Below are 55789 nucleotides of genomic sequence, written 5' to 3' on the forward strand. Positions count from 1 at the left end.
GCCGAGGACGACGAGGACGACGAGGACGCCGAGGACGCCGAGGGCAAGCCCGCCGAGCCGGAAGAGGTCAAAGACGCCGATAAGGTGACCGACACCGCGGCGGCCAAACCCGCCGAGGAGGCGATGACGGTCGATGCGCCGGCCGCACCGGCCGATCCGCCCGCCCCGGTTGCCGAGCCGCCGACCCCTGCTGCGGAACGACCCACCCCTGTCGGGGAGCCACCGCCCGCGGCAACCGAGGCATCAACGCCGTGCGAGATCGCGGCCGACCAGCTTCCGCAGGCGGGGCGATGAGGGTTCAGGCGGGCCGCAGCGCGAGCACGTCCTCGACGAAGCGCACGCCTTCGCGCGCGTCGGCGGCCAGCGGGCTCACCAACAGGGTGGTCACGCCGGCCTCGGCGAAGGCGGCCAGGCGTTCGGCGACGTACCCCCGGGGGCCGACGAGCGACATCCCGCGGACCAGCTCGTCGGGCACCAGCGCGATGGCCTCGCCCTTGCGGCCCGACAGGTAGAGCTCCTGGATCCGGTCGGCGACCTCGCCGAATCCATAGCGGGTGGCCAGGCTGTGATAGAAGTTGCGGCCCTTGGCTCCCATTCCGCCCAGGTAGAGGGCCAGCTGCGGCTTGACCCAGGCCAGCCGCTCTTCGACGTCGTCGCCGATGGCCAGCGACGCGTGCACCATGACGTCGAGGGGACCCAGCGCCGGGTCCCGTTTGGCGGCCCCGGCGGCCAGCGCCTCGCCCCACACCAAATGCGCCTTCTCCGGCAGATAGAAGACGGGCTGCCAGCCCTCGGCGATCTCGGCGGTAAGCTCGACGTTCTTCGGGCCCAACGCGGCGATGGAGATCGGAATGTGTTCGCGCACAGGGTGATTGATGAGCTGCAGCGCCTTGCCCAGGCCCGTTCCGCGGTCGGCGGGCAGCGGGATCTGGTAGTGCTTGCCGGCGTATTGCACCCGCTCGCGGCGCCACACCTGCCGGCAGATCTCCACGATCTCGCGGGTGCGGCCCAGCGGGGCGTCGAACTCGACGCCGTGGAATCCCTCCATCACCTGGGGACCCGACGTGCCGATGCCGAGCCGAAATCGCCCGCCGGACACGAAATCCAGGCCGGCGGCGGTCATAGCCAGCAGCGACGGGGTGCGGATGTAGATGGGAAACACTCCCGACGCCAGCTCGACGGTGCTGGTCTTGGCGGCCAGATACCCGAGCTGGCTGACGGCGTCGAAGGAATAGGCCTCGGCGACCACCGCGACGTCGATGCCGGCCTTCTCGAGCTCGACGACGCGGTCGACGCCTTCGTGAAATCCGCCCGAGTAGTCCAGAGCGATCCCGATTCGCATCCACGACAGATACCACGGCGGCGGTGGCGCGCCGCGGTCGGCCGGGGGCCGCGGCGTTGGCCGTCGCCAACGGCGGGGCGAACCTCAAAGACCATGGCCACTGCCTTGGGGNCGGGACGATCCTCAAAGACCATGGCCACTGCCTGGGAGATCCCGGGAGCCGAGGCGCCCACCGCGCGCGCTTACTTGAGCAGCGCGACGACCTTTTCTTCGAGGGCGACCGGCTCGGCCCCGGGATCTACCGGGTCGGTCCGTGGCAGCTTTGCGTCCAGATCGGCGAAGGCGCGATAAGTCTTGTCCCCGCCCAGCGCGTAGAGCAGGTAACCGGTCAGCAGCGCCCGGACCGAACGCTGCGTGCGACGGTGCGGGCCGGCCAGCCCGACCACGTTGGCCAGTCGGCGGCCCTCGACCAGACCGCCGGATTCGGCCTTGTGCACGACGCGCAGCGTCGCGGTGTTCCACGCGGCGTCCAGCGCCAGGGCGTTGGAGTTCAGCGATTTCGCATCCCCGGGCGCGGTCAGGATCAAACCGGGGACCTTCAGCGTGGCGGCGGGCTGCTCGGCCGGGGGCGTGGTGACCGACGGGAAGAGCGCCGCCGCCGCCGCGGGCTTGTCGGGCATGCCGGCCGCGGCGAACACGGCCGCCGAGCCGCCGAAACCGTGGCCCACCACGCCGAGCTTGGCGGGATGCACGCTGATGTTGCCGGGCCCCAGCCGCACCCCGGCGACGATGTCGAGGGCGGTGCCGAGGTCGTAGGCGAAGTTGAGCACCGAGGGTGCCAGCCCCCGCTGGGTGTCGGGCGCCCCGGCCACGATGCCCCACGACGCCAGGTGCTCGAGCAGGCCCGCGTAGCGGGCGGCGCCGGCGAGCCAGTCGTGGCCGAACGCCACGCCCGGCAGATTGAGCCCCGCGGCGGGGGTGTACACCACGCCCGGCAAACCGGCGAAGGCCAGGTCACCGCGCAAAACCCGGTGCGGGCCACGGCGGCTGAGGGCTGCGACGAGCTTCCGGATCCGAGCCACCCGTCGACGTTAGCGCATGGCCCCGCTAGGCCGTGACCTCGATGACCCCCACCCGCCACAGCGCCGCGTACAGGTGGCGCAGCGGGATGCTCAGCAAACGAGAGGCCGCGTCGACCATCGGGTCACCCCCGCCGACCGGCGGGCGGGCGGCCCGCTTCGGCGCGGGCGCTACGGTGGACCGCGGCGCGGCTGCGGCGGTCACCACTTCGTCGAACAGAACAGCGGTCATGATTCCCTCCTGAAAGATCTTTACGGGCCGTTCACCGAATCCCGGATTTTCCGTTATTAACATTTGCTAGATGGTCATTTGCCTAAGGCTTACGAATAGTTGAACTATTGGCGTCGGCCGGTATTGAAGAGGTATCTCGAAGTATTACCGGCCGGATTTTCGGCGCGGCTCTGTCGCGTTAAATCCTTGTTCTGCAGGTTGATCCGCCGATAAAGATCGAGCGTCACCCCCGTTATTCCCTCCGCTGGCCGCGGGTTGTTGCCAGCTGTTACCCGACATTTCGCAGTGTAAATGGGACGGTTGCTGAACAGCGGACGTCAATGGGAACGACACGAATACATCGGGTGAAATAAACGGCGATCGTTTGTGAAGGCGGTGTGAATGCATCGCTGCGGTCCTTCCCTGCCGGTTTCGACGACCACAGCCTCCCGCCGGCGCCTGGAGGGATCCTCAACGAATTCTTGGCGCCACGGGCGCGCTGTATTCGCAGGTCGGGCGCCTGCTGGCGGGTCCGGCCCGATCGCTGCACTACCCTGTTCAGGATGTGCGGGATTGTCGGCTACGTCGGGCACCGCCCGGCCTGCGAGGTCGTCATGGACGCGCTGCGCCGGATGGAGTACCGCGGCTACGACTCATCGGGAATCGCGCTGGTCGACGGCCAGGGCAAACTCACCGTCCGGCGTCGCGCCGGCCGGCTGGCCAACCTGGACGAGGCGGTGGCCGGGATGGCCCCGGCGTCCAAGGCGGGCACCACCGGCCTCGGCCACACCCGCTGGGCCACCCACGGCCGACCCACCGACCGCAACGCGCACCCGCACCGCGACGCCGCCGGCAAGATCGCCGTCGTCCACAACGGCATCATCGAAAACTTCTCGGCGCTGCGCCACGAGCTGGAGGCGGCCGGCGTGGAGTTCGCCAGCGACACCGACACCGAGGTGGCGGTGCACCTGGTGGCGCAGGCCTACCGCCACGGCGAGACCGCGGGTGACTTCGTGGCCTCGGTGCTGGCGGTGCTGCGCCGGCTCGAGGGCCACTTCACCCTGGTGTTCGCCAACGCCGACGAGCCGGGCACCATCGTGGCGGCCCGCCGCTCGACGCCGCTGGTGATCGGGGTCGGCGACGGCGAGATGTTCGTCGGCTCCGACGTGGCCGCGTTCATCGAGCACACCCGCAACGCCGTGGAGCTCGGCCAGGACCAGGCGGTGGTGATCAACGCGGACGGCTACCGCATCACCGACTTCCACGGCAACGTCGACGTCGAGTACCGCGAATTCCACATCGACTGGGACCTGGCCGCCGCCGAAAAGGGCGGCTACCCGTACTTCATGCTCAAGGAGATCGCCGAGCAGCCCACCGCGGTGGCCGACACCCTGCTCGGGCACTTCGTCGACGGCCGGATCGTCCTCGATGAACAGCGCCTGTCCGATCAGGAACTGCGCGAGATCGACAAGGTGTTCGTGGTGGCCTGCGGCACCGCCTACCACTCCGGGCTGCTCGCCAAGTACGCGATCGAGCACTGGACCCGGCTGCCGGTGGAGGTCGAGCTGGCCAGCGAATTCCGCTACCGCGACCCGGTCCTGGACCGCAGCACGCTGGTCGTCGCGATCTCGCAGTCCGGCGAGACCGCCGACACCCTGGAAGCGGTCCGGCACGCCAAGGAGCAGAAGGCCAAGGTGCTGGCGATCTGCAACACCAACGGCTCGCAGATCCCGCGGGAGTGCGACGCGGTGCTCTACACGCGCGCCGGCCCGGAGATCGGCGTCGCCTCGACCAAGACCTTCCTGGCCCAGATCGCGGCCAACTACCTGGTCGGCCTGGCGCTGGCGCAGGCCCGCGGCACCAAGTACCCCGACGAGGTCGAGCGCGAGTACCGCGAACTGGAGGCGATGCCCGACCTGGTGGCCCGGGTGCTGGGGATGATCGAGCCGGTGACCGCGCTGGCGCACCGGTTCGCCCAGTCCTCGACCGTGCTGTTCCTCGGTCGCCACGTCGGCTACCCGGTGGCGCTGGAAGGCGCACTGAAGCTCAAGGAGCTGGCCTACATGCACGCCGAGGGCTTCGCCGCCGGCGAGCTCAAGCACGGCCCGATCGCGCTGATCGAAGACGACCTGCCCGTCATCGTGGTCATGCCCTCGCCCAAGGGGCAGGCCACGCTGCACGCCAAGCTGCTGTCCAACATCCGCGAGATCCAGACCCGCGGCGCGGTGACCATCGTCATCGCCGAAGAGGGCGACGACACCGTGCGTCCCTACGCCGACCACCTCATCGAAATCCCCTCGGTTTCAACGCTTCTGCAGCCGCTGCTGTCGACCATCCCGCTGCAGGTGTTCGCCGCGTCGGTCGCGCAGGCCCGCGGCTACGACGTCGACAAGCCGCGCAACCTGGCCAAGTCCGTCACCGTCGAGTAGGCGCTCGCCGCTGCGGTCCTCTCGGCGGAAACGCCGGCGGTATTGGGCGAAGTTGTACGGCCCACAGCCCGGCGTGCCAAAGTTGAACCCGTGGCAAACGCATCGGTGGGGACACGGCTGCGGCGGATCTGGCTCGCCGTGTGGCATTTCGTCACCGGCGCGCCGTTGACCTACAGCTGGCTGCTGGTGCTGACGATCACCACGATCATCCAGAACGAATTGCCCGGCCGCCAACTGCACTCGGTGCTGTTGCACCGGTCCACCAACATTCACGCGCTGGGAACCGATCCGCTCGACGTGCTGTTCTCCAGCCTGCTGTGGCTCGACGGCAAGAACCTCGAACCATACTTGCTGCTGTTCACCCTGTTTCTCGCGCCGGCCGAGCACTGGCTCGGCCAATTGCGTTGGCTCACCATCGGATTGAGCTCCCACATCCTCGCGACCTATATCAGCGAGGGCATCCTGTACTACGCGATCGAGGAACACGAGGCGTCCGAGCGGCTGGTGCACGCCCGCGACATCGGGGTCAGCTATTTCCTGGTCGGCGTCATGGCCGTGCTGACCTACCACATCGCGCGGCCGTGGCGCTGGGGCTATTTGGGCGTGCTGTTCGTCATCTTCGGTTTTCCGCTGCTGACGATGAACCGCCACGAGCTGAACTTCACCGCGATCGGTCACTTCGCCGCGATCCTGATCGGGCTCTGTTTCTATCCGATGGCGCGCGAACGCAAACGTCCGGCGTTGAATCCGGCGCATCTGCGAGCCGCTTTCCGGCGGGTCGGTTCGCGCGAGGGGTAGCGATGGGGGTCCGCGCGCTCTACGGCGCATCGCTGTCGCCCGATGCCACCGCGTTCGCCCACCTCGTCGACGACGGCGGTTATCCGCATGCGGTGCAGCGCTTCCTGCGGGGCCGTCAGTTCAGCTCGTCGCGCAACGTCGAACTCCCGGTCGAGGGTCCCGTCTCGCGGGTCATCCACTCCGCCGACGGCCACTGGCTGGCCTGCGAGGTGGCCCCCGGGGGCGGTACCCGCAGGCAGATCTGGGTTGTCACCACCGATCCCGAGGACCGGATGGCGTGGCGCGCCGACCGCGAGGAGGACGGGACCGCCGAGCTGATCGGGTGGGACGGCACCCGGATCGCGGCCATCCTGACGGGCGAGGACGGGGTGGGGCAGTCGTGTCTGATCGATCCGGCCGACGGCGGTTGCACCGTGCTGGACCGCCGTTCCGGTGCCCGGCTCGTCGACGCGTGGGCCGGCGCGTCGCTGATCCGGGTCGGGCCGCGCGGCTACCGCGAGATGGTGATGCTGCACGGGGACACCGAAATCGCCCTGCTGCCTTCCGATCCCGGGTCGGTGACGGCGTACGGCGTGATCCTCGACGATCACCATCCCCGCCGCCTGCGCTACGGCCCGAGCGGCGAACTGACCAGGCTGTACAACCCCGGCGTGGGCGCCGACGGATACTTCCGCGCGCTGCTCATCAGCGACAACGGCTGCGAACACGCTCGGCTGCTGGAGGTGATCGCCACGCTGGACGGCGTGAGCTACTTCGTGGTGGCCGAACGCCCCGACGGCGATCTCGACGAGTTCGCCGTCAGCGCCGACATGTCCACGGTGGCCTTGCTGTGGAACGTACAGGGCTGCAGCGAGTTACAGATCCTCGATCACACCGACTACACGCTGGCCGAGCCGATTCCATTACCGGGCGACGTCGCGGGCGAGCTATCGCTGAGCGCCGGCGGCTCGATGGTGGCGATGACCGTGCAGGGCCCGGCGCTGCCGCGCACCGTCGAGCTGGTCGACCCGCGCACCCGGGAATGGCAACTCGTGGACCGTGAACCCAGCCGCGGCCCGCTGGCCCGCGGCTTTTCCGCCCGGCCGACGCAGGAGACGATCACCGCGCGCGACGGGCTGAACCTGCCGTCGTGGCTGTACAGGTCGTCGGTAACTGGTTCCGGCTCAGGCGCTTTGGTGTATCTGCACGGCGGTCCGGAGGGCCAGGCCAGGCCCGACTACAGCGAAATCTTCCCGGAGGTGCTCAACGCCGGGATCAGCGTGCTCACTCCGAACGTGCGCGGCTCCGGCGGGCTGGGCCGCACCTTCGTGCACGCCGACAACAAGGAGAAGCGGTTCGCGGCCATCGATGACGTCGCCGACTGCGTGCGCTTTCTGGTGGACAACAAGGTTGCCGACCCGGGCCGAATCGCCTGCGCGGGCTGGTCCTACGGCGGCTACCTGACGATGGCGGCCATGACGTTCCACCCCGAGTTGTTCGCCGCGGGCGTCACCATCTGCGGGATGAGCGACCTGGCCACGTTCTACCGCAACACCGAGCCGTGGATCGCCGATGCCGCCTACCCGGAGTACGGCCACCCGGTGTACGACCGCGAACTGCTCGAGCGGCTGTCGCCGCTGCGCCGGGTCGACGCCCTGACCGCGCCGCTGCTGGTCGTACACGGCGCCCACGACACCAACGTCCCGGTCAGCGAATCCGAGCAGATCGTCGCGGCGCTGCGGCAAGCCGGTCGCCACGTGCGCTACCTGCTGTTCGCCGACGACGGCCACGAGATCGTCAAGCGCGAGAACCACGCGGCGCTGGCCGCGACGATGACCGAATGGCTGACCGAGGCGTTCGCCAGGCGAGCCTAGGGCATGGAATGCTTGCGGTGATGCGGCACTACTACTGTGTTGACGCGATCCGCGACGCCGAAGCCCCGCTGTTGGCCAGCCTGCCCGACGGCGCACTGATGCGGCGCGCGGCGTTCGGGCTGGCCACCGAGATTCTCGCCGCGTTGACCGCCCGTGCGGGCGGGGTCGCGGGGCGCCGCGTGNCTCCGCCCAGCGGCGGCCGAGGTGTTCGCCGCGGTCGACAAGGCGGGAATCCCCGTCGTCGCCGTGGACATCCCCAGCGGCATCGACGTGGCGACCGGGGCCATCACCGGCCCCGCGGTCCACGCCGCGCTGACCGTCACCTTCGGCGGGCTCAAACCGGTGCACGCGCTGGCCGATTGCGGGCGCGTCGAACTGATCGACATCGGCCTCGACCTGCCCACAACCGATGTGCTGGGTTTCGAGGCCGCCGACGTCGTCGCGCGCTGGCCGGTGCCCGGCCCGCACGACGACAAGTACACCCAGGGCGTGACGGGGGTGATGGCCGGGTCGTCGACCTATCCGGGCGCGGCCGTGCTGTGCACCGGCGCCGCCGTCGCCGCACACTCGGGCATGGTCCGCTACGCCGGCAGCGCGCACACGCAGGTCCTGGCGCGATGGCCCGAGGTGATCGCGTCGCCCACCCCGGCGGCGGCCGGGCGGGTGCAGTCCTGGGTCGTCGGGCCGGGATTGGGCACCGACGAGACCGGGGCAGCGGCGCTGTGGTTCGCGCTGGACACCGACCTGCCGGTGATCGTCGACGCCGACGGGCTGACCATCCTGGCGGCCCACCCCGAGCTGGTCGTCAACCGCAGCGCGCCGACGGTGCTGACCCCGCACGCCGGTGAATTCGCGCGGCTGGCGGGTAACCCGCCGGGGGACGACCGCGTCGGCGCGTGCCGCAAGCTGGCCGACACGTTCGGCGCGACGGTGCTGCTCAAGGGGAACGTGACCGTCATCGCCGACCCCGGCGGCCCGGTGTATCTGAATCCCGCCGGGCAGTCCTGGGCGGCCACCGCCGGATCCGGCGACGTGCTGTCCGGGATGATCGGCGCGCTGCTGGCGTCGGGGTTGCCGGCCGCCGAGGCCGCCGCGGCCGCGGCCTTCGTGCACGCGCGCGCGGCGGCGTGCTCGGCCGCCGACCCGGGCCCCGGTGAGGCGCCGACGTCGTCGTCGCGGATCGTCCCGCACATCCGGGCCGCCCTGGCCGCCCTATAGAGAGGAATTCGTAGTGCCCCAACACCCGTCCGTGCCCGCGCACTCCATCGCCCCGGCCTATACCGGTCGCCTGTTCACCACGCCGGTGCCGGCGTTACGGCTGCCCGAGGAGTCGATGGACCCCGAGGCCGCCTACCGCTTCATCCACGACGAGCTGATGCTCGACGGCAGTTCCCGGCTGAACCTGGCCACCTTCGTGACCACCTGGATGGATCCCGAGGCCGGCAAACTGATGGCCGAGACGTTCGACAAGAACATGATCGACAAGGACGAATACCCGGTGACCGCCGCCATCGAGCAGCGCTGCGTCTGCATGGTGGCCGACCTGTTCCACGCCGACGACCTGCGCGACGACGATCCGTCCAGCGCCTGCGGGGTGTCCACCATCGGCTCCAGCGAGGCGGTGATGCTGGGCGGGCTGGCGATGAAATGGCGCTGGCGCGCGAAGGTCGGGAAGGGTTGGGAGGCCCGCAAGCCCAACCTGGTGATGGGCTCCAACGTCCAGGTGGTGTGGGAGAAGTTCTGCCGCTACTTCGACGTCGAACCGCGCTACCTGCCGATGGAGGAGGGCCGCTACGTCATCACCCCCGAGCAGGTCATCGACGCCGTCGACGAGGACACCATCGGGGTGGTGGCGATCCTCGGCACCACCTATACCGGTGAGCTCGAACCCATCGCCGAGATCTGCGCGGCGCTGGACAAGCTGGCCGCCGGCGGCGGGTTGGACGTCCCCGTGCACGTCGACGCCGCCAGCGGCGGCTTCGTGGTGCCCTTCCTGCACCCGGAACTCAAGTGGGATTTCCGGCTGCCGCGGGTGGTGTCGATCAACGTCAGCGGCCATAAGTACGGGCTGACCTACCCGGGCGTCGGGTTCGTCGTCTGGCGCAGCAAGGAGTACCTGCCCGAGGAGCTGGTGTTCCACGTGAACTACCTGGGCGGCGACATGCCGACCTTCACGCTGAACTTCTCCCGCCCCGGCAACCAGGTGGTCGGCCAGTACTACAACTTCCTGCGGCTGGGCCGCGAGGGCTACACACAGGTCATGAAGGCGCTGTCGTCGACGGCGCGCTGGCTGGGCGAGCAGCTCCGCGACGGCGACCACTGCCAGCTGATCTCCGACGGTTCGGCCATCCCGGTAGTCAGCTTCCGGCTGGCCAAGGACCGCGGCTACACCGAGTTCGACGTTTCCCACGAGCTGCGGGGCTACGGCTGGCAGGTGCCCGCCTACACCATGCCCGAGAACGCCACCGACGTCTCGGTGCTGCGCATCGTGGTGCGCGAAGGGCTCTCCGCCGACCTGGCCCGGGCGCTGCACGACGACGCCCGCAGCGCGCTGGCCTCGCTGGACAAGCTCAAGCCGGGCGGGCACTACGACGCCCAGCACTTCGCGCACTGATTTCTGGCGCCGAACGGCGACTTGTTGCGCTGATCAGGAATGCGCGGCAACACGTCGACGCTCGGCGGTGTTTGGGGCACTTCTGGGACAATGGCGGCCGTGGCCGTTACGCCGATATCCCTGACGCCCGGCATCCTCGCCGAGGCCGTCGTGGACCTGGGTGCCGTCGCGCACAACGTGCGGGTGCTGCGCGAGCACGCCGGCGGTGCGCAGGTGATGGCCGTCGTCAAGGCCGACGGCTACGGCCACGGCGCGACGCGGGTCGCCCGCANCGGCGCTGTGGTTCGCGCTGGACACCGACCTGCCGGTGATCGTCGACGCCGACGGGCTGACCATCCTGGCGGCCCACCCCGAGCTGGTCGTCAACCGCAGCGCGCCGACGGTGCTGACCCCGCACGCCGGTGAATTCGCGCGGCTGGCGGGTAACCCGCCGGGGGACGACCGCGTCGGCGCGTGCCGCAAGCTGGCCGACACGTTCGGCGCGACGGTGCTGCTCAAGGGGAACGTGACCGTCATCGCCGACCCCGGCGGCCCGGTGTATCTGAATCCCGCCGGGCAGTCCTGGGCGGCCACCGCCGGATCCGGCGACGTGCTGTCCGGGATGATCGGCGCGCTGCTGGCGTCGGGGTTGCCGGCCGCCGAGGCCGCCGCGGCCGCGGCCTTCGTGCACGCGCGCGCGGCGGCGTGCTCGGCCGCCGACCCGGGCCCCGGTGAGGCGCCGACGTCGTCGTCGCGGATCGTCCCGCACATCCGGGCCGCCCTGGCCGCCCTATAGAGAGGAATTCGTAGTGCCCCAACACCCGTCCGTGCCCGCGCACTCCATCGCCCCGGCCTATACCGGTCGCCTGTTCACCACGCCGGTGCCGGCGTTACGGCTGCCCGAGGAGTCGATGGACCCCGAGGCCGCCTACCGCTTCATCCACGACGAGCTGATGCTCGACGGCAGTTCCCGGCTGAACCTGGCCACCTTCGTGACCACCTGGATGGATCCCGAGGCCGGCAAACTGATGGCCGAGACGTTCGACAAGAACATGATCGACAAGGACGAATACCCGGTGACCGCCGCCATCGAGCAGCGCTGCGTCTGCATGGTGGCCGACCTGTTCCACGCCGACGACCTGCGCGACGACGATCCGTCCAGCGCCTGCGGGGTGTCCACCATCGGCTCCAGCGAGGCGGTGATGCTGGGCGGGCTGGCGATGAAATGGCGNGCGGTGCGCCGGACCGGGCGGACGGCCACGGTGACCGTCAAGGTGGACACGGGATTGAACCGCAACGGCGTCGCCCCGGCGCAGTATCCGGCGATGCTGCGTGGGCTGCGCGCCGCCATCGCCCAGGACGCCCTCCGGGTGCGCGGGCTGATGTCGCACATGGTGTACGCCGACCAGCCCGACAACCCCATCAACGACGTTCAGGCCCAACGGCTTTCCGAGATGCTGGCGCTGGCGCGCGCCGAGGGGGTGCGGTTCGAGGTTGCCCACCTGGCGAATTCGGCGGCCACCATGTCGCGGCCAGACCTGGCCTTCGACCTGGTGCGGCCCGGCATCGCGGTGTACGGCCTGAGCCCGGTTCCCGGGCTGGGCGACATGGGGCTGGTCCCGGCGATGACGGTGAAATGCCCGGTCGCGCTGGTGAAGTCGATTCGCGCCGGCGAGAGCGTGTCCTATGGACATACCTGGACGGCGCAACGGGACACCACCCTGGCGCTGCTGCCGATCGGCTACGCCGACGGCGTGTTCCGCTCGCTGGGCGGGCGCCTCGAGGTGCTGATCAACGGCCGGCGCCGGCCCGGCGCCGGCCGGATTTGCATGGACCAGTTCATGGTCGACCTGGGTCCCGGGCCGCTCGACGTGGCCGAGGGCGACGAGGCGATCCTGTTCGGGCCCGGCTCCGGTGGCGAACCCACCGCACAGGATTGGGCCGATTTGCTCGGCACCATCCACTACGAAGTGGTCACCAGCCCCCGGGGGCGGATCACCAGAACCTATCGCGAGGCCGAAACCGTTGGGTCCGGATAAAACCCGCAGGCGGCAGAGGGAGAAGGCCTGGCTTGCGGGGGGCGCCGGGCTGACCGCCGTCGCCACCATCGTCGGAGCCTCGGCCCGCCGGTCGATGACCCAGCGCGCCGCCGCCCGCGAAGACCCCTATGCGGAAGAGGATTTCGGCACGCTGGACCGCGACCGCGGTTACGTGGTGACCACCCCCGACGGGGTGCCGCTGGCCGTCCGCGAGGCCGGCCCGGTGGACGCGCAGGTGACCATGGTCTTCGTCCACGGCTTCTGCCTGCGGATGGGCGCGTTCCACTTCCAGCGGACCCGGCTGCCCGATCGGCTGGCGCCGCCCGTCCGGATGGTTTTCTACGACCAGCGTGGGCACGGGCGGTCCGGCGAAGCCGCGCCCGAGACCTACACGCTCACCCAACTCGGCGAGGACCTGGAAACGGTGCTGAGGGCCGCCGCGCCCCGCGGGGTGGTCCTGCTGGTCGGCCATTCGATGGGTGGCATGACGGTGTTGTCGCACGCCCGCCAATTTCCCTACCAATACGGACGCCGGATCGTCGGCGCCGCGATCATCTCCTCGGCCGCCGAAGGGGTCACCCGGTCGCCGCTGGGCGAGATCCTGAAAAACCCGGCGCTGGACGCCTTCCGGTTCACCGCCCGCTCCGCGCCCAAGCTGATGCACCGGGGCCGCACCGTGTCGCGGTCGCTGATCGGCCCGATCCTGCGGGCCGCGTCCTACAGCGACCTGCAGGTCAGCCGGAGCCTGGACGCGTTCTCCCAGCGGATGATGAACGCCACCCCGATCGCCACCATGGTGGGCTTCCTGGACGCCCTGGAAAAGCACGACGAGACCGCCGGGCTGTGGACGCTGCTGAAGGTTCCGACCCTGATCGCATGCGGCGACCATGACCTGCTCACCCCGGACGAATACTCGCGCAAGATGGCCGCCTCGCTGCCGCGGTCGGAGCTGGTCATCGTCGCCGGGGCCAGTCACCTGGCGCTGCTGGACAAACCGGAAGCCATCAACGACGGGCTGGTCCGGCTCGTCCACCGCGCCGTCCCGGGCGAGATGACCCTGCGCTACCGGCGGCTGAAGGAACGGTTGCGGCGCCGTGGGTGAGTTTGCTGGCGGCGACCCCCCGCGCCCGGCCTCGCCGCGCTTGCGATCGCCGCAGGGAGGCACGGCCACGTGCGAGCGCGTCGAGGACACCGTTGCGTTGGGCTCGCGGCTGGGCCGGGGATTGCGGGCGGGCGACGTGGTGGTGCTTTCCGGTCCGCTCGGCGCGGGAAAAACGGTGCTGGCCAAGGGGATTGCCGCGGCGATGGACGTCGACGGCCCCGTCACGTCCCCGTCGTACGTGCTGGCCCGGGTGCATCCGCCGCGGCGCGCCGGCGCGCCGGCGATGATCCACGTCGACATGTACCGGCTCCTGGACCAGGGCCGCGCCGACCTGCTGGGTGAGCTCGACTCCCTGGACCTCGACACCGATCTCGACGACGCGGTCGTCGTGGTCGAGTGGGGCGAGGGCCTGGCCGAGCGCCTCGCAGAGCGGCACCTCGACATCCGGTTGGAGCGGGTCACCCACTCCGACGTGCGGATCGCCACCTGGGAGTGGGGACGCGCGTGAATCTCGTTCTCGCCCTGGACACCTCCACCCCGGCCGTCACGGCGGGCTTGGTACGGCTGGAGCGCGGCGTCCACACCGTGCTGGCCGAGCGGGTCACCGTCGACGCCCGCGCGCACGCCGAGCGGTTGACGCCCAACGCGCTCGCCGCCCTCGCCGACGCCGCGCTGACGATGGCCGACCTCGACGCCGTCGTGGTGGGTTGCGGGCCGGGCCCCTTCACCGGGCTGCGGGCCGGGATGGCGACGGCCGCCGCCTACGGGCACGCGCTGGACATCCCGGTGCGCGGGGTGTGCAGCCTGGACGCCATCGGGGTGCGCACCACCGGCGACGTCCTGGTGGTCACCGACGCCCGCCGCCGCGAGGTGTACTGGGCCCGCTACCGCGACGGGTTCCGCACGGCGGGACCGGCGGTCAATGCCCCCGCCGACGTCGATCCCGGACCCGCGCGGGCGGTGGCGGGCTCGCCCGACCACGCGGCGCTGTTCGGCCTGCCGGTGTGCGGGCCCGTGCACCCGACGCCCGCCGGTCTCGTCGCCGCGGTAACCGACTGGTCGGCCGACCCGACGCCGTTGGTGGCGCTCTACCTGCGCCGGCCCGACGCCAAGCCGCTGCAGGCCCGCCGATGACCGCCCCGGGCGTCACGCTCGGCGCGCTGACGCCCGCCGACGCCGAGCGCTGCGCCGAGCTGGAGGCGCAGCTGTTCCCCGGCGACGACCCGTGGCCCGCGGTCGCGTTCAACCGGGAACTGGCCGCCAAGCACAATCACTACGTGGGCGCGCGCGTCGCCGGGACGCTGATCGGGTACGCCGGGATCTCGCGGCTGGGCCGCACCCCGCCGTTCGAGTACGAGGTGCACACCATCGGGGTGGACCCGGGTTATCAGGGCCGGGGCATCGGCCGCCGGTTGCTCGACGAGCTGCTCGCCTTCGCCGGCGGCGGCGCCGTCTACCTGGAGGTCCGCACCGACAACGAGGCGGCCATCGCGCTGTACCGCAGCACCGGGTTCGAGCAGATCGGCCTGCGCCGCCGCTACTACCGGGTCAGCGGCGCCGACGCCTACACGATGCGGCGGGAACCGCAGTGACCGTCATCCTCGCCATCGAAACCTCCTGCGACGAAACGGGAGTCGGCATCGCGCGCCTCAATGGCGACGGCAGCGTGACCCTGCTCGCCGACGAGGTCGCGTCCAGCGTCGACGAACACGTCCGCTTCGGCGGCGTCGTCCCCGAGATCGCCTCTCGCGCGCACCTCGAGGCGCTGGGCCCCGCCGTGCGCCGCGCGCTGGCGGTCGCCGGGCTGTTGCGGCCCGACGTCGTCGCGGCGACCATCGGCCCCGGGCTGGCCGGCGCCCTGCTGGTGGGGGTCGCGGCGGCCAAGGCGTACGCGGCCGCCTGGGACGTGCCGTTCTACGCCGTCAACCACCTGGGCGGGCACCTGGCCGCCGACGTCTACGAGCACGGGCCGCTGCCCGAGTGCGTGGCGCTGCTGGTGTCCGGCGGGCACACCCACCTCTTGCACGTGCGCTCCCTCGGCGAACCGATCATCGAGCTGGGCAGCACCGTCGACGACGCCGCCGGCGAGGCCTACGACAAGGTGGCCAGGCTGCTGGGGCTGGGCTACCCGGGCGGCAAGGTGCTCGACGAGCTGGCCCGCACCTGCGGCCGGGAGGCCGCGGAGATCCCCGCGTTCCCGCGCGGCATGACGGGCCCGGCCGACGACGCGTACGCGTTCAGCTTCTCCGGGCTCAAGACCGCGGTCGCCCGGTACGTGGAGAGCCATCCCGACGCGGCGACCCCCGACATCGCCGCCGGCTTCCAGGAGGCCGTCGCCGACGTGCTCACCCGCAAGGCGGTGCGCGCGGCCACCGCCCTGGGCGTCTCGACCCTGCTGATCGCCGGGGGAGTGGCCGCGAACTCGCGATTGCGGGAGCTCGCCACGGAGCGCTGCGCGGCCGCAGGGCTGACGCTGCGCATCCCCCGGCCGCGGCTGTGCACCGACAACGGGGCCATGATCGCCGCCTTCGCCGCGCACCTGGTGGCCGCGGGGGCGCCGCCGTCGCCCCTGGACGTGCCGAGTGACCCGGGCCTGCCGGTGGTAAAAGCGCAGGTGAGCTGATGTTCGCTCAGCGCGGACACGCCAATGCGCCAGAAGCACCGGGGCGGCCTTGAGTGCTAGCACTCGCATGTATAGAGTGCTAGGTGGCAATCGGCCAAGCCCTGTGCCGGCACCCGCGACGACGGCGCTCGGGCAACGGATGGATGCTGGATCAACTGATAATTCGGTCGGTTCGGGGCTGCCCCGGACCGACCGCCAACTCCGGCCGGGGCGAGAGCCTCGGACCCGATCTAACTAGTGGAGGGCTCCAATCGTGGCGAAGGTGAACATCAAGCCACTCGAGGACAAGATTCTCGTGCAGGCCAACGAGGCCGAGACCACGACCGCGTCCGGTCTGGTCATTCCTGACACCGCCAAGGAGAAGCCGCAGGAAGGCACCGTCGTCGCAGTCGGCCCCGGTCGTTGGGACGAGGACGGCGAGAAGCGGATCCCGCTGGACGTTTCCGAGGGTGACACCGTCATCTACAGCAAGTACGGCGGCACCGAGATCAAGTACAACGGCGAGGAGTACCTGATCCTGTCCGCCCGCGACGTGCTGGCTGTCGTATCCAAGTAAGGACCGTGTTCCGCCCCGGCGATCCCCGCGCACAACCGCGGGTGATTTCCGGGGCGGCATGCGTTCGTAGCGGGTGAAGGAGCCTGATGAGCAAGATCATTGAGTACGACGAAACCGCGCGCCGCGCCATGGAGGCCGGCGTGAACAAGCTCGCCGACGCGGTACGCGTGACGCTGGGCCCGCGCGGCCGGCATGTGGTGCTGGCCAAGGCATTCGGCGGGCCCGCGGTGACCAACGACGGCGTCACCGTGGCGCGCGAGATCGACCTGGAAGACCCGTTCGAGAACCTGGGCGCCCAGCTGGTCAAGTCGGTGGCCACCAAGACCAACGACGTCGCTGGCGACGGCACCACCACGGCGACCGTGTTGGCGCAAGCGCTGGTCAAGGACGGGCTGCGCATGGTTGCCGCCGGCGCCAACCCCATCGAGCTGGGCGTCGGGATCAGCAAGGCCGGCGACGCGGTGTCCGAGGCGCTGCTCGCGGAGGCCACCCCGGTGGCCGGCAAGGAGGGCATCGCGCAGGTGGCGACGGTGTCGTCGCGCGACCAGCAGCTCGGTGAGCTGGTCGGCGAGGCCATGACCAAGGTCGGCGCCGACGGCGTGGTCAGCGTCGAGGAATCCTCGACCCTGAGCACCGAGCTGGAGTTCACCGAGGGCGTCGGCTTCGACAAGGGCTTCCTGTCGGCGTATTTCGTGACCGACTTCGACTCGCAGGAGGCCGTGCTCGACGACCCGGTGATCCTGCTGCATCAGGAGAAGATCAGCTCGCTGCCGGACCTGCTGCCGATGCTCGAGAAGATCGCCGAATCGGGCAAACCGCTGCTGATCATCGCCGAGGACATCGAGGGGGAGGCCCTGGCGACCCTGGTGGTCAACTCGATTCGCAAGACGCTGAAGGCCGTCGCGGTCAAGGCGCCGTTCTTCGGCGATCGCCGCAAGGCGTTCCTCGAGGACCTCGCCGTGGTCACCGGCGGCCAGGTGATCAACCCCGACGCCGGGCTGTTGCTGCGCGAGGTCGACACCGACGTGCTGGGCTCGGCCCGTCGCGTGGTGGTCAGCAAGGACGACACCATCGTCGTCGAGGGCGGCGGCTCCAAGGACGCGGTCCAGGCCCGCATCAAGCAGCTGCGTGCCGAGATCGACAACAGCGACTCGGATTGGGACCGCGAGAAGCTGCAGGAGCGGCTGGCCAAGCTGGCCGGTGGCGTGGCCGTCATCAAGGTCGGTGCCGCCACCGAGACGGCGCTCAAGGAGCGCAAGGAAAGCGTCGAGGACGCCGTCGCGGCCGCCAAGGCGGCCGTCGAGGAGGGCATCGTCGCGGGCGGCGGAACGGCGCTCATCCACGCACGCAAGGCGCTGAAGGAACTGCGCGGGACGCTCAGCGGCGACGAGGCGCTCGGGGTCGACGTGTTCTCCGAGGCGTTGTCGGCCCCGCTGTACTGGATCGCCACCAACGCCGGGCTGGACGGCTCGGTCGTGGTCAACAAGGTCAGCGAACTGCCCGTCGGACAGGGGCTGAACGCCGAGACGCTCGCCTATGGCGACCTGCTCGGCGCCGGCGTCATCGACCCGGTCAAGGTGACCCGCTCGGCCGTCGTCAACGCGGCGTCGGTGGCCCGGATGGTGCTCACCACCGAGACGGCGATCGTCGAGCGGCCCGCCGACGCGGACGAGCACGACCACGGCCATGGCCACGGTCATCACCACCACCACTGAGCGACAGATGCCCGACCGTGGGCCTTAGGTAGGAAAACTCAACGGTTTTCGTGCGTAGGCCCACGGTCGGCATCTGGACTACCGAAACACCCCGGCCTTTCGCCGGGGTGTTTCGGTTTCTGATCCTGTGAGGCATAGGCCCCCGGTGGGCACAGCTTGCGCAGCACAGCAATGCATCCACGCTCGCGCGCATGGATACTCTCGAGCATCGGACATCGAAGTCGCCCAACGGATGCACTCGGGAGCAACGTGGTAGCTCTCGCCTATAACGAATGGAGACGATGCATGAGCATGGCATACCTGGCGCAGCCGGAGCAGCAGCAGCAGTTGGAATGGCTCGACGGCGGCACGCTGGCGATCTTGCTCGACGGTAAGGCCACTGATGGCCAGTTGATGATCGGACGCTTCGATGTCAGCGAAGGCGAAGCACCCCCGTATCACAAACACACGCGTGAGGATGAGGTCTTCATGCTGATCAAGGGGACCGCGTTGCTCTGGTACGACGACCAGGAGATGGAGCTCTCGGAAGGCGGTATCGTCTTCTTGCCCAAGAACATTCCGCACGCCTATCGCATCACATCCAAGAAGGCGGATCTGCTCATGGTCAACACCCCCGCGGGAATCGAAGGTATGTTCCGCTACGCCGGTCGTGACAAGGCAACGCCGCGCCCGGACGGTTTCGAAATCTCACCCGCACGGATGGCCGAGGGAGCGGACAAGTTCGGACAGGTCATTCTCGGCCCTCCGCGCTGACCGCGCACTCATCCGGTGGAACAGGCCCGTCCCGCACTGGTGCCCCGGGGAGATTGGTCGCGTTACAGCCAGGCCAGCGCGGCGACGACCAGTGCTTGCGTGCCGGTGTCCAGGGTCGGCTGGATGACCGGAGCGAACCTCGGCGAGTGTCATCAGAAGACATGTCTCACTGTCGGCACGGCGGTGTTTCCGCTACGGCGATTGCCCGAGCATATTGCGCCCGCCGCACAACTCGGCGTTCGATGGGTGGGTGAGTGACGTAGGCATCGACACCACCGTCTCGCCCAGCGGCCCAGGGTGTGTGGAGTGCGACCGCCAACTCGGCTGGTGGTTTCATCTGCGCCGGTGCGCCGAGTGCGGTCACGTCGGCTGCTGTGACAACTCGCCGGGCCGGCACGCCAGTGGCCACGCCAAGACGACCGGGCATCCCGTGATCGCCAGCTATGAGCCGGGGGAAGATTGGTTTTACGACTACCGGGACCAACAGTTCTATGACGGCCCGCGGCTAGCGCCCCCAGAACATCACCCACCGGACCAGCCGACGCCGGGACCGGCCGGGCGTGTCCCTGACAATTGGCAACAACTGCTGCATTGAAGTCGTCGTCAGCGGGCCCGGGCGCCGCGCTGATCGCAGCGTGACGACGGGTAGGTCGGGCGCAGCGATCAGGCCGCGCCGGGGCGCCTGGGCTGATTGCGCTGCTCGATGCGGATTACCGTTTCGTTGAAGCGATGTCGCACTCAAGCGGCCTTGTTGTTCAGCGGGCCGTGGCGCCGTTGTCGATGGGATCGTTTGTCCGGTGATGGATTTTGCGCAGACCGTCATGTTGCTGCCGCGCGGCGTAAAGCTGTATAGCCGCCCGCAGATGGGCGGTCGGTGTATCGCAAGACCGTCGCTCAGACTTTCAGATTCGTCAGATGGGCAGGTCGCCCGGTGGTGGCGATGAAGTCGTCAAGGATGTCCACCACCGCCGCCGGGGACTCGACATGCGGGAAATGCCCGACACCGGCGAGCACCTCGAGTCGACTGCCCGGAACGGCGTCGTGCGCGGCGTAGCCGTGCGCGACGGGAATGATCCGGTCCTGTTCGCCCCAAATCAACAGAGTCGGCAATCCATAACTCACGTGCATCTTGCCGAGCGCGCTGACCGCCTGACCGCGGTAGTCCACCACCGAGCGCAACGTACGCAGGAACGCCTGCCGTGTCCGGCGATCCGACAACGAGGAATAAGCGCTCCACATCTCGGCTGCGCGTGGGGCCTGGATTCCGGCCGACGCCAGCCACGACCCCAGCTTGTTGCCGACGTTCAACACGGGCTGCGGCGCGACCACTGGCAGTACCAGCTCGCTTCCGGGTGCCGACAGGATCCGCAATATCCAGTTCAGGTCCGGGCCGAGGCCCCCGCTGCTGATCAGAACCAGTCGCTGGCAATAGTCGCGATGTTGATAGGTGAACTGCATGGCCACCCCGCCACCGAGTGACTGACCGACCACGGTCGCGCGGGTGATGCCCAGTTCGTCGAGCAGATCACGCAGCGAGGCCGCGAACGCACCCAGCGAATAGTCACCGCGCGGCTTGGATGATTCGCCGTGCCCCAACAGGTCGGGTGCCACCACCCGATACCTCTTCGACAACTGAGGGATGACGGCCCGCCAGGTCGCCGAACTGCCCGCCATGCCATGAATCAACAGCAGCGCCTCACCCGACCCCGCGTCCCGATAGGCAATGCGCTCACCGTGCAGATCGAGATAGTTCATCTCGGTCACGTGAACTGGTCTCCCCCCAACGGTGTTCGGGCGCGCCTGCGCGGCGCCATATCGATAGCCCCGGGCTGTTAGCCGATTATAGCCTAACCTACGGTCCCGTAGGTTACCGGCCAGTAAATCGCGGCTGTCTTCTGGCGCCGGACTGATCGATGCCGCCCTGGTCAGGGTGCTCGCCGACGCACGCGTCGTGACGCGGCGATCGCCGTCTTGAGCCCGTGGCGGCGGCCTGTCGCCGGGTCCGTCCCGGCGAAATCGGGCCCCAGTTCGGTGAACATCCGCTCGCTGCGGGTCTCCGGAGCGTCGTCGGCGGTGTCCCGCAGGTAGCGGTCCGGCAGCGACAGTTTCGCGATGGTGCGCCATGTCTTGCCGTACTGCGCCAGGAACGAGCCCGTGGTGTAGGGCAAATCGTACTTGTCGCACAGCGCGCGCACCCGCACCGAGATCTCGTGCAACCGGTTGCTGGGCAGATCGGGGTACAGGTGGTGCTCGATCTGGAGGCACAGGTTGCCGCTCATGAACCGCATCGCCGGGCCGGCCTCGAAGTTCGCGCTGCCCAGCAGCTGGCGCAGATACCACTCGCCCTTGGTTTCGCCGATCATGTCGGTCTTGGTGAATTTCTCTGCGCCATCGGGGAAATGCCCGCAGAAGATCACCGCGTTGGCCCAGATGTTGCGGATCACGTTGGCGACCACGTTGGCCTTCAGGGTCGATTTGTAGGTCGCCGCCGGCGACAGTGCGGTGAGCGCCGGGAACGCGACGTAGTCCTTGAGCACCTGCCTACCGGCCTTGACCGAGAACTCGCGTGTCCGCGCAAGGGTGCGGTCGCGCTCCGGGCCGGCCTTCAAGAGCTTCTCGAAATCGACTGTCTGCAAGCCGATTCCCCACTCGAACCCGAGCGCGAGGACGGCGTTGAACAGTAGGTTGCCGATGTTGAACCGCTGCCAGGGCTGGTCACGTGTGACTCGCAGGATGAAATAGCCCACATCGTCGTCCATGCCGAGGATGTTGGTGTACTTGTGGTGCTGAAAGTTGTGGGAGGACATCCAGTGCTTTGACGCCGCGGTCATGTCCCACTCCCATGTCGTGGAGTGGATCTCGGGATCGTTCATCCAATTCCACTGGCCGTGCATGACGTTGTGGCCGATCTCCATGTTCTCGATAATCTTGGCCAGGCCCAGGGTCAGCGTTCCCGCCCACCACACCGAGCGCCTCGAGCTTGCGGCCAGCGTGAGCCGTCCGACGAGCTCGACGGCGCGTTGCGCGGCGATGGTGCGACGGATGTAGCGCGCGTCGCGCTCGCCACGGGAATCCTCGATGTCCATCCGGATCGCATCCAGCTCGACGGCGAGATTCTCGATGTCGGCGTCGGTCAGGTGGGCGAAGGCTGGAACGTCGGTAATCGCCATCGTGTCCTCTCGGTCGGGGGCTTGTGTGGTGCGTTCGCAGCGTTCTATCGGGTGTTCAAGAAGACCGGTCGTCGGCTCATGTCGTCGGTTGGCTTAGTCCCGGGCCGGTCTTTCATTGCACGACAACGTGTTCCCGGTACGACCGGCACGGTTGGTTCTACTCCAAACTCCGGCTCACCGGGCAAGGGCGGATCGTGCAGGCTGTCTGACTGCGACGGGGTAGAAATCGGAATGTGCGGCTGCGAGCCAATGCCCTCGAGTTAAGCGGCGGACACGGCCAAACTCATCCCGCACCAGCTGAAGGGCTCAGCACCCACAACGCTACACCCATCGGGCATGGGCATCTCAAATTCAGTCCTTCCCAGGCGATTACCGGCACTGTCGGGGCTGCCCAGGTTGACGACGCCCGCCGAGCCCAACATCCGGCGTTGACATGAAGACCGATCGGGTCGCGGCCGCTGTCGCTTTGCGTCACCGGCCACCAGGCCCGCTTCCGCGCCGATCCCCGGTTGGTCGGAATGGGTGTAGCCTGAGCATGCCGAGAATTTCAGCTGGTGCGGGACGAGTTAGGCCGTGTCCGCCGCTTAACTCGAGAAGCATTGGCCCCGAACCCTCGCACGCCGGTGATCAACTGGACGTCAGGCATCATGACCGCTTCGCGCGCCGAGCGTGACAAGCAACGTGACCAGCGCGAATGCGCCGACCGTTGCCGTCTGCGATCCGATTGATCCGGAGTGGGGATGGCTGCTGTGAAAGCGGTGAAGCGACGCGTGACGTCGGGACCGACCTACTCTTCGGCCCCGATGCCCGCAACGGTCTATCGCCCCATCGCCCGGCAAGCGCTCAAGCTGACGCGCGCAGAAATCACACTAGTCGCCGTCGCGATCAACCACGACGTATCAACGGCGGAGGTGGCCGATCTGACGATCGTGGAAACCGCGGGCGCTGCAATAACCTCGACCCACGCCATCCCGGTCGCCGGCACTTCCGTCGGGCGCGCTTTCGTGGAGCGGACGCCTCGACGACTCAACAACTTCGACCTCGCCATCGACGGCGTCCAACGTGCCGGCCCCGCGCTGGTGCTTCCGCTGCGCACCACCGATACCGTGGCCGGGGTGTTGGTCGCGCTGCGGCGTGCCGCGCGCAGAACGGGAAAGCTGTAGTGGCGGGCAGTGGTTCGGTGGTGCGGTCGAACAGCACTCCGTCGCGATGGGTGTAGCTGGTCAGCCGAGCGGCGCCGGATTCGGCGACCACGATGGTGTCTTCGGTGTCATCGACGGCGATGCCGTTGGGCACCATCAGGTCGTTGGCCGCTGTGCGAATGGTGCCGTCGGGGTCCACGCGGATCAGGACGGTGGGCTGCGGATCGGGTTGCGGGGCATCGAGGTCGAAGCCGAGCTGCGTGACGAACGCGATGCCGTCGGAGGTCAGGATCATGTCGTTGATCTGGTGGGGTGCAAGCGGTTTCACGTCGGGATGCACGGTGGCGCGTCCGCCTGAGATTCGGTAGATGACGCGCTCGGCCATGCCGGCGACCAGCAGATCCCCGTTGGGGAGCCAACCCAGTCCGCCGGGTTCCTCCCCGACTGGGAATCGGTGGACGACCGAGACATCGCCGTCGTCGATGCGGTAGACGGTGTGGCCGCGCATATCGGAAAACCACAGATGTTCGTCGTGCCAGCGGGGGCACTCGGGCAAGTGCAGCCCGTCGGCGACGATGTCGATGCTGGGGTTGTGTCGGTTCATTAGCGTCGGGGCAGCCCAAGCACGAAGGTGGCGAGAGTATTCAGCTGGATCTCCAATGTGCCTCCGCCGATCACCCAGGTCGGAATGTCGAGCTCGTGAAAAACTGGCTCACAACCGATTTCGCTAAGGGCACCGCGCGGGCCGATCAAATTCAATGCGGCCGCCGCCGCATCGACATGCAGCATCGAGGCGGCGGCCTTTCCGATGCTGGTGGCCGGCCCCGGACTGTGGCCCTGCAGTCGGCGCAACGTCTCTCGCAGGTTCATCGCCGCGATCGCCGCCCCGCGGGCGCTGATGCGGCCCAGGGTGCGCAGCGCGTCGTCGCGTGTGCCGGCGTAGTGGCCATCGGAGATAATGCGGCGGATACGTTGTTCGTTGCCGGTGTCGCGATAGGTACCGATCAACAGCCGTTCCTGGGCGGGGGTGTCGATGGTGAGCGCCCAGCCCTCGCCCGGTTGTCCGAGCAGCATCGCATCGGGCACGAAAGCGTCGTTGAAGAAGACTTCGTTGAATTCCGCCTCGGCATTGGCTTGTTTGATGGGCCGCACGTCCAGCTGTGGATTGGTCATGTCGATCAGGAACATGCTCAAACCATGATGTTTGGGGTGCTTGGGGTCCTCGGCTCCGGTGCGCGCCAGGCACAAACCCCAGTCGGCTAGGTGGGCTTGGGTGGTCCAGGTCTTCTGGCCGCTCAATAGCCATCCGCCGTCGGTCTTCGTGGCGCGCAACGTCAACGACGCCGCATCCGAGCCTGCGTCGGGTTCACTGAAGAGCTGACACCAGATCAGCTCGCCGCGAAGCGTGGGTGGCGCGAGTGCCTCGATCTGCTCGGGTGTGCCGTGAGTGAGCACCACCGGCAGCACCCATTGGCCGATGGCCATCGACGGTTGATCGAGGCCGCGTTGGTCGAACTCCTCCTGCACGATCAGCTGCTGCAGCGGGCCGGCATCAAGCCCCCACGGGCGCGGCCACGCCGGGGCGACCAGTCCGTGCTCGGCGAGCAGGACGCGACGCGGAGCGGTGTTGACCGCATCGTTGTTTCCCATCGGCGACGGCTGCGGATTTGACAGGGTCGCGGCCTGGTCGAGCACCCCGGCAACATGGCGCCGAAAGTCTGCCGCGGCGTCGGGCAGAGCCAGGGTAAAGTTCCGCGGTTCGTCGACGGCGGCCTCGCCGAGGCGTGCCTCCCATGTCTCGACCGCTCCGGCCAGCGCGGCCAGCGCCGCCCGCCGTCAGTACAGGTGCACATCGTGTTCCCAGGTGAAACCGATGTCCCCATGCAGCGCAAGGCATTCCACCGCCGCGTGCACGGCTCGGCCCAGGGCAGTGATGGCGGCCCCGCCACCGCGTGACTGCGTTGTGTCGCGGTGTCGGCGAGCCCCCGCATGCCGTCCCAGGCCGCGGCCGTGGCCAGCTCGCTGGTGATGCGCAGTTGCGCCGCCCGGTGCTGGACAGCTTGAAATGCCCCGATTGGTCTGCCGAATTGGTTGCGTGTTTTGACGAACTCGGTCGCAGCGTCAGAGCACCAGGCAATGATCCCGGCAGCCTCCACGGCCATCATCGCCACGATGATGTCGGCGGCTTTATCGGCGTCGACGCCGCCCAGACGCACGGCCGCTGTGACATCGACGTCGCAGAACCGAACCACCGCCAGGTCGCGTCCGAGATCGACGCCGTCCTCGACAGCGACGTCGATGCCAGCGGTTTGCCGATCGACCACGAGCCACCGCGGCGTGCCGTCTGCGCCATTCGCAGTCTGGGCGGACACCACGAACAGCTCGGCAGATGCTCCACCGAGTGTCGCGGCGCTTTCACCGTCAAGCCTCGTCCGGCCGGCATGCTCACTGATCGACAGTGACGTTTGGGGGCCAAGCACGGTGGCGGTCGCTCCAGCGACCAAACGCTTGAGGACACCGATGGCGGCGTCATCGGGCTCCGCGGTCGACACCACCGTGCTGGCGCACACCGTCGGTAACAGTAGGCCGGGAAGCAAGGCGCGGCCGGCCTCACCGATGACCACCGCGATGTCCTCGACGCAGCCGTCCTGACTGCCCACCTCCTCGGGAAGGTGCACGGCGTGCAACCCGAGGCTGATCAACTCCAGCCAGTGGGTGGGCAGCTCACCGGCTTTGTGGTGGGCCGTGCCCTTGCGGGTGGACTCGCGGGGCCGTGGCGCTCGGCGAAGCCGGCGACGGTCTGCGCGAGTGCGCGTTGGTCATCGTTGAGTGCAACAGGCATGGGGTGTCTTGTTTGTCGTGGGGAACCGGTTCGACCCATCGATCACCCACCGCCGGGCGTTGCTAATCATCGAGGCCTCCTCAATTAAGCCACTAAAATTTGTGAGTTGGGCGCAGCAGCTCCTGTCTGTAGCACAACAGCAGTCGCTAGTAGGCGAGCGCCGTCCACAGATGTATCATAATTATCTTAATGAGAACCACAACCCCTTCCTACGATCAGCACATGACGACACCTCAAGGCAAGCTCAAGGCTGGTCGACGCGCCAACCGGCGCGGCGAGGCGTCACGTAAGCATGTCCTCGATGTCGCGCTGCGCCTCCTGGCCAGCGGTGGCCCCGAGGCGGTCAGCGTCAAATTGATCGCCAAAGAAGCAGACGTCACGTGGGGAACTGTCCAATACCAGTTCGGCGACGCCGACGGATTCTGGGCCGCCACGATTTTGCACATACTCGACACCGCGGGCCCGCGTGTCTGGGGCCGCCCGTCGGCCGGGTCGGTCGATGGGCGGGTCGCCGAAGTCATCGCTCTGTTGTGGAAGGCGTTCGACTCGCCGTACAACGCCGTCGTGACCAACCTCCGAGCAGCGCTTGCTAAAGACCGCATCGAACTCGAACGGAGCCATCCCCGCACTGCGGCGGCCCTCGATGCGCTGGAAGACAACTGGTTCAGGCAATTTCGTGAATTCTTCGATGGAATCGCCGTCGACCCGCGTCACGCGCGCCAAGTCAGCGCATTGCTGCCCGCAGCGCTTCGGGGTCTCTACGCCGAGCGTAGTTTCGGGTCGCACCTCGACATCGACGACGCCCTCGCCGGCCTCCGCGAGGCGATCACCCTTTACATGACACCCGGCCCGGCTCGGCCACCGCCGCTCGAACGCCCCTCGATGCACGAGAACGAGATCAAGTCATGACTTCTGAAGTGTTTTTCGTCATCGGAGTCCGCGTCCTGGGGCGGGCAAGACCGTTCTGTTGGCCGATTTCAACCAGGACACATTGGAATTGGCCGCCCATCGTGACGATGGGAGAAACCGATCGGGATACTGTGCCGTAAGGAATCCGGCCTGATCGCCGCCCCGGCCGTTGTGTGTTCCGTTGCCTGGACTCCGATTGGACACCGATAGACTGTCCCGACTGCGATGACACGAAGACCCAAAGCCGAGCAGCGGCGTCGTCACCTGTGCGACGCGGCGATCGAACTATTGGCGGCGGGCGGCGCGCGCGGGCTGACCCACCTCCGCGTCGACCGGCACGCGGGGTTTCCCGACGGAACGACGTCCTTCTACTACCAGACCAGGGCCGCGTTGCTTCGGGGCGCGATGGAGCGGGTGATCGAGCTCGACGTCGCCGATTTCACGGCGGCGCTCAGCGCGACCGGCGACGGCGAGGTCGATTCCCTGCTGTCAACGCTCGCCACGCAGGCGATGCGCACCGCCGTCGAGCCGGAGCGTTCGCGGGCTCGGGCGCGGTTCGAGCTCATGATGATCGCCTCCCGAGACCCCGAACTCGGCGAGGTGTTCGACGGCCTGATGGATCGGTTCGTCGCCATCAGCGAGGCGGCCGTCGCGCAGGTCCAGCCGGTCGGCGCGCCGCCCGATCGGGAACTGATCAGGGAGGAGGCATTTGCCGTGGTCACTTTTCTCGGGGGATTCCTGTTCCGGCTGGCCTACGGCTTGACCGACATGGACAGCGCCAAGAGCCTGGAAAAATACCTGCACTCCGTGATCGCCGGGGTGGCCGCCGATCACGGGGTCACCAGGTGATCGGCAGTTCCTCGATTCCATAGATTTCCTGCTCGTTCTGAAATCGCAAGTCGTCGGCCGGAACCGCCAGCGCCAGCCCCGGCAGCCGGCGGACCAGCCTGGAAAGGGTGACCTGCATTTCGACCCGGGCGAGGTGCTGCCCGATGCATTGGTGGACACCGAAGCCAAAGCCCAAGTGGCCACGGGTGTTTCGCCCGGCGTCGAGGCTCGCGGGGTTGTCAACGAACTCGGGGTCCCAGTTCGCCGCGGGCAGGTTCATCAAGAGGAATTCGCCGGCGCGGATCAGCTCGCCACCGATGCTGAGGTCCTCGGTCGCCACGCGATCCACCTGGCTGTGCACGATCGTGAGGTACCGCATCAGCTCCTCGACGACGTTGGCGATGACTGTCGCGTCATCGGTCCGGCCGAGCAGCTCGAAGACGTCCGGATGCTGCAGCAGTGCAACGGTTCCCAGCGCGATCATGCTCGCCGTCGTTTCGTGACCGGCCTGCAGCAGGATCAAGCCGTTCATGGCCGCGGTCTCGCGGCTCAGTTCGCCTGAGGCGACGTGGTCGGTGATGAGTCGGCTGATCAAGTCGTCGCCCGGCTCACGCTCTTTGCGTCCCACAAGATCGAACATGTAGGCAAAGAGCGCGCCGATGGCCGCCGCCTTCTGCTCCTCGGATGATCTGGCATCGAGTCCGACCGTGCTGTGATGCTGGAAGAACTCATGATCGCTGTAGGGCACGCCCAGCAAAAGGGAGATGACCAACGACGGCACCGGCAACGCGAACTCCCGCACGAGGTCTGCCGGCGGCCCGTGCTCGGTCATCGCGTCGAGGAAGCGGTCGACCAGCTCCTGGATCTGGGGCCGAATCGCCTCTGCGCGTCTCCAGGTGAAATCGCGAGCCATCATGCGGCGCAGGCGATTATGCTCCGGGTCGTCGATTCGGGCGAAGATCACCGGCATCTCGCCCGTGACGCCCGCCGCCCGCAGCCGCGTCTTGATCGTCTCCGCGCTGAGGCGGGGATCGACCAGCGACGATCGGATGTCCTTGTAGCGACTGACCACCCAGGTGGGGCGGCCCTGCCACATCGCGCGTCGTAGGCCCGCCGATTCCCGCCATTCGGCGAACTCCGGCGGAGGCGCCAGCGGGCAGGCCGCGAAACGCGGTCGTGGGATGACGGGAAGGTCCGGCTCGTCCCCGATGGTCGCGGTCACGGCGTCACCGAAACCCGGCCTTGCACCCGCGCCTCGCGGACGGCGGCGAAGGCGTCGGCGATGTGATCCAGTCCGAATGTCGGCCCGAGCGTGGGTGCCGGGTCGATGTCGCCGTCACCGAAAGCGACGATGACTTCGCGGAATTCGTCCGTCGAATAGGCGACCGAGTACCGGACGGTGAGTTCCTTGAGCAGCGCCGTGACGGGCTCGATGGTGGTCGGCTCGGCGCACGCGCCGGAAACGACGAGGCGGCCCCGCGGACGCAGCGCGGGCTGGCAGGCGCGCACGAGGTCCGGACGCCCGACGCATTCGACGACGGCTTCGTACGCCCCGTCGTCGGCCTCGCATCCGGACGCGAGCACATCCGTGGCGCCCATCGAAGTCGCCGAGGTGCGTCGCTGCGGATCGGGATCGGCCACCGTGACGCGCCCGGCGCCCTTGCGTAGCGCCCACACCAGGGTGGTCAACCCGACCCCGCCCGCACCGACGATGAGCACGTCGTCGCCCGGCCGGATCTCGGCGCTGTGCACGCCGTGCAACCCGACGGCGAACGGTTCCACCAGCGCCGAATGGGCGGCGGGCACTTGCGGGGGGACCGCGAAACAGTGGCGCGCGGGAACGGCCGCATATTCGGCGAACCCGCCCGCCGGGCCCATCCCGATGTAGCTTGCCTGCGGGCAGTGCGCCACCAGACCCGCGTGACAGTATGCGCACGACCCACACGAAATGACCGGCAGCACAGCGACGTTGGTGCCTTCCCGCCAGCCGTCGGCACCGGAGCCGACCGCCACAATGTCGCCGCCGAGTTCGTGGCCCATCACCATGCCGGCGGGTGCGAAGGGCTGGGCCTTGATGTCGGACCCGCATACGCCGCACGCCGCGACGCGGATGACCAATTGATCGGGTTCGGGGGCGGGTTCGGGAAGGTCGACGATCTCGAACCCGTGATCGTCGGTCGTCATGGCCGCCTTCATGACGTGTCTCCCTCCAGCTCGACGTCGAACACCGACAGGTATTCGTCGAAGAGCGGTTCCAGCTCGGCGCGGGTTACGCCCGACCCTTCCAGCGAGTACGGTGCGGACCCGTGGCGGTCCTGCGGATGGGCGCCGAGCCAGTCGAGCATCGCCTGCTCGGTCGACGCGGTCAGGACGTCATCGGCCCAGTCGTACAGTGCCCGCATCACCGCGACCGGGTCGCGCATAAGGTCGGCGTAGTGCAGGTCGAAGAATCGATCGTCACCGATCCGGCGCCTCGTCGCCAGCGGGCGATCGACATGTGCGGCCAACTGGCACAGCACATTCGATACGGTCACGGCGACGTCGATGTCGGCCCCCGTCGCCGCGCGAGACAGATAATTCAGCCGCAGGAACGACGCGGTGGCCTTGAAGGGATCACGGTGCGCCCACACGATCCGCACGTCGGGATAGGTCGCCAGCAGGGTCTCGATGTGCACCGCGTGCGAGGGCATTTTGAGCGACCAGGTGCCGGGCGCGCGAGACTGCAACACCTGCAAGACCATTCGCTCGTAGGCGTAGGCGCTCGACATGTCGGTCCGCAGCAACCACTCGGCGTATGCGGGAGTGGGCATGAACGCTTCCCACAGGTAGGCCTTGAAATCTTGGTTCTGGACGAAAACGCACTCTGTCGGCCCGTCGGCCTCGTCCCAGTGCACGAGCGGAATGTTGGCCGCCTTGAGCCCCTCGGCGAGCACCTCGAGTTTGGCCTTCTTTTTCAGGCAGCGCGGATCGGTGCGCAGCGTGTCCCGGGTCGGCGGGGGCACCGAGTCCTCCGCCTCCCACGTCAAAAGCGAGCGCCGGGATGGATCCTGGTCCAAAAGATAGCTGGCCAGCGATGTGCCCGTGCGTGGCAGCCCCAGGATGACCAGTGGGCGTTCGAGTCGCTCCTCGAGAACTTCGGGCCAGCGGTTGACATAGTCGACCACGCGCAGCCGGTTCCACAGTGCGTCGACGAACTGGCCGTAGACGAACTCGCGCCCCCCGGGGTGCACACCCGGCGCGGACTCGCAAGATTCGACCAACAGGTCCAGGCCCTCACGCCAGGAGTCGCCGCCGAAATCGTCGAGGCCGGCCCGTTCGCAGGCGCGGCTGGCGAGCTCGTCCACGGTCACGCCAGAGATCCTATACGTCCGTAGAGAACAAATGTTAGGTTTGTCGGCGAACCATCCGGGAGGTTTCAGAATGGCGCCGTCGCTCGACGAACTGGTCAAACAGGGAGAGGGAGACCGCGACGCCGTCGACCTCGGTGACGGCATCTTCATGTCCAGGAACATCGCCAATAGCTACCTGGTGACAACGCCCGACGGCGACCTGCTCATCAACACAGGAACCGAATTCGAGGCTGCCGAGATCGACGCCCGATTCGCACGGGTAACCGAGGCTCCCTTGCGGATGATCACGTTCACTCAGGGTCACCCCGATCACGTCGGCGGATGGAGCCAGTTCCACCGGCCCGGCGTCCAAACGATCGCCCAGGCCAACCATCCGGATGTGCGCGAGTACTGGCGCCACCTGCACCCCTTCTATGTGCGTCGGATCATGAAGCTGTGGGGGGCCTTCATGGACGTGGAAACCGCGGCGGCGACGCTGCCGCCCGAGCCGGTGCTGACCGATTCGTTCCTCGACACCCACGCGTTCGAACTCGGTGGCCGGCACTTCGAGCTGTATTCCGCGCCGGGCGGGGAGACCACCGACGCGCTCGTGGTGTGGATGCCCGAACACCGCACCGTGTTCATCGGCAACCTGATGGGGCCGTTCTTCGGCCACGTGCCCAACCTGTACACCCTGCGCGGCGACAAGATTCGCAGCGCGATGGCGTTCGTCCGCTCCCTGGACCGGGTGATCGGGCTTCGCCCCGAAACGCTCATCAACGGCCATGACGTGTTCCGCGGCGCCGACCAGATCCTGACAACGCTGACAAAGGTGCGCGACGCGACGGCCTACCTTCGCGATCGCACCATCGACGGCATGAACTCCGGCGCCGACCTGTGGACCCTGATGCGTGACATCACACCCCCGCCGGAACTCGAGCTTCCGCAGATGCACGGCAAGGTCTCCTGGAACGTCCGGGCGATCTGGGAGGAGCACGCGGGCTGGTTCCGCTACGAATCCACCACCGAACTTTATGACGTGCCACCGTCATCCGTCTGGTCGGATGTCGTGGACCTCGTCGGCGGCACCACCCGGCTCACCGAGCGGGCCGCTGCCCATGCCAAAGGCGGCCGCCCCCTTCAGGCGCTACACCTCACCGACGTCGTCCTGGCCCACGCGCCGGCCGATCCCGACGCATTGCAGGTGAAACATCAAGCGTTAGAACAGCTTTTGGTCGCGAGCGGTAGGGAGAATCACAGCGAAGTGCAATGGCTGGAACAGGAGATCAAAAGCGCCTTGAAAGAAGAAGGGGTCGAGGGAGACCAATGAAAGCCGAAAACCTTTATCACACGGGGATCGTGGTCGACGACCTGGAGGCGACGATGGAGTGGCTCGCAAAGGTGGCGGGCTACACCTGGACGGACGTGGTCAGCGTCGACCAGGAAGCGGTCACCCCCGCCGGTGATGTGACCATCCCGATGAAGATGGTCTACTCGGGCGCCGAACCCAGGCTGGAGTTGCTGCAGACCGTTCCCGGCACCGTGTGGACTCCCGCGGACTCGGGGGTGCATCACATCGGCTATTGGTCCGACGATGTCGAATCCGATTTGGCCACATTGGAATCCAACGGTCTGACTGTCGAGGTGAAATCCTACAACCCGGACGGCTCGGGCGACCTGCTGTGGGCGTACGCCAAGGGCTCCGCTGGCCCTCGCATCGAACTCGTCAGTCGCAGCATGGAACCATTCATCGCTTATTGGTGGAGTACGGCGAAGACTGCGGCCGAATGACCGGCCGCTCAAAGCGAGCCATCCGGTTCGGACTCATCGCCTCGGGTGGCTCGGCGGACGCGCTCGTCGAGACGGCGATATCCGCCGAACGGCACGGCTTTTCGAGCATCGCGCTCAACGATCACCTCAACTCGACGGTCGCGCCGCTGCTCGGCCTACAGGCGATGGCGGCCGCCACTTCGGACATTCGGATCGCGACCGCGGTGCTCAACCAGGACTTGCGTCACCCGGCCGTTCTCGCAAAGGAACTCGCCACTCTTGACGTGCTTTCCGGCGGCAGGCTCGAGCTGGGACTTGGTGCGGGGTGGGTCCGCGCCGACTACGACCAGTCGGGCATCCCGTTCCGTTCCGCCGGCGAGCGAATCGAGCGTCTCGAAGAGAATGTCGACATTCTCCGGCGTTTGTTTTCGGATGGCCCATGCAACTTCGCCGGCCGACATTATTCGGTGACCGGACTCGACGGTACGCCCAAGCCCACGCAGCCCGGCGGCCCGCCGATCATGATCGGCGGCGGTGGCCGCAAGATCCTGTCGATGGCGGCCAGGCGCGCCGACGTCGTGCAGGTTCTCGGCGCTTCATTCGGTACCAAGGGAGCCATCGTCGACGACTTGTCCAGCTTCCGCGTTGAGGCCTTCGAGCAACGCGTGGAGTGGCTCGCGGCGGCGGCCGGGGACCGGTTCCGCGAGATCGAGCTGTCGCTGATGCTCGTGTTCGTCGCGATCACCGACGACGTCGAGAAGACGGCCAAGGAGTTCCTCAACTTCCTGACCACCACCGTCTCACGATATGGCGGCGAGGTCGGCGACGTCGACGTCAAGCTGCAGACATTGCTCGACTCGCCGGTCGTGGCGATCGGGACGCTTGACGAGGTGTGTCGAAAACTGACCCGTGTGCGCGACGAACTCGGATTCAACTACTTCGTCGTGCCCTACGGGTCCGCGCCACAGAGCCTTGCTCCCATCGTCGGCCGCCTGGCGGGCACCTGACTGTTTGCTGGGCACGATGCCTCGTGTGTCGGGGTTGACGCGCCGCCGCACCCGGGTGCAGTGTGATACTGGTCATATGACCACTGGTCACAGGTGGCAGGAAGGCGGCCGTTCATGACCACGAGGGACAAATACACGCAGGTGCCCGCGCCGTACTCGTGGGAGGTGCCCAGCGTCGGCGACGCGCGCTTCACGTGGGAATACGACGACGGCCGCGCCCGGCTCCTTTCCCTGTACCAAAAGGGAAAGGACAAGCAGTGGGACGCCCAGTCGCGCATCGACTGGGCCCAAGACGTCGACCCGACGAACCCGGTCGGGCTGCCCGACGAATTCCATCCGCTGTTCGGCAGCCCGATGTGGGAGGCGGCCGACGACGCACGTCGGGCCGAGATGCGCCTGCATTCCCAGGCCTGGCAGTTCTCGCAGTTCCTGCACGGGGAGCAGGGGGCGATGGTGTGTGCCGCGAAGATCGTCGAGGTGGTCCCGGACCTGGACGCCAAGTTCTACGCGGCCACCCAGACCATGGACGAGGCCCGGCACGTCGAGGCGTTCTCGCGGTTCCTGCAGGAGAAGGTCGGCCTGGTCTACCCGATCAACACGCACCTGACCGCGCTGCTGGACGACACCCTGCGCGACTCGCGCTGGGACATGCCCTACCTCGGCATGCAGGTGCTCATCGAAGGGCTGGCGCTCGCCGCCTTCGGGGTGCTGCGTGACATGGCGGCTCCCGACTCGCTGGCCAAGCAACTGCTGGCCTACGTCATGCAGGACGAGGCCCGGCACGTCGCCTTCGGACGAATCTCGCTGAAGGACTACTACTCCGCGCTGACCGAAGCCGAACGGGACGAGCGCGAAGAGTTCGTCGTAGACGCCTGCTACCTGATGCGTGACCGGTTCCGCGCCGAGGAGGTTTTCGAGACGCTCGGCCTCGATGTGAAAGCGTGCGCCGAGTGGGTCGACACGTCGCCGCTGATGATCCAGTTCCGCTCGCACCTGTTCAGCCGCATCGTGCCGATCGTCAAGGACATCGGGTTGTGGGGCGACAAGGTGCAGAAGGCCTTCCGGGACATGGGCGTCCACGACATGGCCGGCTTCGACATCGAGGCGCTGATGAAGGCCGACGAGGACCAGGCCGAGGCGCTGGACAAGGCGCACGCCGAGATGACCGACCGGGCCCTCGAGGTGGATGAGGTGATCGCGGCGGGCGCGAGCTAAAGGGCTGTCGTCAGAGCCCGACGATGACGATGACCACGCCGACCATGATCGACACCGCGAGGGACACCAACAGGACGCTGACGAACGCTTCCTTTCCCGCCGAGGCCACGTGGTCGGTCGCGGCGATCGGCGCGAGTTTGCGGCCGGCGCCCCACGCCGCGGCGAGCAGGGTCGCCAACCAGTTCGCGTACGCGGCGTAGACGATCAGCGCGACCGCCGTCACTCCCCAGGCGTAGGGCAAGTGGAGGTGTGGCCAGAGCAGGCCGAGCACCACCAGGAACAGGACCAATCCGAGCGTGAACAGCGCCGTCTGCATGTCAGCACAAGTAGGGGCGCCGGGCCGCGCCCGCCCTGTCCTTCGCCGATCACGGAAAAATATGAGAGGTGTATGAGCCGCGCGGCGGCTGGGCTACCCGCGGCGGCCCTGTGCGAGCGTGTGTGTTGTGGTCCCCGAACCGCAGTCGGCCGAAGCGCTCCGGCAGGCCTCGAGCTACTTGTGGATCGCCGACGTGGCCGGTAAGAGGAACCTGCCGATGATCCAGTCGCTCTACAGCTTTGCCGCCCGGCAGATGGTTGCCTACACGACGGACGGCGACGAGTGGCACGTGCGGGCCGCTGTCGCCGCCGCGCGGGACGCCACCAAGATGCATGAGCTGCTCACCGGTCGCGCGCCGCGCGAACCGGGCACGCTGGACGAGCCGACGAACCTCTGACGCGCCAACGCGTCTCAGACGTGCACGTCGCGAAGCCCGGCGGCAAAGCGCAGGCCCGAGCAGTTGTAGCAACCCACGCACCCGACGCAATTCGTGCAGCCGAAGCAGCCCAGGCACGCGACACAGCGCTTGCAGAAGGCGCACGCCACACACGCGATGCTGCCGGCGATGGCCGCGCTGCCGACCGTGGCGATCGATCCGGCCACGGCGGTACTCGCCACCGTCGCCGCCGATCCGGCCACGGCGGCGCTGGCCACGGNGGTGTCGTCACGGTATAGCTCGGCGCGATGGTGACCGTCGGGGTGCTGGTGACCGTGACGGTGCTGGTGCTCGTGCTCGTGGACGGCGGTGGCACGGCGGTCGTGGTCGTGACCGTGGTGACGCTCGTCGTCTCCTTGGTCGACGAGGTCGTCGTCGCGGTCGCCGCGGCGATCACACCGCAGGCAATGCGCTTGCTCGACTCGCCGGTGGGGGCGTTGCCGAGGTTGTCCGCGTCCTGGTGGATGACCAGTGCGGTACCGGAGCTGTTTCTCAGGTCCGCTGCCGTGAACGAGTTGGTTGTGGTGACGAGTTTCGCCGACCCGTCGGAGCGCACCTGCAGCGCCGTCAAGTCGCCGCTGGCGGGGTAACTGGTGTGGCCCGGGGCCTGATAGACGCTGCCCGCGGAGTTGAAGTCGCCCTCGCACCTGCCCACCGCGTGGACCTGGAGCCCGTGGAAACCGGGGCTCAGGACCTGGTTGGGGCCGGCCTCCACGGTCACCGTCGCGTACCCGTTGGCGAAGTCGAACGTGGCGTTGGCGACCTGAGTCCCGTCGGCGCTCTTCACCTGCGTGGTCATCCGCTCGGTGCCCGGCGGCGCGCCGGATGACGACGTGGTGGACTGGTTACCGCTCCGGTTTGCGCATGCGGCTAATGGCGCGATGGTGGCGGTCAGCGCCGCCGCGGCAAACACTAAACCCTTATTCATTGACCGGACTTACCCCGATGACCGAATGTCGAAACGAGCCTAACGCCCTATGCAAACTCGCCGCTGCGCGCAATGCTCGACCCAGGGCACTAGGAGGACGAGATGTCAGCACCCACGGCCGAGGCGATCCGCGCCGCGCTCGAGCGGCACGTGCAACTGTGGAACGCCGGTGACAAGGAGGCGTGGCTCGCGCACTGGAAGCGCGTCGTGCCGGGCGAGGTCACCATGGAGGACCCCGTCGGCACGCCGGTGAAACGCGGGTGGGAGGTCATGGGCGAGGTGTGGGACGCCTCGCCGAACGCCGACTGGAAGCTGGGCATCGATCTGCTCCAGGTGTGCGGCGCGACCGGAGCGGCCGTCATTCGCAACTCCGGCACCGTGAACGGCGAACCGGCCGTGATTCAGAGCATCGAGATCTACAAGTTCGGCGACGACGGCTCGCTGCACACAGCGACGTTCTGGGACCTCTCGGCCGGCAACGAATACGCGCAGTGGACGGCGGAGACCGGCGAGGCGAGCTGATTCGGGCCGTTCAAGCCGAGCGGCGGATGCCGCGGGTGCGGCCGATGTCGCCCTTGAGGAGCATGTCGCGCTCGGATTCCGACAGGCCTCCCCAAACGCCGTAGGGCTCACCGACTTCCAGCGCGTGCGAACGGCACTCCTGAATGACCGGGCATTGCCGGCACATTTCCTTGGCGCGCTGCTCGCGCTGCATGCGGGCGCGGCCGCGCTCGCCGTCGGGGTGGAAGAACATCGACGAGTCGACACCGCGGCACAGGCCTTGCAGTTGCCAGTTCCAGATGTCGGCGTTCGGCCCGGGTAGCTGCTCAGGCTGTGGCATTGGATCGTTCCCTCTCTGCACGGCACGCCCAGAAGGACAGGTCGCGAAGCGCCCGAAAAGCGGATGTGCAACTGATTTTGGAGTGGCGTCACCGATGACTACCCGACAGACCTAGAACTTAGGGGCGCGGGCGAATTTCCGTCAATAGCCACTTAGGTCGGCAAAATATGTAAGCCTTCTAGCAAATTTAACTCGCCGTTCATCTGCCACCGATTTGGTGACCGAAAACCGTGCTACCAGGCCGTTGGCTCGACCGAGATATCCCAGCTCAGCGGCTGGGGCGGGGGCGGAAGTAATTAGTACGCGGCGGATGGTGATTAACAGTTCGGTAACACGAACACCATGAGGTGTTTACTACTATCACCGTGATTGAAACTCGTCACACTTCGGTGATTCAGCGCACACTGGCCGCCGCCGCGTTCGGGGGTCGGCCCGGAAGCTGGCCGTTGCCGGCGGCGAGTGGCCCGGAGCAACTGTGGTTGCGCGCCGTCGCGGCGGGAGGGCAGGGCCGCTACGGCAGCGCGTACCGCGACCTTGCGGTGCTGCGGCGCAGCGTCGCGGACGGCCGGTGGGCGTCGTTGGCGCACAGCACCCAGGGATCGTTCCTGCGCCAGCTCGGCTGGCACACGTTGGCGCGGGCCTGGGACGGGCGCGCGATGGCGCTGGCCGACGGCGATCCGGAGGCGCGCGCCGACGCGCTGGTCGGGCTGGCGGCCGACGCGCTGGGCATCGGCCGGTTCGCCGCCGCCGCAACGTTGTTGCGTCGCGCGGAACTGGCGCCCGGTGCGGTCCCCGACCGGCTGCCGGTGCGACGCGGGTGGGTGGCCGCCGAGCTGGCGATGGCCTCCGGCGACGGCGAGTCGGCCGTGCGGCACGCCGAGCAGGCGGTGGAGTTGGCCGACGCGATGGGCCAGGCGTCGGCGCGGCACCGGGTGAAAAGCGACGTGGTGCTGGCCGCCGCGCTGTGCAGCGCCGGTGACATCGAGCGCGCCCGCGCGGTCGCCGAGGCGGCGCTGGACGCCACCGGCCGCCTGAGCCTGACACCGCTTCGGTGGGCCTCGGCTTGCTTGCTGATCGACATCGAAAGTGTCACGTTTTCAGCACAAAAACTGCGCGAAATTCGCGATATCTGCGCAGGCCAGGTGCGGCGCGCCGGGGGCGCGTGGCGTTGCGCTTAAATCGGCCTTCCGCCCGTTATTGTCATTTCGACAGTTAGCCCGCGACGTGTCCCGTTCGTAACGTTGGAGATACCGCCGTCGATGACAATTCAAGGGGAACGTCTCGACGCTGTGGTTGCGGAGGCCGTGGCGGGAGACCGGAACGCCCTACGGGAGGTGCTGGAGACCATCCGTCCGATCGTCGTGCGATATTGCCGGGCGCGCGTCGGCACAGTCGAACGGGGCGGCCTCTCAGCAGACGACGTGGCTCAGGAGGTGTGTTTGGCCACCATCACGGCGCTGCCGCGGTACCGCGAGCGCGGGCGCCCGTTCCTGGCTTTCCTCTACGGCATCGCGGCCCACAAGATCGCCGATGCCCACCGGGCGGCCGGCCGTGATCGCGCCTATCCCGCCGAAACCGTTCCGGAGCGCTGGTCCCCCGAGGCGGGGCCGGAACAGCGGGCCATCGAGGCCGATTCGGTCAGCCGCATGAACGAATTGCTCGAGATCCTGCCCGCCAAGCAGCGCGAGATCCTGATCCTGCGCGTGGTCGTCGGGCTGTCCGCCGAGGAGACCGCCGCCGCCGTCGGCAGCACCACCGGAGCGNGCGCGAAATTCGCGATATCTGCGCAGGCCAGGTGCGGCGCGCCGGGGGCGCGTGGCGTTGCGCTTAAATCGGCCTTCCGCCCGTTATTGTCATTTCGACAGTTAGCCCGCGACGTGTCCCGTTCGTAACGTTGGAGATACCGCCGTCGATGACAATTCAAGGGGAACGTCTCGACGCTGTGGTTGCGGAGGCCGTGGCGGGAGACCGGAACGCCCTACGGGAGGTGCTGGAGACCATCCGTCCGATCGTCGTGCGATATTGCCGGGCGCGCGTCGGCACAGTCGAACGGGGCGGCCTCTCAGCAGACGACGTGGCTCAGGAGGTGTGTTTGGCCACCATCACGGCGCTGCCGCGGTACCGCGAGCGCGGGCGCCCGTTCCTGGCTTTCCTCTACGGCATCGCGGCCCACAAGATCGCCGATGCCCACCGGGCGGCCGGCCGTGATCGCGCCTATCCCGCCGAAACCGTTCCGGAGCGCTGGTCCCCCGAGGCGGGGCCGGAACAGCGGGCCATCGAGGCCGATTCGGTCAGCCGCATGAACGAATTGCTCGAGATCCTGCCCGCCAAGCAGCGCGAGATCCTGATCCTGCGCGTGGTCGTCGGGCTGTCCGCCGAGGAGACCGCCGCCGCCGTCGGCAGCACCACCGGAGCGGTCCGCGTGGCCCAGCACCGGGCGTTGTCACGGCTCAAGTCCGAAATCGTCGCGGCGGGTGACTATGCCTGAATCCTTGGATGAGTTCGCGCGCACCGACTTGCTGCTCGACGCGCTCGCCGAACGCGGCTCGGTCGACCTGGACGACGCCAACGACCCCAATTTCGAAGCGCTCGCCGTCCTGCTGGAGGACTGGCGCGACGACCTGCGCTGGCCGCCGGCCAGCGCGCTGGTGTCGCCGGAGGAGGCGATCGAGGCGCTGCACACCGGGCTCGCCGAGCGCAAGCGCGCGCGCCGCGGCCTGGCGACGATCGGGTCGGTCGCCGCAACGCTGCTGGCGCTGAGCGGGTTTGGCGCCATGGTTGTCGAGGCCCGCCCCGGGGACGCGCTATACGGGTTGCACGCGATGTTCTTCGACCAGCCCAGGGTCAAAGACAGCCAGATCGAGCTGTCCGCCAAGGCCGAACTGGCGAAGGTTCAGCAAATGATCGACCAGGGTCAGTGGACGCAGGCGCAGAATCAGCTGGCCCAGGTCAGCAGCACCGTCCAAGCCATGAACGACGGGACCAGCAGGAACGACCTGCTGGACGAGGTGAACCTGCTCAACACCCGCGTGGAATCGCGCAACCCGAACGCGACGGTGCCGCCCGCCGCGCCAAAACCCAAGGCGCCGGCCGCTTCGTCGACGTCGCCGGTCTCGCCCAGTCCGACGACCACACCGCCGACGGTGGCCGGCACGACGGCTCCGACCCCGAGCGCATCAACGAGCCCGGCCAGCCCCACGGCGACTCCATCGACGAGTCCGTCCTCGGGTCGGCACCGGCATCATCACGGTCACTCGTCCACGCCGTCCTCGGTGGCACCGGACGAAACGCCCTAGCGGCGATCGCAAGCGCGGCGGAGCCGGGCGTGGCGGGTCGCCGCCATCCGACTAGCGGCGGTGGAACCCGTCCGCGTCTGACGACGTCGCTTCGTTGAGCGAGGCGTCCGCGTATCCCCGGCAGTAGTCCCACGTGACGTAGGAGTCGGGTTCGGGGTCGTAGGCGGGCTCGTGCGGGCGGACCGTGCCGTCGATGAGCAGCTGCAGCAGGTTGGCCCGCAACATGTCCCAGTCGTGGTAGTGGTCCTGCTGACACTCGTCGCAGCACACCACCAGCCCGCGAATGCCCTTGTGCGCCAACAGGGCCTCGTACACGGCCAGATCGGCCAGGTCGGCCTCGACCGCCATCCGCTCCTGCTGATCCAGCGGTTGCCCCGGCTCGACGGCCTCGAGCGCCGCCGACGGATCGCAGGGGTCGTCGGCGAACGGGTCGGGCGGCAAACCCGGCGGGAGGTGGTCACGCACGCCCCTAGCCTACGCAGGGGGGCCGTCATAGCGCCAGCAGGGACATGCCCGCCATCCGGCGTCCGCGGCACGCCCGGGCAAGCGGGTCCGGGGGCCCCGGGAGCCGATAGGATGGGCTTCTCACTCCGCGCGCGTATGGAGGGCCTCCCGATGACCCGTGGCATGTCCCACTTAGAAGACAGCTCCGACCTGGTTGTCGGCCCGTACGTGCGCGACCCGCATCTCGCGGGGCTGGCCGACGAACCCGTGCCGACGGGGGGCGACAACCCGTACAAGATCGCGATGCTCGGCCTGACCTTCGACGACGTCTTGCTGCTGCCCGCGGCCTCCGACGTGGTCCCCGCCACCGCGGACACCTCCAGCCAGCTCACCAGGAAGATTCGGCTCAAGGTGCCCCTGGTCAGTTCGGCGATGGACACCGTCACCGAGTCGCGGATGGCCATCGCGATGGCCCGGGCCGGCGGCATGGGCGTGCTGCACCGCAACCTGCCGGTCGCCGAACAGGCCGGGCAGGTCGAGATGGTGAAGCGCTCGGAGGCCGGCATGGTCACCGACCCGGTCACCTGCCGGCCCGACAACACGCTGGCTCAGGTCGACGCGTTGTGCGCCCGCTTCCGGATCTCCGGGCTGCCGGTGGTCGACGACTCCGGCTCGCTGGTCGGCATCATCACCAACCGGGACATGCGGTTCGAGGTGGACCAGACCAAGCAGGTCGCGGAGGTCATGACGAAGTCCCCGCTGATCACCGCCCAGGAGGGCGTCAGCGCCGACGCGGCGCTGGGTCTGTTGCGGCGCAACAAGATCGAGAAGCTGCCCGTCGTCGACGGCCACGGCCGGCTGACCGGCCTGATCACCGTCAAGGACTTCGTCAAGACCGAGCAACACCCGCTGGCCACCAAGGACAGCGACGGCCGGCTGTTGGTCGGCGCCGCCGTCGGCGTCGGCGGGGACGCCTGGGTGCGCGCGATGATGCTGGTCGACGCCGGGGTCGACGTGCTGATCGTCGACACCGCGCACGCGCACAACCGGCTGGTGCTCGACATGGTCGGCAAGCTCAAGGCCGAGGTCGGCGAGAAGGTCGAGGTGATCGGCGGCAACGTCGCCACCCGGGCGGCGGCCGCGGCGCTCATCGACGCCGGCGCCGACGCGGTCAAGGTCGGTGTGGGACCGGGATCGATCTGCACGACGCGCGTGGTGGCCGGCGTCGGCGCGCCACAGATCACGGCGATTCTGGAGGCCGTTGCGGTGTGCCGGCCGGCGGGCGTGCCGGTGATCGCCGATGGCGGGCTGCAGTACTCCGGCGACATCGCCAAGGCGCTGGCCGCCGGCGCGTCGACGGCGATGCTCGGCTCGCTGCTGGCCGGCACCGCCGAGGCGCCCGGCGAGTTGATCTTCGTCAACGGCAAACAGTTCAAGAGCTACCGCGGCATGGGGTCGCTGGGCGCCATGGCGGGACGCGGCTCCGGAGGATCGGGCAAGTCCTACTCCAAGGACCGCTATTTTGCCGACGACGCCCTCTCCGAGGACAAGCTGGTGCCCGAGGGCATCGAGGGCAGGGTTCCGTTCCGCGGGCCGCTGTCGTCGGTGATCCACCAGCTCACCGGCGGCCTGCGCGCCGCGATGGGATACACCGGCTCGCCCACCATCGAGGCACTGCAACAGGCGCAGTTCGTCCGGATCACGGCGGCTGGCCTGCGCGAGAGCCACCCGCACGACGTCGCCATGACCGTCGAAGCGCCCAACTACTTCGCGCGGTGAACAGCGAACTGGCCATGGTCGAGATCGGGATGGGCCGCGCCGCCCGCCGCACCTATGAACTGTCCGAGATCAGCATCGTGCCGTCGCGGCGCACCCGCTCGTCGCAGGACGTGTCGACCGCGTGGCAGCTGGACGCCTACCGGTTCGAGATCCCGGTCATCGCGCATCCGACCGACGCGCTGGTGTCGCCGGAATTCGCCATCGAGCTGGGCCGCCTCGGCGGGCTGGGCGTGCTCAACGGCGAGGGGCTGATCGGCCGGCACGCCGACGTCGAGGCCAAGATCGCGCAGCTGCTCGAGGCCGCCGAGAAGGAGCCGGAACCGTCGGCGGCGATCCGGCTGCTGCAGGAGCTGCACGCCGCGCCGCTGGACCCCGAACTGCTGGGCTCGGCGGTCGCGCGCATCCGCGAGGCGGGCGTGACCACCGCGNCCAGCCCAGGGTCAAAGACAGCCAGATCGAGCTGTCCGCCAAGGCCGAACTGGCGAAGGTTCAGCAAATGATCGACCAGGGTCAGTGGACGCAGGCGCAGAATCAGCTGGCCCAGGTCAGCAGCACCGTCCAAGCCATGAACGACGGGACCAGCAGGAACGACCTGCTGGACGAGGTGAACCTGCTCAACACCCGCGTGGAATCGCGCAACCCGAACGCGACGGTGCCGCCCGCCGCGCCAAAACCCAAGGCGCCGGCCGCTTCGTCGACGTCGCCGGTCTCGCCCAGTCCGACGACCACACCGCCGACGGTGGCCGGCACGACGGCTCCGACCCCGAGCGCATCAACGAGCCCGGCCAGCCCCACGGCGACTCCATCGACGAGTCCGTCCTCGGGTCGGCACCGGCATCATCACGGTCACTCGTCCACGCCGTCCTCGGTGGCACCGGACGAAACGCCCTAGCGGCGATCGCAAGCGCGGCGGAGCCGGGCGTGGCGGGTCGCCGCCATCGACCTTGCGGCGATCGCAAGCGCGGCGGAGCCGGGCGTGGCGGGNCAGGACGTGTCGACCGCGTGGCAGCTGGACGCCTACCGGTTCGAGATCCCGGTCATCGCGCATCCGACCGACGCGCTGGTGTCGCCGGAATTCGCCATCGAGCTGGGCCGCCTCGGCGGGCTGGGCGTGCTCAACGGCGAGGGGCTGATCGGCCGGCACGCCGACGTCGAGGCCAAGATCGCGCAGCTGCTCGAGGCCGCCGAGAAGGAGCCGGAACCGTCGGCGGCGATCCGGCTGCTGCAGGAGCTGCACGCCGCGCCGCTGGACCCCGAACTGCTGGGCTCGGCGGTCGCGCGCATCCGCGAGGCGGGCGTGACCACCGCGGTGCGGGTCAGCCCGCAAAACGCGCAGGCGCTGACGCCGGCGCTGTTGCAGGCCGGGATCGACCTGCTGGTCATCCAGGGCACCATCGTCTCCGCCGAACGGGTCGCCAGCGACGGTGAGCCGCTGAACCTGAAGACCTTCATCTCCGAGCTCGACGTCCCCGTGGTCGCCGGCGGGGTGCTCGACCACCGCACCGCGCTGCACCTGATGCGCACCGGCGCGGCCGGCGTCATCGTCGGCTACGGCTCCACCCGGGGCGTGACCACCAGCGACGAGGTGCTGGGCATCAACGTGGCGATGGCCACCGCGATCGCCGACGCCGCCGCCGCGCGCCGCGAATACCTCGACGAGACCGGCGGCCGCTACGTGCACGTGCTGGCCGATGGCGACATCCACACCTCGGGCGAGCTGGCCAAGGCCATCGCGTGCGGCGCCGACGCGGTAGTGCTGGGCACGCCGCTGGCCGAGTCCGCCGAGGCGCTCGGCGGCGGATGGTTCTGGCCCGCCGCGGCGGCGCACCCGTCGCTGCCGCGCGGGGCGTTGCTGCAGATCGCCGTCGGCGAGCGCCCGCCGCTGCGGCAGGTGCTGGGCGGTCCGTCCGACGACCCGTTCGGCAGCCTGAATCTGGTCGGCGGCCTGCGCCGGTCGATGGCCAAGGCCGGCTATTGCGACCTCAAGGAATTCCAGAAGGTCGGCCTGGCGGTCGGTAGCTGAGCGCTGCCGCCCGCCGACCGTGCGGCCAGCCGCACGCTCGGCTCCGAATGTGCGGCCAGCCGCACGCCCGGGCGCCGAAGCGGGCGGCGGACCCCCTGGTTAGTTACCGGCCGGTACGGCCATACTGGTGAAATGAAGCCGGATTACGACGTCCTGATCATCGGTTCGGGATTCGGGGGCAGCGTCAGCGCGCTGCGGCTGACCGAAAAGGGCTACCGGGTGGGCGTCCTGGAGGCCGGCCGTCGCTTCTCCGACCAGGAGTTCGCCGAGACCTCGTGGGACCTGCGCAAGTTCCTCTGGGCGCCCAAGCTCGGTTGCTACGGCATCCAGCGGATCCACCCGCTGCGCAACGTGATGATCCTGGCCGGCGCGGGCGTGGGCGGTGGTTCGCTCAACTACGCCAACACGCTGTACGTGCCGCCGGAGCCGTTCTTCAAAGACCGGCAGTGGGCGCACATCACCGACTGGCGTGACGAGCTGATGCCGCACTACGAGCAGGCGCAGCGGATGCTGGGCGTGGTCGAGAACCCGACGTTCACCGACGCCGACCGCCTGGTCAAGGAAGTCGCCGACGACATGGGCTGCGGCGACACCTGGGTGCCGACGCCGGTGGGGGTGTTCTTCGGGCCGGACGGCACCAAGGCGCCCGGCAAGACCGTGCCCGACCCGTACTTCGGCGGCGCCGGGCCCGACCGCACCGGCTGCCTGGAATGCGGCTGCTGCATGACCGGATGCCGCTACGGCGCCAAGAACACCCTGGTGAAGAACTACCTCGGCCTCGCGGAATCCCATGGCGCGCAAGTCATTCCGATGACGACGGTGAAGGGCTTCGAGCAGCGCCCCGACGGGCTGTGGGAGGTCCGCACGGTGCGCACCGGAAGCTGGCTGCGCCGCGACCGGCGCACCTACACCGCCGAAAACCTGATCCTGGCCGCGGGCACCTGGGGCACCCAGCACCTGCTGTTCAACATGCGCGACAAGGGCAAGCTGCCCCGCCTGTCGAAGCGCCTGGGCGTGCTGACCCGGACCAACTCCGAGTCGATCGTCGGCGCGGCGACGCTCGAGGTGAACCCCGAGCTGGACCTGACGCACGGCGTGGCGATCACGTCGTCGATCCACCCGACGTCGGACACCCACGTCGAGCCCGTGCGCTACGGCAAGGGCTCCAACGCGATGGGGCTGCTGCAGACGCTGATGACCGACGGCGAGGGCCCCGAAGGCACCGACACGCCGCGGTGGAAGCAGTTGCTGGAGCAGGGCCGCGAGGACCCGCGCGGAATCCTGCGCATGATCAACGTCCGCCAGTGGAGCGAGCGCACGGTGATCGCGCTGGTGATGCAGCACCTGGACAACTCGATCACCACGTTCACCAAGCGGGGCAAGCTCGGAATCCGTTGGTATTCCAGCAAACAGGGGCACGGCGAGCCGAATCCGTCGTGGATCCCGGTCGGCAACGAGGTGACCCGCCGCATCGCCGCCAAGATCGACGGCGTGGCCGGCGGCACCTGGGGCGAGCTGTTCAACATCCCGCTGACGGCCCACTTCCTGGGCGGCGCGGTGATCGGCGACAGTCCCGAACACGGCGTCATCGACCCGTATCACCGGGTCTACGGCTACCCGACGCTGTTCGTGGTGGACGGCGCGGCGATCTCGGCGAACCTGGGCGTCAACCCCTCGCTGTCCATCACCGCGCAGGCCGAGCGGGCCGCCTCGATGTGGCCGAACAAGGGTGAGAACGACCTGCGGCCGCCGCTGGGCGATACGTACCGCAGGCTGTCGCCGATCCCGCCCGAGCACCCGGTGGTGCCGGCGCATGCTCCCGGCGCGCTGCGCTGGCTACCGATCGACCCGGTCAGCACCGCGGGCTGACCCGTTGCCGCGAGCCCGCACTCAGCTGGCGATCTCCTCCGGGCTGGTCACGTCGAGCGGGGCGCCGCTGACGACCCGGCTGCGTTGCCCGTGCACGTTGACCGGCACGTCGCCCATCAGCGTGACCCGGTGCATCAGCCGATGCTGGCCGTCGTAGTCGTCGATCGCCCGGTGCTGCGTCGCTCGGTTGTCCCAGATGGCGACGTCGCCATACCCCCAGCTCCAGCGAATGGTGTTCTCGGGCATGGTGATTCGGCGTTGCAGCAGTTCGAACAGCACGCTGGACTCGTAGCTGTCCAGTCCGACGAACCCGCGCACGAAATCGCCGAGCACCAGCGTCCGCTCACCGGTCTCCGGGTGCACCCGAACCACGGGATGCTCGGTCTGGAAGTCCGGCTTGTCGAACGCCTGCCGGAACGCCCGCTGCGCGTCGGTCAAGGCCTCCGCGGTGACGTAATCGTGGCGGTTGGTGTGCAGCGCCCACAGGTTGTCGACGAGCCACTTCAGCGGCTCGGGCAGGTGGTCGTAGGCCGCCGCGGTGGAGGCCCACAGCGTCGAGCCCCCGTAGCTGGGCAGCGTGACCGCGCGCAGGATCGAGGCGGCGGGGTAGTTCGCGGCGAACGTGACGTCGGTGTGCCAGCGCGTCGCCTTGCCGTACTCGGAGTTGATCGGCGTGATGATCGGCGCGTTCTTGGCGGCGAGGAAGTTGGCCGCGGGGTGCCCGATCGGGGTGCCCAGCAGCCGCGCGAACGCGAGCTGCCCTTCGTCGTCGAGGTGGTCCTGCCCGCGAAAGAAGATCACCTTGTGGGCCAGCAGCGCCCCGCGGATCTCGTCGACGGTGGCCGGATCGAGGTCGCCGCCCAGGCGCACGCCGTCGAGTCGGGCGCCGATCCGGCTGCCCAGCTTGGTGACGGTGATGGAGTGGGTCATTACTTTCGTCCTTTTGCGGAGATCGGCTGTAGTCAACTGACTACATGCGCTAGTGTAGTCACGTGACTACACGTTCGGCAAGTGCCGGCCGGAAAAATCCCACCGGGCGAGAAGAGGTCGGCGCCGCCATCCTTCAGGCCGCCACCGACCTGTTCGCCGAGCGGGGGCCGGCCGCGACATCGATCCGCGACATCGCCGCCCGGTCAAAGGTCAACCACGGCCTGGTGTTTCGGCACTTCGGCACCAAGGACCAACTCGTCGGCGCCGTGCTCGATCACCTCGGCGCGACCACGACGGCGTTGCTGCAGAGTGACCCGACCCCCGAGGAGGCGGAGCGGGCGTTGGACCGGCATTTGCGGGTCATGGCCCGCACCCTGCTCGACGGCTACCCGGCGGGGAAGTTGCAGTCCCGGTTTCCCGGCGCCTCGCAGCTGTACGACGACATCCGCCCGAAGCACCCCCCCGGCCCTGACGGAGATCTCAGCGCGCGCCTGGCCGTGGCGAACGCCTTTGCGTTGCAGTTTGGTTGGCGGTTGTTTGCCCCTTTTTTACGCTCGGCGGTCGGCATCGATGACCTACCGGACGCCGAACTGCGCCAGGCGATCGTCGGCGAGATGGCCCGGGTCCTCGAACCTCACTGAGTGCGGGCCAGGGCGCGCCGGTGCAGCGGCTCGCGGCCCGGCGGCTGCTGCGGCGTCGGCAGCAGCGGCTTGCGGACGCGCACGGCGACTGTCGTCGGCGCATCGGTCGTCAGCGTCAGCTGCTCACCGGCGTGCCGGATGGTCAGCTCGTGGTCGGGCCCGTCGTCCACGGCGTAGGTGACCTCGGAGTGGTTGACGTCGACGGTCAGCCGGAACTCTCGCCACCGCAGCCGGAACCGGAGCCGCGAAATGCCGTCGGGCAGTTGGGGATCCAGGGACAGGATGCCCTCGTCGTCGCGCAGGCCGCCGAACCCCACGACCAGCGTCATCCAGGCCCCGGCGAGCGAGGCCATGTGCAATCCGTCGCGGGTGTTGTGGTGCAGGTCGCGCAGGTCGATCAGCGCGGCCTCGTAGGCGTAGTCGTGGGCCAGCTCCAGGTGCCCGACCTCGGCGCACATCACGGCCTGGGTGCAGGCCGACAGCGACGAGTCGCGCACCATGCGCCGCTCGTAGTAGTCGACGTTGCGCGCCTTCTGTTCGGGCGTGAACGCGTGGCTCTGCCACTGCATCGCCAGCACGAGGTCGGCCTGCTTGATCACCTGGGCGGGGTAGAGCCGCACGTAGGCCTCGTGCAACAGCAGGGGATAGGTGGTGTTCTGTTCGAAGTCCCACTCGGCGAAGGTGGTGAACCCCTCGCACTGCTGGTGGACGCCCAGTTCGGCGTCGTAGGGGATGTTGACGGCGTCGGCCGCGTCGCGCCAGGCGGCCGCCTCCTCGGTGGTGACCTCCAGCGCCGTCGCCTCCTCCGGGTGGCGGTTGCAGGCGTCGGCGGCGGTGACCAGGTTGTGGGCGGCCATCAGGTTGGTGAAGACGTTGTCGCGCACGATCGCCGTGTACTCGTCGGGCCCGGTCACCCCGTCGAGGTGCCAGACGCCGTGCCGGTCGTGGTGCCCGAGCGACATCCACAGCCGGGCGGTCTCGACCAGCACCTTCAGGCCGCAGTCGCGCTCCAGGTCGTGGTCGCCGGTGACCGTGCGGTACCGCTCGAAGGCCATCGCGATGTCGGCGTTGATGTGCCAGGCCGCCGTGCCGGCCGGCCAGTACGCCGAGCACTCCTGCCCGCGGATGGTGCGCCAGGGGAAGCTGGCCCCGTCCAGGCCGAGTTCGGCCGCCCGCTCTTTGGCCAGTTCCAGCGTCGACGCCCGCCATCGCAGCGCGTCGGCGACGGTGTGCGGCGCGGTGTAGGTCAGCACCGGCAACACGTAGGCCTCGGTGTCCCAGAAGGCGTGGCCGTCGTAGCCCGTTCCGGTGAGCCCCTTGGCGGCGATGGCGCGGCGTTCGGCGCGGGCGCTGGCCTGCAGCAGGTGGAACATCCCGAACCGGACCGCCTGCTGGGATTCGGGGTCGCCCTCCACCTCGACGTCCGCGTTCTGCCAGAAGTCGTCGAGGTAGGCCCGTTGCGAGTCCAGCAGCCCCTGCCAGCCCGTGTAGCGGGCGCTGTGTATCGCGGCGGCGGCCTGGTCGCGCAGCGCGGGGCGCGAGCGCATGCTCGACCAGCCGTACGCCAGGTACTTGACGATGCGCAGCTTCTGGCCCTTGCGCAGCCCGCAGATGACCGTGGTGCGCGCGAGGTCGGGCCGGGCGTCGGTGCTGAACTCGACGCGCCCCGGGACGTCGATCTCGTGGTCCATCGCGGCGGACATCATCAGCGCGCTGGCCCGGGTCCGGTGCATGAGGAGCGCTCCGGTTTCGGTGTTTTCGTGGTCGACGGCCTCGAGCGGGTTCTCCAGGATCGCCGACACGCGCGGGTCGTCGGAGGTCTCCGGCTGGTCCTCGTTGGTGACCAGTTCGGACTGCACCGTCACCCGGACGAATTCCTCGACCGCTTCCACCACGTACTCGATGGCCGCGACCCCGCGCTGTGCCAGGGAGACCAGCCGGGTGGACACGACCCTGACCTGCTTGCCGTTGGGCGAGCGCCAGTCGGCGCGGCGGGTCAGCGTCCCGGCGCGCAGGTCGAGAACCCGCTCGTGGGAGAGCACCTCGCCGTAGCGGACGTCGAACGGCTCGTCCTCGACCAGCAGCCGGATGATCTTGCCGTTGGTGACGTCGACGATCGTCTGGCCGGCCTCCGGGTAGCCGAAGCCGGCCTCGGCGTAGGGCAGCGGCCGGATCTCGTAGAAGGAGTTCAGGTAGGTGCCCGGCAGGCCGTGCGGCTCGCCCTCGTCGAGGTTGCCGCGCAGCCCGATGTGCCCATTGGCCAGCGCGAACAGCGATTCGGACTGCGCCAGCAGGTTCAGGTCGAGCCGGGTCTCGCGGACCTGCCACGGTTCGACCGGAAAGGCTTCCTCGGTGATCATGACAGCAGGTCGGCGAGATCGGTGACGACGACGTCGGCGCCATTGCGGCGCAGGTCCTCGGCCTGGCCCACCCGGTCGACGCCCACCACGTAGCCGAAGTTACCGGCGCGGCCGGCCTGCACGCCCGACAACGCGTCCTCGAAGACGGCCGCGGCGTCGGGGCCGACGCCGAGCAGCTCGGCCCCGCGCAGGTAGGAGTCGGGGGCCGGCTTGCCGGCGATGTGCTCCTCGCGCAGCGTGACCCCGTCCACCCGCTGCTGGACGAACCGGTCGAGGCCGGTGATCTCCAGGACGTCGCGGGTGTTGGCGCTAGACGACACCACGGCGATCCCGAGGCCCGCGGCCGAGACAGCCTCCAGGTAGCGTCGCGACCCGTCGAAGACCTCGACGCCGTCGTCGTGCAGCACCTTCTGGAACATGTCGTTCTTGCGGTTGCCCAGGCCGTAGATCGTCTCGGCGTCGCCGGGGTCGTCCGGGTCGCCGTCGGGCAGCTCGATTCCCCGGCTGTTCAAAAACGACCGCACCCCGTCTTCGCGCTTCTTGCCGTCGACGTATTCGCGGTAGTCGGCGGCCGGGTCGAACGGGACGAACTCCTCTCCGGTCCGCTTGGCCCGTTCGGACAGGTAGGCGTCGAACGTGGCCTTCCACGCCTTGGTGTGCACGCTCGCGGTATCGGTGAGCACACCGTCGAGGTCGAACAGGCAGGCATGGACCTTCTCCGGCAGACCCAGCACGGTGGACCTCACTCTCTCGGCAGCGGGCGGCTACGTGGTGCGATACCCACTCCACCATGCCGAGATGCGTGCCGCCAATGCTCACCCGCCGTCGCGGAGCCCGTTTACGTGTCGTTCAGCAGGCCGCGCTCGATGAGGTCGAACACCTGGGCCCGCGCGAATCTGACGGCCGCGGGGCTCCTGGGCAGCGGTCCATCCAGCAGCAGGCCGGCCAGCCCGTGCACCGCCGACCAGGCGGCCACCTCGGCCCCCGGCCTGCGGCGCGCATCCAGCAGACCGGCGGCTTGGGCTTCGTCGAGCCCTTGACCGAGGACCTCGAAAGGGTCCGGGCCCGTTGTCGCTTGATCGCGCTCCGGTTCGGGGGACGTCGCGGGATGCGAGGTGAACGCGGTGCGAAACAGTCCCGGCTCGGCAATCGCGAAGTCGATATACGCGGCGCCGACCGCGCGCAGCCTCTTGCGGGGGTCGCTCGTGCGATTGACCCGTCGGCCCATTTGCGCGGCGAGCTCGCCGCGCGCATAGCGTGACACCTCGGCCAGCAGCTCCTCGCGGTCGGCGAAGTGGCGGTAGGCGGCCGAGTGCGACACCCCGGCGGCCCGGGCGGCCTCACGCAGGATCACTCGATCGGGTCCGCCCTCGCGGGCCAGGGCGATGCTCGCCTCGATCAGGGCCGAGTGCAACGCGCCGTGGTGGTAGCCCTTTTTGGCAGGGGGGCCGGCGGAACTCATGCCACCACGATCTCACGCCGACCGGAATGTTGACAACGGTCACATCCCGGTCGCATACTGCGCATGTAACCATTGGTCACATTTCGCATCCGACGGAAAGGAACTGCAATGACAAACACACGGGTGCTGGTCACCGGCGCGACGGGAAGGATTGGCGGCGCGGTGGCGGCCCAGTTACTGCAAAAGGGCGTGGCTACGCGGGCATTGGTCCGTCGCGACGACGCGCGCAGTGCCCGCTTGCGCGACTTGGGGGCCGAGGTCGTTGTGGCGGATATGCTTGACATTCAACAGGTTCAGGCCGCGGTGGACGGCGTGGATCGGTTGTTCTTCAACCCCCCGTACCACCCGCACGCCCTCGATAGCGCGGTCGCCTTCGCCGTGGCCGCGCGCAGCGCCGGCGTGGAGGCGGTGGTCGCGCTGGGCCAGTGGCTGGCCAGCCCGGAGCATCCGGCCCTGATGACGCGCCAGCACTGGTTGTCCGACAGGCTGTTTGCGCTGCTGCCGGACACCGCCCACGTCGCGGTTGACCCCGGATTCTTCGCGGACAACTATTTCCAGGTGCTGCGGGTCGCGGCCCAACTCGGGGTGTTGCCGACGCCGAGGACCGGGGGACGACTCAACGCGCCCCCGTCCAACGAGGACATCGCCCGGGTCGCGGTGGGCGCGTTGCTCGACCCGCACCGCCATGACGGTCGCGCCTACCGCCCCACCGGGCCAAAGCTGTTGTCCGGCGCAGACGTTGCCGCTGCGGTGGGTGAGGCGTTGGGCCGCCCGGTCCGGCTGATGGAAATTCCCCCGTGGATGTTCATGCGGGCGGTGCGCCTGAACGCCAAGCGACTCGGGGCCGACATGTACTTCGAGTCCGGTTTGCGCCATTACCTGCCCGAGACCGCCCTGGGCAGCTGGGAGGTGGGCGGACCGACCACCCATGTGCGTGATGTCGCCGGGGTCGAACCCGAAGACTTTCTCACCATCGCGCGCCGCTACGTCCAAGCGGCGGACACCCGGCGCACCGCGGGCAAAGTGCTGCGCGAGATCGGAAATCTCATGCTGACCGGGCTGGTGCCGGCGCACCGGCTCGATCGCTTCGACCGGCGCCAGCAGCATCCCCAGCCGGCCCGAGCACGGCATTCGGGCGAGTCGGCCGTGTGGCAAAGCGAGCACGACCCGTCGGCCGACCCGGCCCACTACCGCTTCGGCCGCGCCGCGATCCCGTCGTCGTCCTAGCCGCCCGCGCCGCGAGAGCGTGGTCGCGCACGGGCGCGCCGGGCCGGAAGCCAGCACGCGGCCAACGGGACGGTGGTGAGCAGCCCGAGCGCGACCACGCCGGCGACGTGCCGGTGTTCGTCGCGCATCGCGGCGGCCATGACGAGCATCGCGCCGAAGTGCGCGGCGTTCGCGGTGAGGTTGAAGTCGAGGAAGAGTCGGTTGGCGAGCGGGTCGCGCGCCGATGCGAACAAAAACAGCGCCCAGACGATGTAGACGGTGGCGAACATGACGGCGATCGGAGCGCCTCCACAGCCCCAGTCGAACAGTGCATTGGTCCGATGGGTCACCGCGAACACGAGGTCGGGCACGAAGAACAGCAGGTACCCAGTGGCGGTCAGTCGGATCATCACCGGCAGCCACGCCCGGGCGCGGCTTTGGTTCATGAAACGGTTTGGCCGTGCCGGATGATGCGGACCATCTCGGTGGGGCGCTCGAGGGCCGAAAAGTGTCCCGCTCCGGGCACCGTGATGGCCCGGACACCAAGTAGGCGAGCGACCTGCTCCCGATCCGCCGGGCGCGACCAGTCGTGCTCGCTGTAGACCAATGTGACGGGTGTCTTCACCCGCGCGTAGCGGCTTTTCGCGTCGATCAGCCCGGCGAGGATGCGCATGATAGCCCGGTTCACCCTGGGGTAGCCGGGCCGGCGGCCGCTTCGGCGTAGTTCGGCAACCAGGTCCTTCGGCAACGCGTGGTGGTCGGCGAAGCCGCCGCGCAGCACGCCCCGCAGGATCGCGTGATTTTCCAATCGGGCGAAGACCGGCCCCGATCCGGGCAGGCGGACGCCCGTTCCGATCACGCGGGCGAACCAGTTGCCGCGCTCGAGGCCGCCGGGGTAGTCGTAGGGGTTGAAGGCGATCACCCCGCTCACCCGGTCCGTCAGCTCGATCGAGGCCAACAGCGCGAGCGCGGCCCCCATCGATTCGCCCGCCAGCGTGGCGTCACGCAGGTCCAGTGACCTGACGAATTCGACCACAGCGCAGCGCAATTCGGGCTCACCGTATCGCGCGCCGGGCACGATGTCGGACCATCCCATGCCGGGCAGGTCCAGGGCGTACACGGTGAAGTCGTCCCAGAGCGCGGGCACCACCCGCTGGAAGTAGTCCAGCTGCGTGCGGACGGTGTGCAGCAGGACGAGCGGCGGCCCGGTTCCCGCCGTGAAGTAGCGCAAGCGGGAGCCGTCGGCGCGCGGCAGGAACCTGACGTCGCCGTGGCCGCCGCTCCACGCCTGCGTGTAGCGTTGATCCGGAATCTCGTTGGGCCTCATGGCGTTCGACGTTCGCAGATTGACTGGATGGCGCGCAGGCGCCCGTCGGCCAGGGCCTGGGTGAGGTTCTCGGCTTTGTGGCGGAAGTCGGTGACGAAGGCGTGCAGGCCCAGCGGGCTGTCGGGCTGGGCCAGGATGGCCTGCATCAGCGCGGCGCCCTGGTCGGTGAGGTCGTTCCACGTTGTGACGGAGAAACCCGCGGATTCGACGGCGCCGCGCAACTCGGCGGGGGTGACCAGGTGGCTGCGCGCGGGGTGGTCGGCCCAGGGCAGGGGATAGCCGAGTTCGCCGCCGTCACCAATCGTGATGTCCCAGAGGGCAAGGCGCCCGCCATCCGTGAGCACGCGATGCGCCTCGGAGTACAAGCGCGCCTTGTCCGCCACGTTCATCTGGACGTGCTGGCTGATGGCGACGTCGAAAGTGCCGTCGGCGAAGGGCAGTGCGGTGACGTCGGCCTGACGAACCGATATCCGCTCGTCGAGCCCGACCAGCCGGTTGAGCCAGCGGTTGGTTTCGCAGTACTCGTCGGTGAGATCCACGGCGGTCACGCGGGAGCCGTAGCGGTCGGCGACGTAGCGGGCGGTGCCGCCGACACCGCTACCGGCGTCGAGAACTCGACTTTCACCGGTGATCTGCGCCAGGTCCACCAGCTGGGCGGTGGCGATGCGGCCCATGGTGTGGAAGTC

52 protein-coding genes and 9 pseudogenes (1 of these 61 cut by a window edge) are annotated in these 55789 nt (G+C 68.6%); 37 read left to right on the forward strand and 24 right to left on the reverse strand.

The genetic code is table 11. The features are described from left to right. Window positions 1–294: pseudogene (locus BN4348_RS30950) on the forward strand (hypothetical protein); the annotation flags it as partial. Between the two features lie 4 nt (window positions 295–298). On the opposite strand, the gene BN4348_RS30955 reads toward BN4348_RS30950, so the two are convergent. The 3 genes from BN4348_RS30955 to BN4348_RS30965 all read right to left on the reverse strand — a co-directional run bounded on the left by BN4348_RS30955 (window position 299) and on the right by BN4348_RS30965 (window position 2593). Continuing rightward, a complete protein-coding gene (locus BN4348_RS30955) occupies window positions 299–1342 on the reverse strand; it encodes an LLM class F420-dependent oxidoreductase (RefSeq protein ID WP_066907638.1) in 1044 nt (347 codons plus the stop codon). Between the two features lie 182 nt (window positions 1343–1524). After that, a complete protein-coding gene (locus BN4348_RS30960) occupies window positions 1525–2364 on the reverse strand; it encodes a dienelactone hydrolase family protein (protein ID WP_066907641.1) in 840 nt (279 codons plus the stop codon). Window positions 2365–2389: 25 nt separating this feature from the next. Beyond that, on the reverse strand, window positions 2390–2593 hold the full coding sequence (locus BN4348_RS30965) for an Rv1535 family protein (protein ID WP_066907644.1): 204 nt from the start codon (window positions 2591–2593) through the stop codon (window positions 2390–2392). A 542-nt stretch (window positions 2594–3135) separates the two neighbouring features. On the opposite strand from BN4348_RS30965, the gene glmS reads away from it, so the two are divergent. The 17 genes and pseudogenes from glmS (at window position 3136) to BN4348_RS31050 (ending at window position 19628) form a co-directional block, all read left to right on the forward strand. After that, the gene (gene glmS, locus BN4348_RS30970) at window positions 3136–5001 is read left to right on the forward strand and encodes a glutamine--fructose-6-phosphate transaminase (isomerizing) (RefSeq protein WP_066907647.1); all 1866 of its coding nucleotides are present in this window, start codon (window positions 3136–3138) and stop codon (window positions 4999–5001) included. Window positions 5002–5091: 90 nt separating this feature from the next. Next, window positions 5092–5799, forward strand: coding sequence for a rhomboid-like protein (locus BN4348_RS30975; RefSeq protein ID WP_372514152.1), 708 nt, complete (start codon window positions 5092–5094; stop codon window positions 5797–5799). 2 nt (window positions 5800–5801) lie between these two features. Next, window positions 5802–7652, forward strand: coding sequence for a S9 family peptidase (locus tag BN4348_RS30980; protein ID WP_066907649.1), 1851 nt, complete (start codon window positions 5802–5804; stop codon window positions 7650–7652). 20 nt (window positions 7653–7672) lie between these two features. Then, a pseudogene (locus BN4348_RS30985) lies at window positions 7673–8870 on the forward strand (NAD(P)H-hydrate dehydratase). 13 nt (window positions 8871–8883) lie between these two features. Further along, window positions 8884–10266 carry a glutamate decarboxylase gene (locus BN4348_RS30990; RefSeq protein WP_066907651.1) on the forward strand — a complete coding sequence of 461 codons (1383 nt, stop codon included), beginning with the start codon at window positions 8884–8886 and terminating at the stop codon, window positions 10264–10266. 99 nt (window positions 10267–10365) lie between these two features. Continuing rightward, window positions 10366–10536: pseudogene (locus BN4348_RS30995) on the forward strand (alanine racemase); the annotation flags it as partial. Continuing rightward, window positions 10535–11041: pseudogene (locus BN4348_RS31000) on the forward strand (ADP-dependent NAD(P)H-hydrate dehydratase); the annotation flags it as partial. The pseudogenes BN4348_RS30995 and BN4348_RS31000, both read left to right, overlap by 2 nt. A gap of 13 nt (window positions 11042–11054) precedes the next feature. Further along, the gene (gene alr, locus BN4348_RS31005) at window positions 11055–12284 is read left to right on the forward strand and encodes an alanine racemase (protein ID WP_167670432.1); all 1230 of its coding nucleotides are present in this window, start codon (window positions 11055–11057) and stop codon (window positions 12282–12284) included. Window positions 12285–12333: 49 nt separating this feature from the next. After that, window positions 12334–13386, forward strand: a complete 1053-nt coding sequence (locus BN4348_RS31010; protein ID WP_211145654.1) for an alpha/beta fold hydrolase — start codon at window positions 12334–12336, stop codon at window positions 13384–13386. 40 nt (window positions 13387–13426) lie between these two features. Then, window positions 13427–13894: a tRNA (adenosine(37)-N6)-threonylcarbamoyltransferase complex ATPase subunit type 1 TsaE gene (tsaE, locus tag BN4348_RS31015; protein ID WP_066907828.1), complete on the forward strand. Its 468-nt coding sequence runs from the start codon at window positions 13427–13429 to the stop codon at window positions 13892–13894. After that, window positions 13879–14520, forward strand: coding sequence for a tRNA (adenosine(37)-N6)-threonylcarbamoyltransferase complex dimerization subunit type 1 TsaB (tsaB, locus tag BN4348_RS31020; protein ID WP_235852612.1), 642 nt, complete (start codon window positions 13879–13881; stop codon window positions 14518–14520). The genes tsaE and tsaB overlap by 16 nt, the downstream gene beginning before the upstream one ends. Further along, window positions 14517–14978, forward strand: a complete 462-nt coding sequence (gene rimI, locus BN4348_RS31025; RefSeq protein WP_066907657.1) for a ribosomal protein S18-alanine N-acetyltransferase — start codon at window positions 14517–14519, stop codon at window positions 14976–14978. The genes tsaB and rimI overlap by 4 nt, the downstream gene beginning before the upstream one ends. After that, complete coding sequence (gene tsaD / locus BN4348_RS31030) at window positions 14975–16009, forward strand: tRNA (adenosine(37)-N6)-threonylcarbamoyltransferase complex transferase subunit TsaD (RefSeq protein WP_066907660.1); 1035 nt, start codon at window positions 14975–14977, stop codon at window positions 16007–16009. The genes rimI and tsaD overlap by 4 nt, the downstream gene beginning before the upstream one ends. 253 nt (window positions 16010–16262) lie before the next feature. After that, window positions 16263–16565: a co-chaperone GroES gene (groES, locus tag BN4348_RS31035; RefSeq protein WP_007167930.1), complete on the forward strand. Its 303-nt coding sequence runs from the start codon at window positions 16263–16265 to the stop codon at window positions 16563–16565. Between the two features lie 86 nt (window positions 16566–16651). Next, window positions 16652–18280 carry a chaperonin GroEL gene (gene groL / locus BN4348_RS31040; RefSeq protein ID WP_066907663.1) on the forward strand — a complete coding sequence of 543 codons (1629 nt, stop codon included), beginning with the start codon at window positions 16652–16654 and terminating at the stop codon, window positions 18278–18280. Window positions 18281–18565: 285 nt separating this feature from the next. Further along, a complete protein-coding gene (locus BN4348_RS31045) occupies window positions 18566–19033 on the forward strand; it encodes a cupin domain-containing protein (protein ID WP_066907668.1) in 468 nt (155 codons plus the stop codon). A 250-nt stretch (window positions 19034–19283) separates the two neighbouring features. Continuing rightward, entirely contained in the window at window positions 19284–19628 is a 345-nt protein-coding gene (locus BN4348_RS31050) for a UBP-type zinc finger domain-containing protein (RefSeq protein WP_066907831.1), read from the forward strand. Window positions 19629–19927: 299 nt separating this feature from the next. Here BN4348_RS31050 and BN4348_RS31055 read toward each other — a convergent pair whose 3' ends face one another. The 4 genes from BN4348_RS31055 to BN4348_RS60970 form a co-directional block, all read right to left on the reverse strand. Continuing rightward, a complete protein-coding gene (locus BN4348_RS31055; RefSeq protein WP_211145656.1) occupies window positions 19928–20788 on the reverse strand; it encodes an alpha/beta fold hydrolase in 861 nt (286 codons plus the stop codon). A gap of 170 nt (window positions 20789–20958) precedes the next feature. Then, window positions 20959–22203, reverse strand: a complete 1245-nt coding sequence (locus BN4348_RS31060) for a fatty acid desaturase family protein (RefSeq protein WP_066907674.1) — start codon at window positions 22201–22203, stop codon at window positions 20959–20961. A 1026-nt stretch (window positions 22204–23229) separates the two neighbouring features. Beyond that, on the reverse strand, window positions 23230–23949 hold the full coding sequence (locus BN4348_RS31065) for an SMP-30/gluconolactonase/LRE family protein (RefSeq protein WP_066907677.1): 720 nt from the start codon (window positions 23947–23949) through the stop codon (window positions 23230–23232). Then, on the reverse strand, window positions 23949–25040 hold the full coding sequence (locus BN4348_RS60970; RefSeq protein ID WP_235852613.1) for an acyl-CoA dehydrogenase family protein: 1092 nt from the start codon (window positions 25038–25040) through the stop codon (window positions 23949–23951). The genes BN4348_RS31065 and BN4348_RS60970 overlap by 1 nt, the downstream gene beginning before the upstream one ends. Before the next feature lie 9 nt (window positions 25041–25049). Between BN4348_RS60970 and BN4348_RS60975 the strand changes: the two genes are divergently transcribed. Then, the gene (locus tag BN4348_RS60975; protein WP_066907680.1) at window positions 25050–25301 is read left to right on the forward strand and encodes a hypothetical protein; all 252 of its coding nucleotides are present in this window, start codon (window positions 25050–25052) and stop codon (window positions 25299–25301) included. A gap of 65 nt (window positions 25302–25366) precedes the next feature. On the opposite strand, the pseudogene BN4348_RS60980 reads toward BN4348_RS60975, so the two are convergent. Beyond that, window positions 25367–25510: pseudogene (locus BN4348_RS60980) on the reverse strand (acyl-CoA dehydrogenase family protein); the annotation flags it as partial. An 899-nt stretch (window positions 25511–26409) separates the two neighbouring features. Here BN4348_RS60980 and BN4348_RS31080 point away from each other — a divergent pair. Together BN4348_RS31080 and BN4348_RS31085 are read left to right on the forward strand one after the other, a co-directional pair. After that, the gene (locus BN4348_RS31080; protein ID WP_066907686.1) at window positions 26410–27096 is read left to right on the forward strand and encodes a TetR/AcrR family transcriptional regulator; all 687 of its coding nucleotides are present in this window, start codon (window positions 26410–26412) and stop codon (window positions 27094–27096) included. Window positions 27097–27321: 225 nt separating this feature from the next. Continuing rightward, on the forward strand, window positions 27322–27945 hold the full coding sequence (locus BN4348_RS31085; protein WP_066907690.1) for a TetR/AcrR family transcriptional regulator: 624 nt from the start codon (window positions 27322–27324) through the stop codon (window positions 27943–27945). On the opposite strand, the gene BN4348_RS31090 is transcribed toward BN4348_RS31085, so the two are convergent. From BN4348_RS31090 to BN4348_RS31100, 3 genes are read right to left on the reverse strand one after another with little or no spacing between them, the layout of a single operon-like run. Continuing rightward, complete coding sequence (locus BN4348_RS31090; protein ID WP_066907693.1) at window positions 27935–29146, reverse strand: cytochrome P450; 1212 nt, start codon at window positions 29144–29146, stop codon at window positions 27935–27937. The genes BN4348_RS31085 and BN4348_RS31090 overlap by 11 nt on opposite strands. Next, a complete protein-coding gene (locus BN4348_RS31095) occupies window positions 29143–30108 on the reverse strand; it encodes a zinc-dependent alcohol dehydrogenase (protein WP_235852614.1) in 966 nt (321 codons plus the stop codon). Before BN4348_RS31095 ends, BN4348_RS31090 begins: the two co-directional genes overlap by 4 nt. Window positions 30109–30116: 8 nt before the next feature. Beyond that, the gene (locus tag BN4348_RS31100; RefSeq protein WP_235852615.1) at window positions 30117–31274 is read right to left on the reverse strand and encodes a sulfotransferase family protein; all 1158 of its coding nucleotides are present in this window, start codon (window positions 31272–31274) and stop codon (window positions 30117–30119) included. A 70-nt stretch (window positions 31275–31344) separates the two neighbouring features. Between BN4348_RS31100 and BN4348_RS31105 the strand changes: the two genes are divergently transcribed. From BN4348_RS31105 to BN4348_RS31120, 4 genes are all read left to right on the forward strand, one after another. Further along, complete coding sequence (locus BN4348_RS31105) at window positions 31345–32583, forward strand: alkyl sulfatase dimerization domain-containing protein (RefSeq protein ID WP_066907700.1); 1239 nt, start codon at window positions 31345–31347, stop codon at window positions 32581–32583. Then, complete coding sequence (locus BN4348_RS31110; protein WP_066907703.1) at window positions 32580–33044, forward strand: VOC family protein; 465 nt, start codon at window positions 32580–32582, stop codon at window positions 33042–33044. The genes BN4348_RS31105 and BN4348_RS31110 overlap by 4 nt, the downstream gene beginning before the upstream one ends. Beyond that, window positions 33041–34030 carry a TIGR03621 family F420-dependent LLM class oxidoreductase gene (locus BN4348_RS31115; protein ID WP_066907706.1) on the forward strand — a complete coding sequence of 330 codons (990 nt, stop codon included), beginning with the start codon at window positions 33041–33043 and terminating at the stop codon, window positions 34028–34030. Before BN4348_RS31110 ends, BN4348_RS31115 begins: the two co-directional genes overlap by 4 nt. A gap of 114 nt (window positions 34031–34144) precedes the next feature. After that, entirely contained in the window at window positions 34145–35245 is a 1101-nt protein-coding gene (locus BN4348_RS31120) for a ferritin-like domain-containing protein (protein ID WP_066907709.1), read from the forward strand. A gap of 10 nt (window positions 35246–35255) precedes the next feature. Here BN4348_RS31120 and BN4348_RS31125 read toward each other — a convergent pair whose 3' ends face one another. Next, on the reverse strand, window positions 35256–35561 hold the full coding sequence (locus BN4348_RS31125) for a hydrogenase (RefSeq protein ID WP_084453880.1): 306 nt from the start codon (window positions 35559–35561) through the stop codon (window positions 35256–35258). Window positions 35562–35688: 127 nt separating this feature from the next. Between BN4348_RS31125 and BN4348_RS31130 the strand changes: the two genes are divergently transcribed. Further along, window positions 35689–35958, forward strand: a complete 270-nt coding sequence (locus BN4348_RS31130) for a hypothetical protein (protein WP_066907712.1) — start codon at window positions 35689–35691, stop codon at window positions 35956–35958. A 14-nt stretch (window positions 35959–35972) separates the two neighbouring features. Here BN4348_RS31130 and BN4348_RS31135 read toward each other — a convergent pair whose 3' ends face one another. Further along, on the reverse strand, window positions 35973–36215 hold the full coding sequence (locus BN4348_RS31135) for a hypothetical protein (protein WP_084453881.1): 243 nt from the start codon (window positions 36213–36215) through the stop codon (window positions 35973–35975). Beyond that, window positions 36215–36925 (reverse strand): annotated as a pseudogene (locus BN4348_RS31140) (superoxide dismutase family protein); the annotation flags it as partial. The pseudogene BN4348_RS31140 and the gene BN4348_RS31135, both read right to left, overlap by 1 nt. 102 nt (window positions 36926–37027) lie before the next feature. Here BN4348_RS31140 and BN4348_RS31145 point away from each other — a divergent pair. Further along, complete coding sequence (locus tag BN4348_RS31145; RefSeq protein WP_066907715.1) at window positions 37028–37447, forward strand: nuclear transport factor 2 family protein; 420 nt, start codon at window positions 37028–37030, stop codon at window positions 37445–37447. Window positions 37448–37457: 10 nt separating this feature from the next. On the opposite strand, the gene BN4348_RS31150 is transcribed toward BN4348_RS31145, so the two are convergent. Beyond that, window positions 37458–37766, reverse strand: a complete 309-nt coding sequence (locus BN4348_RS31150) for a WhiB family transcriptional regulator (RefSeq protein WP_066907726.1) — start codon at window positions 37764–37766, stop codon at window positions 37458–37460. A 365-nt stretch (window positions 37767–38131) separates the two neighbouring features. Here BN4348_RS31150 and BN4348_RS31155 point away from each other — a divergent pair, with 365 nt between their 5' ends. The 4 genes and pseudogenes from BN4348_RS31155 to BN4348_RS31170 all read left to right on the forward strand — a co-directional run bounded on the left by BN4348_RS31155 (window position 38132) and on the right by BN4348_RS31170 (window position 41062). After that, window positions 38132–38944 carry a hypothetical protein gene (locus tag BN4348_RS31155; RefSeq protein ID WP_066907729.1) on the forward strand — a complete coding sequence of 271 codons (813 nt, stop codon included), beginning with the start codon at window positions 38132–38134 and terminating at the stop codon, window positions 38942–38944. A gap of 81 nt (window positions 38945–39025) precedes the next feature. Next, window positions 39026–39529, forward strand: a pseudogene (locus BN4348_RS31160) (sigma-70 family RNA polymerase sigma factor); the annotation flags it as partial. Between the two features lie 149 nt (window positions 39530–39678). Continuing rightward, a complete protein-coding gene (sigD, locus tag BN4348_RS31165) occupies window positions 39679–40254 on the forward strand; it encodes an ECF RNA polymerase sigma factor SigD (protein ID WP_066907839.1) in 576 nt (191 codons plus the stop codon). Then, a complete protein-coding gene (locus BN4348_RS31170) occupies window positions 40247–41062 on the forward strand; it encodes an anti-sigma-D factor RsdA (RefSeq protein ID WP_084453882.1) in 816 nt (271 codons plus the stop codon). Before sigD ends, BN4348_RS31170 begins: the two co-directional genes overlap by 8 nt. A gap of 51 nt (window positions 41063–41113) precedes the next feature. Here BN4348_RS31170 and BN4348_RS31175 read toward each other — a convergent pair whose 3' ends face one another. After that, entirely contained in the window at window positions 41114–41527 is a 414-nt protein-coding gene (locus BN4348_RS31175; RefSeq protein WP_066907738.1) for a DUF5319 domain-containing protein, read from the reverse strand. 150 nt (window positions 41528–41677) lie between these two features. Here BN4348_RS31175 and guaB point away from each other — a divergent pair, with 150 nt between their 5' ends. Both guaB and BN4348_RS31185 read left to right on the forward strand, forming a co-directional pair. Beyond that, entirely contained in the window at window positions 41678–43285 is a 1608-nt protein-coding gene (gene guaB / locus BN4348_RS31180; RefSeq protein ID WP_066907842.1) for an IMP dehydrogenase, read from the forward strand. Between the two features lie 14 nt (window positions 43286–43299). Further along, window positions 43300–43752, forward strand: a pseudogene (locus BN4348_RS31185) (GuaB3 family IMP dehydrogenase-related protein); the annotation flags it as partial. Window positions 43753–43816: 64 nt separating this feature from the next. On the opposite strand, the gene BN4348_RS31190 reads toward BN4348_RS31185, so the two are convergent. After that, on the reverse strand, window positions 43817–44080 hold the full coding sequence (locus BN4348_RS31190; protein ID WP_066907741.1) for a hypothetical protein: 264 nt from the start codon (window positions 44078–44080) through the stop codon (window positions 43817–43819). 136 nt (window positions 44081–44216) lie between these two features. Here BN4348_RS31190 and BN4348_RS31195 point away from each other — a divergent pair. Then, a pseudogene (locus tag BN4348_RS31195) lies at window positions 44217–45308 on the forward strand (GuaB3 family IMP dehydrogenase-related protein); the annotation flags it as partial. Window positions 45309–45440: 132 nt separating this feature from the next. Beyond that, window positions 45441–47177: a GMC oxidoreductase gene (locus BN4348_RS31200; RefSeq protein WP_066907747.1), complete on the forward strand. Its 1737-nt coding sequence runs from the start codon at window positions 45441–45443 to the stop codon at window positions 47175–47177. Window positions 47178–47198: 21 nt separating this feature from the next. On the opposite strand, the gene BN4348_RS31205 is transcribed toward BN4348_RS31200, so the two are convergent. After that, window positions 47199–48107 carry a TauD/TfdA dioxygenase family protein gene (locus BN4348_RS31205; RefSeq protein ID WP_066907751.1) on the reverse strand — a complete coding sequence of 303 codons (909 nt, stop codon included), beginning with the start codon at window positions 48105–48107 and terminating at the stop codon, window positions 47199–47201. Between the two features lie 62 nt (window positions 48108–48169). Between BN4348_RS31205 and BN4348_RS31210 the strand changes: the two genes are divergently transcribed. Continuing rightward, window positions 48170–48748: a TetR/AcrR family transcriptional regulator gene (locus BN4348_RS31210; RefSeq protein ID WP_066907754.1), complete on the forward strand. Its 579-nt coding sequence runs from the start codon at window positions 48170–48172 to the stop codon at window positions 48746–48748. Here the strand turns inward: BN4348_RS31210 and BN4348_RS31215 are convergent. From BN4348_RS31215 to BN4348_RS31225, 3 genes are all read right to left on the reverse strand, one after another. Next, complete coding sequence (locus BN4348_RS31215) at window positions 48742–51108, reverse strand: glycoside hydrolase family 65 protein (protein WP_066907757.1); 2367 nt, start codon at window positions 51106–51108, stop codon at window positions 48742–48744. The genes BN4348_RS31210 and BN4348_RS31215 overlap by 7 nt on opposite strands. Next, window positions 51105–51842: a beta-phosphoglucomutase family hydrolase gene (locus BN4348_RS31220; protein ID WP_066907845.1), complete on the reverse strand. Its 738-nt coding sequence runs from the start codon at window positions 51840–51842 to the stop codon at window positions 51105–51107. Before BN4348_RS31220 ends, BN4348_RS31215 begins: the two co-directional genes overlap by 4 nt. A gap of 104 nt (window positions 51843–51946) precedes the next feature. After that, complete coding sequence (locus tag BN4348_RS31225; RefSeq protein ID WP_066907760.1) at window positions 51947–52570, reverse strand: TetR/AcrR family transcriptional regulator; 624 nt, start codon at window positions 52568–52570, stop codon at window positions 51947–51949. Window positions 52571–52678: 108 nt separating this feature from the next. Between BN4348_RS31225 and BN4348_RS31230 the strand changes: the two genes are divergently transcribed. After that, on the forward strand, window positions 52679–53797 hold the full coding sequence (locus BN4348_RS31230; protein ID WP_066907763.1) for an NmrA family NAD(P)-binding protein: 1119 nt from the start codon (window positions 52679–52681) through the stop codon (window positions 53795–53797). Here the strand turns inward: BN4348_RS31230 and BN4348_RS31235 are convergent. The 3 genes in view from BN4348_RS31235 to BN4348_RS31245 are tightly spaced (each overlapping or abutting the next) and all read right to left on the reverse strand, a layout consistent with a single transcriptional unit that may run on beyond the window. Next, the gene (locus BN4348_RS31235) at window positions 53794–54222 is read right to left on the reverse strand and encodes a DUF6632 domain-containing protein (RefSeq protein ID WP_066907767.1); all 429 of its coding nucleotides are present in this window, start codon (window positions 54220–54222) and stop codon (window positions 53794–53796) included. The genes BN4348_RS31230 and BN4348_RS31235 overlap by 4 nt on opposite strands. Beyond that, window positions 54219–55103, reverse strand: coding sequence for an alpha/beta fold hydrolase (locus tag BN4348_RS31240; protein WP_066907769.1), 885 nt, complete (start codon window positions 55101–55103; stop codon window positions 54219–54221). Before BN4348_RS31240 ends, BN4348_RS31235 begins: the two co-directional genes overlap by 4 nt. After that, a protein-coding gene (locus tag BN4348_RS31245; protein ID WP_066907772.1) for a class I SAM-dependent methyltransferase crosses the window boundary here: on the reverse strand, window positions 55100–55789 show its 3' portion. The gene runs 123 nt beyond the window's last position; the window shows 690 of its 813 coding nt (coding positions 124–813); the start codon falls outside the window, past its right edge — the gene reads right to left on this strand; the stop codon is at window positions 55100–55102. Before BN4348_RS31245 ends, BN4348_RS31240 begins: the two co-directional genes overlap by 4 nt.

Origin of the sequence: Mycobacterium interjectum, from assembly GCF_900078675.2 — a bacterium.
Taxonomy (GTDB): domain Bacteria; phylum Actinomycetota; class Actinomycetes; order Mycobacteriales; family Mycobacteriaceae; genus Mycobacterium; species Mycobacterium interjectum.

Excerpts from the sequence above, each read along its gene's own strand:
- BN4348_RS31065 (WP_066907677.1), bottom strand. The coding sequence starts at position 23,949 with ATGAACCGACACAACCCCAGCATCGACATCGTCGCCGACGGGCTGCAC.
- BN4348_RS31055 (WP_211145656.1), bottom strand. The coding sequence starts at position 20,788 with ATGAACTATCTCGATCTGCACGGTGAGCGCATTGCCTATCGGGACGCG.
- guaB (WP_066907842.1), top strand. The coding sequence starts at position 41,678 with ATGACCCGTGGCATGTCCCACTTAGAAGACAGCTCCGACCTGGTTGTC.
- BN4348_RS31120 (WP_066907709.1), top strand. The coding sequence starts at position 34,145 with ATGACCACGAGGGACAAATACACGCAGGTGCCCGCGCCGTACTCGTGG.
- BN4348_RS60975 (WP_066907680.1), top strand. The coding sequence starts at position 25,050 with ATGGCGCCGAAAGTCTGCCGCGGCGTCGGGCAGAGCCAGGGTAAAGTT.
- BN4348_RS31170 (WP_084453882.1), top strand. The coding sequence starts at position 40,247 with ATGCCTGAATCCTTGGATGAGTTCGCGCGCACCGACTTGCTGCTCGAC.
- BN4348_RS31200 (WP_066907747.1), top strand. The coding sequence starts at position 45,441 with ATGAAGCCGGATTACGACGTCCTGATCATCGGTTCGGGATTCGGGGGC.
- BN4348_RS31225 (WP_066907760.1), bottom strand. The coding sequence starts at position 52,570 with ATGAGTTCCGCCGGCCCCCCTGCCAAAAAGGGCTACCACCACGGCGCG.
- BN4348_RS31125 (WP_084453880.1), bottom strand. The coding sequence starts at position 35,561 with ATGCAGACGGCGCTGTTCACGCTCGGATTGGTCCTGTTCCTGGTGGTG.
- BN4348_RS31080 (WP_066907686.1), top strand. The coding sequence starts at position 26,410 with ATGACGACACCTCAAGGCAAGCTCAAGGCTGGTCGACGCGCCAACCGG.
- BN4348_RS31110 (WP_066907703.1), top strand. The coding sequence starts at position 32,580 with ATGAAAGCCGAAAACCTTTATCACACGGGGATCGTGGTCGACGACCTG.
- BN4348_RS30965 (WP_066907644.1), bottom strand. The coding sequence starts at position 2,593 with ATGACCGCTGTTCTGTTCGACGAAGTGGTGACCGCCGCAGCCGCGCCG.
- BN4348_RS31045 (WP_066907668.1), top strand. The coding sequence starts at position 18,566 with ATGAGCATGGCATACCTGGCGCAGCCGGAGCAGCAGCAGCAGTTGGAA.
- BN4348_RS31105 (WP_066907700.1), top strand. The coding sequence starts at position 31,345 with ATGGCGCCGTCGCTCGACGAACTGGTCAAACAGGGAGAGGGAGACCGC.
- BN4348_RS31145 (WP_066907715.1), top strand. The coding sequence starts at position 37,028 with ATGTCAGCACCCACGGCCGAGGCGATCCGCGCCGCGCTCGAGCGGCAC.
- BN4348_RS30955 (WP_066907638.1), bottom strand. The coding sequence starts at position 1,342 with ATGCGAATCGGGATCGCTCTGGACTACTCGGGCGGATTTCACGAAGGC.
- BN4348_RS31235 (WP_066907767.1), bottom strand. The coding sequence starts at position 54,222 with ATGAACCAAAGCCGCGCCCGGGCGTGGCTGCCGGTGATGATCCGACTG.
- BN4348_RS31085 (WP_066907690.1), top strand. The coding sequence starts at position 27,322 with ATGACACGAAGACCCAAAGCCGAGCAGCGGCGTCGTCACCTGTGCGAC.
- BN4348_RS31230 (WP_066907763.1), top strand. The coding sequence starts at position 52,679 with ATGACAAACACACGGGTGCTGGTCACCGGCGCGACGGGAAGGATTGGC.
- BN4348_RS31205 (WP_066907751.1), bottom strand. The coding sequence starts at position 48,107 with ATGACCCACTCCATCACCGTCACCAAGCTGGGCAGCCGGATCGGCGCC.
- rimI (WP_066907657.1), top strand. The coding sequence starts at position 14,517 with ATGACCGCCCCGGGCGTCACGCTCGGCGCGCTGACGCCCGCCGACGCC.
- groL (WP_066907663.1), top strand. The coding sequence starts at position 16,652 with ATGAGCAAGATCATTGAGTACGACGAAACCGCGCGCCGCGCCATGGAG.
- sigD (WP_066907839.1), top strand. The coding sequence starts at position 39,679 with ATGACAATTCAAGGGGAACGTCTCGACGCTGTGGTTGCGGAGGCCGTG.
- glmS (WP_066907647.1), top strand. The coding sequence starts at position 3,136 with ATGTGCGGGATTGTCGGCTACGTCGGGCACCGCCCGGCCTGCGAGGTC.
- BN4348_RS31150 (WP_066907726.1), bottom strand. The coding sequence starts at position 37,766 with ATGCCACAGCCTGAGCAGCTACCCGGGCCGAACGCCGACATCTGGAAC.
- BN4348_RS31215 (WP_066907757.1), bottom strand. The coding sequence starts at position 51,108 with ATGATCACCGAGGAAGCCTTTCCGGTCGAACCGTGGCAGGTCCGCGAG.
- BN4348_RS31115 (WP_066907706.1), top strand. The coding sequence starts at position 33,041 with ATGACCGGCCGCTCAAAGCGAGCCATCCGGTTCGGACTCATCGCCTCG.
- BN4348_RS31060 (WP_066907674.1), bottom strand. The coding sequence starts at position 22,203 with ATGGCGATTACCGACGTTCCAGCCTTCGCCCACCTGACCGACGCCGAC.
- BN4348_RS31240 (WP_066907769.1), bottom strand. The coding sequence starts at position 55,103 with ATGAGGCCCAACGAGATTCCGGATCAACGCTACACGCAGGCGTGGAGC.
- BN4348_RS30980 (WP_066907649.1), top strand. The coding sequence starts at position 5,802 with ATGGGGGTCCGCGCGCTCTACGGCGCATCGCTGTCGCCCGATGCCACC.
- BN4348_RS31095 (WP_235852614.1), bottom strand. The coding sequence starts at position 30,108 with ATGACGACCGACGATCACGGGTTCGAGATCGTCGACCTTCCCGAACCC.